Origin of the sequence: Rahnella sp. CJA17(1/100) (genome assembly GCF_963881615.1) — a bacterium.
Taxonomy (GTDB): Bacteria; Pseudomonadota; Gammaproteobacteria; order Enterobacterales; family Enterobacteriaceae; genus Rahnella; species Rahnella aceris.
Genome location: NZ_CAWOJA010000002.1, coordinates 115,343 through 173,013 on the forward strand (window position 1 = coordinate 115,343; position 57,671 = coordinate 173,013).

At 51.3% G+C, this 57,671-nt stretch carries 50 protein-coding genes, 1 other RNA gene and 1 other annotated feature (2 of these 52 running past the window's edge); of the genes, 20 read left to right on the forward strand and 31 right to left on the reverse strand.

Going from position 1 to position 57,671, the window contains the following annotated elements:
• The 3 genes from ybaK to ybaL all read left to right on the forward strand — a co-directional run.
• Positions 1–393: the 3' portion of a Cys-tRNA(Pro)/Cys-tRNA(Cys) deacylase YbaK gene (gene ybaK, locus AACU55_RS01440; RefSeq protein ID WP_013576591.1), read on the forward strand. The gene continues 87 nt to the left of window position 1, outside the view; 393 of the gene's 480 nt are visible here — the last part of the coding sequence; the start codon falls outside the window, past its left edge; it ends in the stop codon at positions 391–393.
• A 45-nt stretch (positions 394–438) separates the two neighbouring features.
• Positions 439–1,650: an MFS transporter gene (locus AACU55_RS01445; RefSeq protein ID WP_037036886.1), complete on the forward strand. Its 1,212-nt coding sequence runs from the start codon at positions 439–441 to the stop codon at positions 1,648–1,650.
• Between the two features lie 237 nt (positions 1,651–1,887).
• A complete protein-coding gene (ybaL, locus tag AACU55_RS01450) occupies positions 1,888–3,579 on the forward strand; it encodes a YbaL family putative K(+) efflux transporter (protein ID WP_037036885.1) in 1,692 nt (563 codons plus the stop codon).
• Between the two features lie 129 nt (positions 3,580–3,708).
• Here the strand turns inward: ybaL and AACU55_RS01455 are convergent, their stop codons facing one another.
• The 7 genes from AACU55_RS01455 to dnaX all read right to left on the reverse strand — a co-directional run bounded on the left by AACU55_RS01455 (position 3,709) and on the right by dnaX (position 12,190).
• Positions 3,709–5,028, reverse strand: a complete 1,320-nt coding sequence (locus tag AACU55_RS01455) for an inosine/guanosine kinase (RefSeq protein WP_037036883.1) — start codon at positions 5,026–5,028, stop codon at positions 3,709–3,711.
• Positions 5,029–5,066: 38 nt separating this feature from the next.
• Entirely contained in the window at positions 5,067–6,029 is a 963-nt protein-coding gene (gene hemH / locus AACU55_RS01460; protein ID WP_037036882.1) for a ferrochelatase, read from the reverse strand.
• 270 nt (positions 6,030–6,299) lie between these two features.
• Positions 6,300–6,944 carry an adenylate kinase gene (adk, locus tag AACU55_RS01465; RefSeq protein ID WP_013576596.1) on the reverse strand — a complete coding sequence of 215 codons (645 nt, stop codon included), beginning with the start codon at positions 6,942–6,944 and terminating at the stop codon, positions 6,300–6,302.
• Positions 6,945–7,231: 287 nt separating this feature from the next.
• Positions 7,232–9,097 carry a molecular chaperone HtpG gene (htpG, locus tag AACU55_RS01470; protein ID WP_037037477.1) on the reverse strand — a complete coding sequence of 622 codons (1,866 nt, stop codon included), beginning with the start codon at positions 9,095–9,097 and terminating at the stop codon, positions 7,232–7,234.
• Positions 9,098–9,264: 167 nt separating this feature from the next.
• Complete coding sequence (gene recR, locus AACU55_RS01475; RefSeq protein WP_013576598.1) at positions 9,265–9,870, reverse strand: recombination mediator RecR; 606 nt, start codon at positions 9,868–9,870, stop codon at positions 9,265–9,267.
• Positions 9,870–10,199: a YbaB/EbfC family nucleoid-associated protein gene (locus AACU55_RS01480; RefSeq protein ID WP_013576599.1), complete on the reverse strand. Its 330-nt coding sequence runs from the start codon at positions 10,197–10,199 to the stop codon at positions 9,870–9,872. Before AACU55_RS01480 ends, recR begins: the two co-directional genes overlap by 1 nt.
• Positions 10,200–10,240: 41 nt before the next feature.
• A complete protein-coding gene (dnaX, locus tag AACU55_RS01485) occupies positions 10,241–12,190 on the reverse strand; it encodes a DNA polymerase III subunit gamma/tau (protein ID WP_037036880.1) in 1,950 nt (649 codons plus the stop codon).
• Positions 10,841–10,905, reverse strand: a sequence feature (DnaX frameshifting element). It overlaps the preceding gene by 65 nt.
• Before the next feature lie 322 nt (positions 12,191–12,512).
• Between dnaX and AACU55_RS01490 the strand changes: the two genes are divergently transcribed.
• Complete coding sequence (locus AACU55_RS01490) at positions 12,513–14,576, forward strand: alpha-amylase (RefSeq protein ID WP_134706536.1); 2,064 nt, start codon at positions 12,513–12,515, stop codon at positions 14,574–14,576.
• Between the two features lie 62 nt (positions 14,577–14,638).
• On the opposite strand, the gene apt is transcribed toward AACU55_RS01490, so the two are convergent.
• Positions 14,639–15,190: an adenine phosphoribosyltransferase gene (gene apt, locus AACU55_RS01495; RefSeq protein ID WP_013576602.1), complete on the reverse strand. Its 552-nt coding sequence runs from the start codon at positions 15,188–15,190 to the stop codon at positions 14,639–14,641.
• 183 nt (positions 15,191–15,373) lie between these two features.
• Positions 15,374–15,742, reverse strand: a complete 369-nt coding sequence (locus AACU55_RS01500; protein WP_013576603.1) for a DUF454 family protein — start codon at positions 15,740–15,742, stop codon at positions 15,374–15,376.
• A 114-nt stretch (positions 15,743–15,856) separates the two neighbouring features.
• Between AACU55_RS01500 and priC the strand changes: the two genes are divergently transcribed.
• On the forward strand, positions 15,857–16,393 hold the full coding sequence (gene priC, locus AACU55_RS01505) for a primosomal replication protein PriC (protein WP_013576604.1): 537 nt from the start codon (positions 15,857–15,859) through the stop codon (positions 16,391–16,393).
• Positions 16,394–16,488: 95 nt separating this feature from the next.
• Entirely contained in the window at positions 16,489–16,662 is a 174-nt protein-coding gene (gene rsmS, locus AACU55_RS01510) for a pleiotropic regulatory protein RsmS (RefSeq protein ID WP_015690305.1), read from the forward strand.
• 60 nt (positions 16,663–16,722) lie between these two features.
• On the opposite strand, the gene mscK is transcribed toward rsmS, so the two are convergent.
• Together mscK and acrR are read right to left on the reverse strand one after the other, a co-directional pair.
• Positions 16,723–20,118, reverse strand: a complete 3,396-nt coding sequence (gene mscK / locus AACU55_RS01515) for a mechanosensitive channel MscK (RefSeq protein WP_134706537.1) — start codon at positions 20,116–20,118, stop codon at positions 16,723–16,725.
• Positions 20,119–20,287: 169 nt separating this feature from the next.
• Positions 20,288–20,926, reverse strand: a complete 639-nt coding sequence (gene acrR, locus AACU55_RS01520; protein ID WP_013576607.1) for a multidrug efflux transporter transcriptional repressor AcrR — start codon at positions 20,924–20,926, stop codon at positions 20,288–20,290.
• 141 nt (positions 20,927–21,067) lie between these two features.
• On the opposite strand from acrR, the gene AACU55_RS01525 reads away from it, so the two are divergent.
• The 4 genes from AACU55_RS01525 to ykgO all read left to right on the forward strand — a co-directional run bounded on the left by AACU55_RS01525 (position 21,068) and on the right by ykgO (position 25,949).
• The gene (locus AACU55_RS01525; protein WP_013576608.1) at positions 21,068–22,243 is read left to right on the forward strand and encodes an efflux RND transporter periplasmic adaptor subunit; all 1,176 of its coding nucleotides are present in this window, start codon (positions 21,068–21,070) and stop codon (positions 22,241–22,243) included.
• A 16-nt stretch (positions 22,244–22,259) separates the two neighbouring features.
• Positions 22,260–25,412: a multidrug efflux RND transporter permease subunit AcrB gene (acrB, locus tag AACU55_RS01530; protein WP_013576609.1), complete on the forward strand. Its 3,153-nt coding sequence runs from the start codon at positions 22,260–22,262 to the stop codon at positions 25,410–25,412.
• Positions 25,413–25,533: 121 nt separating this feature from the next.
• Positions 25,534–25,788 carry a type B 50S ribosomal protein L31 gene (locus tag AACU55_RS01535; protein ID WP_013576610.1) on the forward strand — a complete coding sequence of 85 codons (255 nt, stop codon included), beginning with the start codon at positions 25,534–25,536 and terminating at the stop codon, positions 25,786–25,788.
• A 20-nt stretch (positions 25,789–25,808) separates the two neighbouring features.
• A complete protein-coding gene (ykgO, locus tag AACU55_RS01540; protein ID WP_013576611.1) occupies positions 25,809–25,949 on the forward strand; it encodes a type B 50S ribosomal protein L36 in 141 nt (46 codons plus the stop codon).
• Between the two features lie 124 nt (positions 25,950–26,073).
• On the opposite strand, the gene AACU55_RS01545 is transcribed toward ykgO, so the two are convergent.
• From AACU55_RS01545 to AACU55_RS01555, 3 genes are read right to left on the reverse strand one after another with little or no spacing between them, the layout of a single operon-like run.
• Complete coding sequence (locus tag AACU55_RS01545; protein ID WP_134706538.1) at positions 26,074–26,952, reverse strand: metal ABC transporter substrate-binding protein; 879 nt, start codon at positions 26,950–26,952, stop codon at positions 26,074–26,076.
• Between the two features lie 43 nt (positions 26,953–26,995).
• Entirely contained in the window at positions 26,996–27,853 is an 858-nt protein-coding gene (locus AACU55_RS01550; protein ID WP_013576613.1) for a metal ABC transporter permease, read from the reverse strand.
• A complete protein-coding gene (locus AACU55_RS01555; protein ID WP_173362112.1) occupies positions 27,850–28,578 on the reverse strand; it encodes a metal ABC transporter ATP-binding protein in 729 nt (242 codons plus the stop codon). Before AACU55_RS01555 ends, AACU55_RS01550 begins: the two co-directional genes overlap by 4 nt.
• Positions 28,579–28,954: 376 nt before the next feature.
• Here AACU55_RS01555 and AACU55_RS01560 point away from each other — a divergent pair, with 376 nt between their 5' ends.
• The 3 genes from AACU55_RS01560 to AACU55_RS01570 all read left to right on the forward strand — a co-directional run bounded on the left by AACU55_RS01560 (position 28,955) and on the right by AACU55_RS01570 (position 30,161).
• A complete protein-coding gene (locus AACU55_RS01560) occupies positions 28,955–29,314 on the forward strand; it encodes a hypothetical protein (protein ID WP_015690306.1) in 360 nt (119 codons plus the stop codon).
• A gap of 229 nt (positions 29,315–29,543) precedes the next feature.
• Positions 29,544–29,912 carry an Hha toxicity modulator TomB gene (tomB, locus tag AACU55_RS01565; protein ID WP_013576616.1) on the forward strand — a complete coding sequence of 123 codons (369 nt, stop codon included), beginning with the start codon at positions 29,544–29,546 and terminating at the stop codon, positions 29,910–29,912.
• 45 nt (positions 29,913–29,957) lie between these two features.
• The gene (locus AACU55_RS01570) at positions 29,958–30,161 is read left to right on the forward strand and encodes an HHA domain-containing protein (RefSeq protein ID WP_013576617.1); all 204 of its coding nucleotides are present in this window, start codon (positions 29,958–29,960) and stop codon (positions 30,159–30,161) included.
• 75 nt (positions 30,162–30,236) lie between these two features.
• On the opposite strand, the gene AACU55_RS01575 is transcribed toward AACU55_RS01570, so the two are convergent.
• Entirely contained in the window at positions 30,237–31,193 is a 957-nt protein-coding gene (locus AACU55_RS01575; protein WP_013576618.1) for a LysR family transcriptional regulator, read from the reverse strand.
• A gap of 139 nt (positions 31,194–31,332) precedes the next feature.
• On the opposite strand from AACU55_RS01575, the gene AACU55_RS01580 reads away from it, so the two are divergent.
• Entirely contained in the window at positions 31,333–33,120 is a 1,788-nt protein-coding gene (locus AACU55_RS01580) for an adenine deaminase (protein WP_134706539.1), read from the forward strand.
• A gap of 77 nt (positions 33,121–33,197) precedes the next feature.
• Complete coding sequence (locus AACU55_RS01585; protein ID WP_134706540.1) at positions 33,198–34,547, forward strand: NCS2 family permease; 1,350 nt, start codon at positions 33,198–33,200, stop codon at positions 34,545–34,547.
• A gap of 126 nt (positions 34,548–34,673) precedes the next feature.
• Here the strand turns inward: AACU55_RS01585 and ffs are convergent.
• An RNA gene (gene ffs, locus AACU55_RS01590) (signal recognition particle sRNA small type) lies at positions 34,674–34,770 on the reverse strand.
• A 192-nt stretch (positions 34,771–34,962) separates the two neighbouring features.
• Between ffs and AACU55_RS01595 the strand changes: the two genes are divergently transcribed.
• Positions 34,963–35,271, forward strand: coding sequence for an MGMT family protein (locus AACU55_RS01595; protein WP_037036827.1), 309 nt, complete (start codon positions 34,963–34,965; stop codon positions 35,269–35,271).
• 68 nt (positions 35,272–35,339) lie between these two features.
• On the opposite strand, the gene AACU55_RS01600 is transcribed toward AACU55_RS01595, so the two are convergent.
• A complete protein-coding gene (locus AACU55_RS01600) occupies positions 35,340–35,921 on the reverse strand; it encodes a YbaY family lipoprotein (protein WP_037036825.1) in 582 nt (193 codons plus the stop codon).
• A 271-nt stretch (positions 35,922–36,192) separates the two neighbouring features.
• On the opposite strand from AACU55_RS01600, the gene tesB reads away from it, so the two are divergent.
• Positions 36,193–37,059 (forward strand): acyl-CoA thioesterase II, encoded by an 867-nt coding sequence (gene tesB / locus AACU55_RS01605; protein WP_129952826.1) that lies wholly within the window; start codon positions 36,193–36,195, stop codon positions 37,057–37,059.
• A 140-nt stretch (positions 37,060–37,199) separates the two neighbouring features.
• On the opposite strand, the gene amtB is transcribed toward tesB, so the two are convergent.
• From amtB to AACU55_RS01630, 5 genes are all read right to left on the reverse strand, one after another.
• Positions 37,200–38,489, reverse strand: coding sequence for an ammonium transporter AmtB (amtB, locus tag AACU55_RS01610; RefSeq protein WP_013576624.1), 1,290 nt, complete (start codon positions 38,487–38,489; stop codon positions 37,200–37,202).
• Between the two features lie 85 nt (positions 38,490–38,574).
• The gene (gene glnK, locus AACU55_RS01615) at positions 38,575–38,913 is read right to left on the reverse strand and encodes a P-II family nitrogen regulator (protein ID WP_009639071.1); all 339 of its coding nucleotides are present in this window, start codon (positions 38,911–38,913) and stop codon (positions 38,575–38,577) included.
• Positions 38,914–39,254: 341 nt separating this feature from the next.
• A complete protein-coding gene (locus AACU55_RS01620) occupies positions 39,255–41,087 on the reverse strand; it encodes a SmdB family multidrug efflux ABC transporter permease/ATP-binding protein (RefSeq protein WP_370447488.1) in 1,833 nt (610 codons plus the stop codon).
• Entirely contained in the window at positions 41,047–42,819 is a 1,773-nt protein-coding gene (locus tag AACU55_RS01625) for a SmdA family multidrug ABC transporter permease/ATP-binding protein (RefSeq protein WP_013576628.1), read from the reverse strand. The genes AACU55_RS01620 and AACU55_RS01625 overlap by 41 nt, the downstream gene beginning before the upstream one ends.
• A 136-nt stretch (positions 42,820–42,955) precedes the next feature.
• Positions 42,956–43,411, reverse strand: a complete 456-nt coding sequence (locus AACU55_RS01630) for an Lrp/AsnC family transcriptional regulator (protein ID WP_134706541.1) — start codon at positions 43,409–43,411, stop codon at positions 42,956–42,958.
• A gap of 120 nt (positions 43,412–43,531) precedes the next feature.
• Here AACU55_RS01630 and AACU55_RS01635 point away from each other — a divergent pair, with 120 nt between their 5' ends.
• The gene (locus AACU55_RS01635; RefSeq protein WP_013576630.1) at positions 43,532–44,575 is read left to right on the forward strand and encodes a PLP-dependent cysteine synthase family protein; all 1,044 of its coding nucleotides are present in this window, start codon (positions 43,532–43,534) and stop codon (positions 44,573–44,575) included.
• Positions 44,576–44,745: 170 nt separating this feature from the next.
• On the opposite strand, the gene cof is transcribed toward AACU55_RS01635, so the two are convergent.
• Positions 44,746–45,567 (reverse strand): HMP-PP phosphatase, encoded by an 822-nt coding sequence (cof, locus tag AACU55_RS01640; RefSeq protein WP_013576631.1) that lies wholly within the window; start codon positions 45,565–45,567, stop codon positions 44,746–44,748.
• A 192-nt stretch (positions 45,568–45,759) separates the two neighbouring features.
• Here cof and AACU55_RS01645 point away from each other — a divergent pair, with 192 nt between their 5' ends.
• Together AACU55_RS01645 and queC are read left to right on the forward strand one after the other, a co-directional pair.
• Entirely contained in the window at positions 45,760–47,472 is a 1,713-nt protein-coding gene (locus tag AACU55_RS01645) for an SgrR family transcriptional regulator (protein WP_134706542.1), read from the forward strand.
• Between the two features lie 110 nt (positions 47,473–47,582).
• On the forward strand, positions 47,583–48,281 hold the full coding sequence (gene queC / locus AACU55_RS01650; RefSeq protein ID WP_112151714.1) for a 7-cyano-7-deazaguanine synthase QueC: 699 nt from the start codon (positions 47,583–47,585) through the stop codon (positions 48,279–48,281).
• Positions 48,282–48,378: 97 nt separating this feature from the next.
• Here queC and AACU55_RS01655 read toward each other — a convergent pair whose 3' ends face one another.
• The 8 genes from AACU55_RS01655 to tig form a co-directional block, all read right to left on the reverse strand.
• Positions 48,379–48,780, reverse strand: coding sequence for a YbgC/FadM family acyl-CoA thioesterase (locus AACU55_RS01655; protein WP_013576634.1), 402 nt, complete (start codon positions 48,778–48,780; stop codon positions 48,379–48,381).
• A gap of 118 nt (positions 48,781–48,898) precedes the next feature.
• Positions 48,899–49,282, reverse strand: a complete 384-nt coding sequence (locus AACU55_RS01660) for a ComEA family DNA-binding protein (protein ID WP_013576635.1) — start codon at positions 49,280–49,282, stop codon at positions 48,899–48,901.
• Between the two features lie 139 nt (positions 49,283–49,421).
• Entirely contained in the window at positions 49,422–51,302 is a 1,881-nt protein-coding gene (ppiD, locus tag AACU55_RS01665) for a peptidylprolyl isomerase (RefSeq protein ID WP_013576636.1), read from the reverse strand.
• A gap of 164 nt (positions 51,303–51,466) precedes the next feature.
• Entirely contained in the window at positions 51,467–51,742 is a 276-nt protein-coding gene (hupB, locus tag AACU55_RS01670) for a nucleoid-associated protein HU-beta (protein WP_013576637.1), read from the reverse strand.
• A gap of 216 nt (positions 51,743–51,958) precedes the next feature.
• Entirely contained in the window at positions 51,959–54,313 is a 2,355-nt protein-coding gene (gene lon / locus AACU55_RS01675; protein ID WP_013576638.1) for an endopeptidase La, read from the reverse strand.
• 191 nt (positions 54,314–54,504) lie between these two features.
• The gene (gene clpX, locus AACU55_RS01680; protein WP_013576639.1) at positions 54,505–55,779 is read right to left on the reverse strand and encodes an ATP-dependent protease ATP-binding subunit ClpX; all 1,275 of its coding nucleotides are present in this window, start codon (positions 55,777–55,779) and stop codon (positions 54,505–54,507) included.
• A 205-nt stretch (positions 55,780–55,984) separates the two neighbouring features.
• Entirely contained in the window at positions 55,985–56,608 is a 624-nt protein-coding gene (clpP, locus tag AACU55_RS01685) for an ATP-dependent Clp endopeptidase proteolytic subunit ClpP (protein WP_013576640.1), read from the reverse strand.
• Between the two features lie 413 nt (positions 56,609–57,021).
• Positions 57,022–57,671 carry the end of a trigger factor gene (gene tig, locus AACU55_RS01690; protein WP_013576641.1) on the reverse strand. It continues 655 nt past the right edge of the window, so only the last 650 of its 1,305 coding nucleotides appear in the window; the start codon falls outside the window, past its right edge; it ends in the stop codon at positions 57,022–57,024.

The following is a 57,671-nucleotide window of genomic DNA, read 5'->3' on the forward strand; positions in this document are numbered from 1 at the left end:
GGCGATGAAGCCGTAAAAAAACTCGGTCTGGACGCCCGTCAGGTTTATAAAACCCTGCTGGTTTCGTTGAATGGTGATGCTAAAAATCTGGCCGTGGCGGTCACGCCGGTGGCATCCCAGCTGGACTTAAAAAAAGTCGCGAAAGCGCTGGGGGCGAAAAAAGCCGATATGGCGGATCCTATGATTGCACAACGCGTTACCGGTTATCTTGTCGGTGGCATCAGTCCGCTCGGACAGAAAAAGCTGCTGCCCACGGTGATCGACAGCCCGGCGCAGACGTTCAATACCATTTATGTTTCAGGCGGTAAACGCGGCCTTGATATCGAACTGGCGGCAGGCGATCTTTGTCGCTTACTGAAAGGTCAGTTTGCTGAGATCGCGAAAATCAGCTGACAGGCCGGTACTCTGCACCTCTACAATAAGAAGGCTTCCTCTGCTATGACAGACACGACGTCAACGCCAGCCAGCCCGCAGAAAGACGCAGTCAAAAAGACTGCGTTTTCTATTCTGGCGGCGATCAGCGTTTCTCACCTGCTTAATGACATGATCCAGTCGCTGATACTGGCGATTTATCCGTTGCTGCAAAACGAGTTCTCTCTGAGCTTCACACAGATCGGGCTGATCACGCTGACGTATCAGATCACCGCATCACTGTTGCAGCCGCTGATCGGCTATTACACCGACAAACATCCGCAACCCTATTCTTTGCCGGTCGGCATGGGCTTTACGCTCTCCGGGCTGCTGCTGCTGGCTGTGGCGCAGAGTTTCCCTGTCGTGCTGCTGGCGGCGGCGCTGGTCGGGACGGGTTCTTCGGTTTTCCACCCTGAGTCTTCGCGCGTGGCGCGCATGGCTTCCGGCGGTCGTCACGGGCTGGCGCAATCGCTGTTCCAGGTGGGCGGTAATTTCGGCGCTTCCCTCGGCCCGCTGCTGGCTGCACTGATTATTGCGCCTTACGGTAAAGGCAATGTTGCGTGGTTCTCACTGGCGGCGCTGCTCGGCATTGTGGTGTTACTGCAAATCAGTAAATGGTATCGCCAGCAAAACCTGATCGCCAAAACGCGCGGGCCGGTGAAAAGTCATGTGACCCTGTTGCCACGTAAAACGGTGGCGATGTCACTGGGTATTTTGCTGATCCTGATATTTTCCAAGTACTTCTACCTGACCAGCCTGAGCAGCTATTACACCTTTTACCTGATCCATAAATTTGGTGTATCGGTGCAAAGCGCACAAATCCATCTGTTTGTTTTTCTGTTTGCAGTGGCTGCGGGCACCATTATCGGCGGGCCGGTGGGTGATAAGATTGGGCGCAAATACGTCATTTGGGCTTCAATTCTCGGCGTCGCGCCATTTACACTACTTTTGCCGCACGCCAGTCTGATGTGGACCAGCGTACTGAGCGTGATTATCGGCGTGATCCTCGCCTCGGCATTTTCGGCGATTCTGGTGTTTGCGCAGGAACTGATGCCAGGGAAAGTCGGCATGGTATCGGGCCTGTTCTTTGGGCTGGCCTTTGGTATGGGCGGGCTGGGCGCCGCGGTGCTCGGCTATGTGGCCGATAAAACCAGTATCGAACTGGTGTATCAGATTTGTGCCTTCCTGCCGTTGCTCGGGATCCTGACAGCATTCCTGCCAAATATAGAACGCAAATAGCCCTTAACCTTTCCTTACCGGCTGCCGATAGTTAAATATCGGCAGCGTCTGAACCCTTATTCCCTTGATATCTGCCTGATAAAACCCATTTAAATCCCGCGTTGGAATTTTTTTTATCGTCTGCTGATGATTTTATATAAAAAAGGCCAAAATTCCCCAACGTGAAAACGATTTTTACCATAAACTTAGAAACAATCAGCAACATATTTGCTTTATGCATAACCAGAAGGAGTCTGAATGCATCATTCTACGCCTCTCATCACTACCATCGTTGGCGGTCTGGTCTTAGCGTTCCTGTTAGGAATGCTCGCCAACCGCCTGCGAATTTCGCCTCTGGTTGGCTATCTCGCTGCTGGCGTGCTGGCCGGTCCGTTTACACCGGGCTTCGTTGCAGACACTTCACTGGCACCGGAGCTGGCAGAAATCGGCGTCATCCTGCTGATGTTTGGCGTAGGTTTGCATTTTTCTCTGAAAGATTTACTCGCCGTAAAGTCGATAGCCATTCCCGGCGCTGTAGCGCAAATCGCGGTTGCAACACTGCTTGGAATGGGATTATCAAGCCTGATGGGCTGGGATCTGGCCACCGGACTGGTGTTCGGGCTGTGTCTGTCCACCGCCAGTACCGTGGTGTTGCTGCGGGCGCTGGAAGAACGGCAACTGATTGAAAGCCAGCGCGGGCAAATCGCCATCGGCTGGCTGATTGTTGAAGACCTGGTGATGGTGCTGACGCTGGTTCTGCTGCCTGCGTTCAGCGGCATGCTGGAAAGCCATCACTCCAGCCCGGTAGAACTGCTCACCGGCCTTGCCGTGACGATTGGTAAAGTGATCGCGTTTATGGTGCTGATGATGGTGGTGGGCCGCCGTGTAGTGCCGTGGATCCTCGCCAAAACCGCCAGCACCGGTTCACGTGAACTGTTTACGCTGTCAGTTCTGGCACTGGCGCTGGGCATCGCTTACGGCGCCGTGGAATTCTTTGATGTGTCGTTCGCGCTGGGCGCGTTCTTCGCCGGTATGGTGCTCAATGAATCCGAACTCAGCCAGCGTGCCGCGCACGACACGTTACCACTGCGCGATGCCTTCGCGGTGCTGTTCTTCGTCTCGGTTGGCATGCTATTCGACCCGATGATTCTGGTGCGTGAACCGCTGACCGTGATCGCCACGCTGGCGATTATCGTGTTCGGTAAATCCATTGCCGCGTTCCTGCTGGTGAAGATGTTCGGGCATTCCAAACGCACCGCGCTGACGATTTCCGTCAGTCTGGCGCAGATCGGCGAATTCGCCTTTATTCTCGCCGGTCTGGGGATTTCGCTGGGACTGCTGTCTGAACATGGCCGTAATCTGGTGCTGGCAGGGGCAATTCTGTCGATTATGTTTAACCCGCTGCTGTTCACGCTGCTGGAAAAATATCTGGCGAAAACGGAAACCATCGAAGACCAGAGCGTTGAAGAAGCGGTTGAAGACGAGAAGCAAATCCCGTTCGATTTGTGCAATCACGCACTGCTGGTGGGTTACGGACGCGTCGGCAGCCTGCTCGGCGAGAAACTTCAGGCTGCGGGGATCCCGCTGGTGGTGATTGAAAATTCGCGTCCGCGTGTCGAGGCGCTGCGCGATCAGGGCATTAGTACGGTGCTCGGCAATGCCGCCAATCAGGAAGTGATGGATCTGGCGCGTCTCGACTGCGCCCGCTGGCTGCTGGTGACCATTCCCAACGGTTATGAAGCCGGTGAAATCGTTGCATCAGCCCGCGTCAAGCGGCCGAATATTGAAATTATCGCCCGTGCGCATTATGACGATGAAGTCACCTATATCCTGGAACGCGGTGCGGATCGCGTGGTGATGGGCGAGCGGGAAATCGCCAACAGCATGCTGGGTATGCTGCAAATCGATATTATGACCGAAGACGAAAAGCGGCCGTTTTGCCCGATCTGATCATCTGTTAGTGATTAAAAAATAAGGGCGCAGTTCATCACTGCGCCCGCTTAAGTGGCTTTATAAAAAATGGCTTCTATCTCAACGCCCTTCTGATTTTCATCAAAATGTTGACAGCCGCCTGACTCCTTATCGCTCCCAGTAACTTTCTTCCAGGCTGTCTTCACGTTCCGGCAGGCCACGGGTCAGACGCGGCGAGTGCTGGTTCAGCACCTGATAACTCACACGGTTGGCGTATTTACACACCTGCGCCAGCGAGGAATAGGTCAGATATTCGCGGGAATGTTTGCTGGAATTCGGCACAGAAGTCCGGTGGAAACCGTTGGCGGCGATATCATGCAGCAGCGCCGATAATGCACCGTCACCTGCTCCGTTGGTGTTCATGATTTTCTCCGGCCCGCCCATATACGGCGCGATGTGGGAATAAATCTTTAACGGTTGCTGACAACAGTCACGACGCATCGCGCGGCTGAATTCGTACTGATTGAATTCGGCAATCGTCCCCGGCAGCAGCGGATGCTGGGTGGTGCGCTTGAACTCATCTTCGGTATAACTCGCCATAAACAGACCGTTCGGTCCGGCGGTACACAACACCAGATCGACCCAGTCCAGCGCCTTATCCGCCGCCATCAGCGGATCTTTCAGGCCAGTCAGCGCAAAACCTTCATCTTCGTTCATCGCCAGAATCGACACGTTATCACGGATGAAATCACGCCATGCCTGCGGATCTTCGGCGATAACGTATTGTGTGCCCAATGTTAAGACCACCGGCACATGGTACTTCTTCGCGTACTCAATCGCCTGCATGGTGGCTTCCGGCATCGGTTCGCCCGGCTTGCTGCGCAGCAAATACGAGGTCAGTAACAGCGCGGAGGCTCCTGCTATCACATCTTCCGGCACATTTTCCGCACGCAGACCGTTCATTTTGCCCGGACTGATGGCAAAGGTGCGCTCGCCGGTATCGCTGATCAGCGTAAAGCAACGACCTATCGCGCCATCCACGCCCTGCAGGAAGTTAAGATCTACGCGGCTGGAGGTGTTGCAAAGATAACGGTAAGCATAATCGCCAATTTTAACGTTATTACACATCACGCCGAGCAGCACCGAACGGTCATCGGCCAGCACGGAATAGTTGTGCAGTGTGTTACCGACAGTGCCGCCCGCAAACTGGTGCGTGATCAGGGCGTTGCTCATCAGTTCCTGATACAGCGTTTCCGACATCTCATCATCAAGAATATTGGATTCACCGGGCGTCAGCCCGTAACGGGCAACAAAATTCTCATCAACACGCGCTTCGATATCGACCATCGTCTGGTCAATGCCGGCGATGTACGAGGCACCGGCTTCTGACTCCGGCTGCATTGCCTGCAACATAGAATCACGCAATAAAGGGTCGCGTGCGCTGACCGGAAAATAGTGTTTGGACTTACGTTTACCAGGAAATTTCATGCATTATTCTCGGGAGATTCAAAAAACTCAGGCTTCAGTCAGAAGTGCTGAGTGACCAGCTGTTGCAGCAAATCAATATGTTCCGGCTGGTCGTTTAAGGCGTCAATATATTCGAAGCGCTCGCCGCCTGCATGAATAAAAATCTCGCGATTCTCGCCTTTGATTTCCTCCAGTGTCTCCAGACAGTCTGCCGCAAAGCCCGGGCAGAGGATCTGAATATGCTTAACTCCCTGAGCCGGAAGGCCTTTCAGCGTTTCATCGGTGTAAGGCGTCAGCCATGGTTCGCGACCAAAGCGGGACTGGAAGGTCAGCATAATTTTGCCCGCAGGCAGTTGCAGCGCATCGGTCAGCGCCTGCACTGTATCGCGGCAACGCTGTTCGTAGTCATCACCCTGCGCGACAAAACGCTTTGGAATGCCGTGGAAGGACAACACCAGACGGTCCGGTTCGCCATGCTGAGCGAACGAACGTTCGATGCTGGCTTTAAGCGCGGAAATGTAAGCCGGATGGGTGGCGTAATCACGGATAAAGCTCATTGAAGGCAGGCGACGCTGCGATTTCAGCACACGCGCCACGCCGTCAAAAACTGCGGCGCTGGTTGAGCAGGAGTATTGCGGATACAGCGGCAGCACCACCATTTTGGTCACGCCCTGCGCCAGCAGTTTTTCAATCGGTTCTTTCATGCCCGGCTTGCCGTAACTCATCGCCAGTTCAACCGGCGTACCCGGCAGGCGTTCTGCCAGCGCTTTCTGCTGACGACGGCTGTACACCATCAGCGGTGAGCCCTCTTCCATCCACACGGCTTTATACAGTTTGGACACGCGCGGGGAACGCAGCGGCAGGATCACCAAATTCAGGATCGGCCACCACAGCCAGCGGGGGGTATCAACCACACGGATATCACTCAAAAATTCAGCCAGATATTTTCTAACGGCCTGCGGGGTCGGAGCTTCCGGCGTCCCGAGGTTGACCAGGAGAACACCGAATTTGGTCTGCGTCATGCTGAATTTCCTAAATTGAAGGCACTGAAGCCAGTGCGAAAAGTTATGGGCACCACCGTTTATTTGTGATGCGGCAAAGAGGCGCAGGTCATTGTAACGAAAACAAAGACGATGGGAACAACGGCAGAAACTATCAATGCGAATTGTTATTATTAATCCCCGTCACGCTCGCTTGCCGCCGCTCGAATTATTTTGGTATTGGAAATGGAGACCCTAAAAAAACAAACGGGGCGACCGTAGTCACCCCGTGATAGTGCGCAGAACAGACGATCAGCTCAGAATAGCAGCCAGTTCGTCACGCACTGCAGAGACCTGTTGTGTACCGTCAATTTTGACGTACCTGGTATTGCCCGCTTCAGCTTCTTTGCTGTAGTAGGACACCAGCGGCTCAGTCAGCTCATGGTATTCCACCAGACGTTTACGTACGGTTTCTTCCTGATCATCTTTACGGGTGATCAGTTCTTCGCCGGTGACATCGTCTTTACCTTCCACTTTAGGTGGATTGTAATGGATGTGGTACACGCGGCCAGAGCCAGGGTGTACGCGACGACCTACGATGCGATCGACGATCAGTTCGTCAGGCACGTCGAATTCCAGCACGTAATCCACTTTGATGCCCGCGTCTTTCATGGCATCAGCCTGCGGAATGGTACGAGGGAAACCGTCTAACAGGAAACCGTTGCGGCAATCTTCCTGCTGAATACGTTCTTTCACCAGTGCGATAACCAGTTCGTCGGTTACCAGTTTACCGGCATCCATAATCTCTTTTGCTTTCTTGCCGAGTTCACTTCCGGCCTTCACAGCGGCGCGCAACATATCACCGGTAGAAATTTGCGGAATACCAAATTTCTCCATGATGAATTGAGCCTGAGTACCCTTACCTGCGCCCGGAGCGCCCAGCAGAATGATACGCATTGCGTAAATCCCCTTGCATGTAATTTTTATGAATCTCGAAAAACGGTCAACCATACCATTCTGAGCACTTTTGCTCAAGGAACAAGCCCTGCTGAAATTGGGGTTAAGCCTGCGCCATCCGTCGTTCTGCCCACCAGTTTGCGGGGCCACGACCAGCAAGAACATCACGCTACCGGCATGATTGCTGAACTTGACTCACAGGCTTTCAGGGAATGGATACGGGAAGAAGCAAAGCAATAAAAAAGGGTGTCGCTTTCACGACACCCTTTTCGTTTTACGCCAGCTGATTATGCCTGTAACAGCGTATTCATGCGACGGATGAACAGGTTTGGATCTTCCAGCGTGCCGCGTTCTGCGAACAGCGCCTGATCCAGCAGCAGCTCAATCCACTCGCTGAACTGATCTTCATCAGCCACATCAGAAGCACGTTTCACCAGCGCGTGTTCCGGGTTCAGCTCAAAGATGTATTTCACTTCCGGCGCATCCTGACCGGCAGCGGCAAACAGTTTTGCCATCTGCGTGGTCATTTCGTCGGCACCGGTGGTAACGATGGCTGGCGTGTCAGTCAGACGGTGCGTCAGACGCACTTCTTTCACACGGTCACCCAGCAGCGTTTTCACGCGCTCAACGAACGGCTCCAGCGCTTTTTCAGCTTCTTTCTGCTCTTCGCTTTCGTCAGCCAGTTTGTCCAGTGTGTCATCTGCCTTGCTGACGGACTGGAAGACTTTGCCATCAAACTCAGTCAGATAGCTCATCATCCATTCGTCGATACGGTCAGACAGCAACAGGACTTCAATGCCTTTTTTGCGGAACAATTCCAGATGCGGGCTGCTCTTCGCGGCCGCATAGCTGTCGGCAGTGATGTAATAAATTTTGTCCTGGCCTTCGACCATCGACGCCACATACTCTTCCAGCGACAACGTCTGCTCGCTGCTGTCGTTGCGGGTGCTGGCGAAACGCAGCAGTTTGGCGATCGCTTCTTTGTTCGCACCGTCTTCTGCCGGACCTTCTTTCAATACCAGACCAAACTGTTTCCAGAATTGCAGGTATTTTTCGTTGTCGTCTTTCGCCAGTTTTTCCAGCATTTGCAGAACACGTTTGGTCAGCGCACTGCGCAGGTTCTGGGTGATGCGGCTGTCCTGCAGAATTTCACGGGACACGTTCAGCGGCAGATCGTTGGAATCTATCAGACCACGAACAAAACGCAGGTAGTTCGGCATGAACTGCTCGGCTTCGTCCATGATAAACACGCGCTGCACATACAGTTTCAGGCCGTGTTTATGGTCGCGGTTCCACATATCCCACGGTGCCTGTGAAGGGATGTACAGCAGGCTGGTGTATTCCTGCTTACCTTCAACGCGGTTGTGGCTCCAGCTCAGCGGATCGCTGAAATCATGGGAAATGTGTTTGTAGAATTCTTTATATTCGTCGTCGGTGACTTCCGCTTTACCGCGGGTCCACAGGGCCTGTGCCTTGTTGATTTGTTCCCAGGTGACGGTGTCGTCTTCTTCGTTACGGGTTTCGACTTCAACCGGCAACGCAATATGGTCGGAATATTTACTGATGATGGAGCGCACGCGCCAGTCATCCAGGAATTCGTCCTGATCTTCGCGCAAATGCAGGGTAATTTCAGTCCCGCGATCGGCTTTCTCGATATCCGCCAGGGTGTATTCACCTTCACCGGCAGATTCCCAGAATACGCCTTCGTCAGCACTGGCACCGGCTGCGCGGGTGCGCACGGTGACTTTGTCTGCCACGATAAAGGCAGAGTAGAAGCCCACACCAAACTGACCAATCAACTGGCTGTCTTTCGCCTGCTCGGAACCGACAGATTGCAGGAACGCTTTGGTGCCGGATTTGGCGATGGTACCGAGGTTATCGATAACTTCGTCACGACTCATGCCGATACCGTTATCACTCAGCGTCAGGGTGCGTTTTTCTTTATCAAATGCCAGACGGACATGCAGCTCGCCATCACCTTCATAAAGTTCAGGCGCAGACAATGCGCGGAAACGCAGTTTATCAGCGGCATCTGAGGCGTTGGAAATCAGCTCGCGCAGAAAAATTTCTTTGTTTGAATACAGGGAATGGATCATCAGATGAAGCAGTTGTTTTACTTCAGACTGGAATCCGCGTGTCTCTTGTCCTTTCATACTCATCAAATTACCTCAATCCAGATACTGTTATTGACCAAATCAGACGTTGAGGAATAAGTGGGGTTACGTGTCAGGCTTTTCAAGCACAGGGAGAAAATTTTAAGAAGAAATGCAGAGGGATAGCTGAATAAAACGGGGCGCAGAGAACCGCGCCCGCATAACAGTCAGAACCGAAAGGGATGACGTCCGGCAAGGGAATGCGACAGCGTGGTGCCGTCGACCATATCCAGTTCGCCTCCGACCGGCACACCGTGCGCAATGCGGCTCGCCAGTACGCCATACTGGCCGCACATTTCAGCGATGTAGTTGGCGGTCGCTTCACCTTCAACCGTCGGGTTAGTCGCCAGGATCACTTCCTGAATATTTTCACTTTCAAGACGCTCTTCCAGACGGCCTAAACCGATGTCGTCCGGCCCGATGCCATCGAGTGGTGACAGGTGTCCCATCAGCACAAAATAGCGACCAGAGAACTGACCGGTTTGTTCTATCGCATGAATGTCCGCCGGGCTTTCCACCACACAAACCTGACCGTTTTCTTTACGCCGTGGATTGGCGCAAATCGTACAGATTTCCTGCTCGGTGAAGGTACGGCAATCGGCACAATGGCCGATCTCAGACATGGCACGCGTTAAAGACTGCGCCAGCCGCATTCCGCCGCTGCGATCACGTTGCAGCAACTGGAATGCCATACGTTGCGCGGACTTCGGGCCGACACCCGGCAGGCAACGCAACGCCTCCATTAAAGATTCAAGGAGAGGGCTGGTTTGCATCAGAATGGCATCTTGAAGCCTGGTGGCAATTGCATGCCGCCAGATACGGCTGCCATTTTTTCTTTCTGAGTTTCATCGATACGACGTGCAGCATCGTTGAACGCCGCAGCGATCAGATCTTCCAGCATGTCTTTATCGTCTTCCAGCAGGCTTGGATCGATTTCAACGCGACGCACGTTGTGCGCACCGTTGATGGTGATTTTCACCAGGCCAGCGCCTGACTCACCGGTCACTTCCAGCTGAGCGATTTCCGCCTGAGCCTGTTGCATTTTTTCCTGCATCTGCTGGGCCTGTTTCATCAGGTTACCAATGCCGCCTTTTCCAAACATAGTCTTCTCTCTCAGCAATGGCCGCGTCACAATCGCGGCGTTTAAATTGGGCGAATACTTTCCTCATCCAGCTCAGCGTCGAAGAAACGGCGCAAAGTCTGAATGTTGTTATCCGCAATAATAGACTGACGCGCCTGCGCCAGTTTTTCTTCATAAATGGCCTGTCGCCATTCCAGCGGCGTCTTCACCGCCAGATTATCATCTTCCAGCACGGTCAGTTCAACCGGCGTCTGATGCAATGCCGATAAAGCATCCGTCAGCACTTTCTGCGCGGACGGCGAATTCAGGTGCTTTTGCGAGGAACGCAGGTGCAGGCAGATTTTGCCTGGTTCCGGCTGCTCACGATACGCATTCAGCGCCAGTTGCTGCACCAGTTTCGGAATGGTCATCCGGCTGATCTCAGCCGCCCATTCATCACGTTCAATCGCTTCTTCCGCCAGGCGGGAAGCCAGTTCCGGCGATTTTTCATGTTCCAGCGCGGTGCGCAGCGCTTTCGGTGTCGCCACCGGTTCCGGTGCAACTTCCGGTTCCATCATCGCTTTCCAGCGATACGCTTCTTCTTTTATCGGCGCGGCAGGTTCTTTCTTCACAGCCAATGTCTGCGCACGCTCAGTCACCGAAGCGAGACGCTCCAGTGCTGAGGTTGCCGGCCGCGCTTTTCCTGGCGCTGCCGGCTCAGCTTTTTTTGGGGTGGTACTCCCCTGCCTGAGCAATTGTGTTCGTGCCTGTAAAAGTTGCGCGGTGGAATCCGGCATTGACCCCGGTTCTGCATTTCCCTGCGGCGCAGGCGCATTATCGTTTTGTTGCGGCGGCGCGTTACGCGGTGCCGCCGGTTGTGATGGAGCCTGCGGCGCCACATAAGCTGGGGCTGCGACTGGCTGGGGAGCCGGTTCAGCAATAATCACTTTCGGATGGAAGGCCAGCGCGCGCAGCAGCGTCATTTCAACGCCCATACGTTTGTCCGGCGCATAGGCCAGCTCTTTGCGGCCAATCAGTAAGGTCTGATAATAAAGCTGTACGTCTGCAGGCGGAATGACACGCGCCAGTTCGCGCAGGCGTTGTTCAATCGCCGCGTAATGATTATCGAGAACCGACGGTAACAACTGAACCATTGCAATGCGGTGCAGCAACGCCAGCGTTTCCACCAGCAAATTTTCCCAGTCTACGCCACGGGACGCGGCCTGTTCGACCTGCGCCATCATCTGCCCGCCATCGGCGCTGACCAGCGCTTCCAGCATCGCCAGCGGTTGTTCGTCATCCAGTGTACCGAGCATTTGTGCCACGGTTTCGGTCGTCACCGCGCCCTGCCCCATCGCGATCGCCTGATCGGTCAGGCTCAGCGCATCACGCATACTGCCGTCGGCAGCGCGCGAAAGCAGCTGTAAAGCGCGCGGTTCCGTGGTGATGGTTTCCTGGGTTAATACATGTTCGAGCTGTTTACGGATCTGTTCAGCGTCCAGCGCTTTCAGATGGAACTGCAAACAACGCGATAAAATGGTGACCGGCAGTTTTTGCGGATCCGTCGTTGCCAGCAGGAATTTGACGTGTGCGGGCGGCTCTTCCAGCGTTTTCAACAGCGCATTAAAGCTGTGACGCGAGAGCATGTGCACTTCGTCAATCAGGTAAACTTTGAAGCGGCCCCGCGCCGGTGCATATTGCACGTTATCCAGCAGCTCGCGGGTGTCTTCGACTTTGGTACGGGAAGCGGCATCGATTTCAATCAGATCGACAAAACGGCCCTGCTCGATCTCGCGGCAGTTATCACACACGCCACAAGGGGTGGAGGTAATGCCAGTTTCGCAGTTAAGGCCTTTCGCCAGCAGACGGGCGATGGTGGTTTTCCCTACGCCACGGGTACCGGAAAACAGGTAGGCGTGATGGATGCGCCCGAGCGACAAGCCATTGGCCAGCGCGGTCAGCACATGTTCCTGTCCGACGACGTCGGCAAAAGTTTGGGGGCGCCACTTACGGGCAAGAACCTGATAGCTCATTAACACTTCATCGTTGATTTATAATGAATAATTTGACGATACACGAAAAAACATCGTTTAACCCGTCTTTCTGCGCTGGTCTGCGAAACGGAGACTGAAGACTCAGCATAATGATGCCGGAGCCAGACTGCCACTTCTTAGTGTACCAGCAGGGTTGCCATCATTCCTATTACTTTACTTTTTGCGCAGCGCGCCGCAGTTTCTCCACCTTCCTCCTCCTCCTGACAATTCGCCTCACGGGATGAGGGCAAATTTTGCCCACTCATTACACTTGAATTCACCTCTGTTCTGATAATGCTTCCTGCCTTTCGTAAGGAGAGCCATGAAACACCTGACACTGCCTTTATTACTGCTCATTTCTCCCGCCGCACAGGCCGACTGGACGCTGCAAGGCTTCCCCGGTTTCGCCGAACCGGTCAGCGGAATATTCACCAGCCACGCCACGTTACCTAAGGGACAACGCACACTGGAATTACATCAGGATAATCAGTGCTGGCAACCCACGGGCGCGGTAAAGCTTAACGAAATGCTGTCGCTGCAACCTTGTGAAAGCCAGGTACCGGTTAACTGGAAACTGTTCCGCGCGGGGGATTATCAGGTTCGAATTGATACCCGCAGCGGCACCCCCACGCTTCAGCTCAGTTTGAAAACGGCGGAGGAAACCGTCGCCCCGGTGGCGAAAACCTGTCCGCGCGGGGATGGAAAACCGCTGACCGTCGATGTCTCCGGCACTTTTGCTGAGGGTGAAACTGTTCGCGATTTTTATTCTGGTCAGAGCACACAGGTCAGCGGCGGCCACATCACAATGATGCCGGATCCGGCCAGCGGCGGCCTGTTGTTACTGGAAACAGCAGAGCGCAAAGCACCCGCGGCGTTTAGCTGGAAAAACGCCACGGTGTATTTCGTACTGACCGATCGCTTTGAAAACGGCAATCCGGATAACGATCACAGCTATGGCCGTCACAGTGACGGAATGCAGGAAATCGGCACTTTCCACGGCGGTGATCTGGCCGGGCTGACCAGCAAACTCGACTATCTGCAACAGCTCGGCGTTAACGCACTTTGGATCAGTTCGCCGCTCGAGCAGATCCACGGTTGGGTCGGCGGCGGCACCAAAGGCGACTTCCCGCATTATGCCTATCACGGCTATTACACGCTCGACTGGACAAAACTCGATGCCAATATGGGCACCGGCGAAGATTTACAGAAACTGGTCAGCGAAGCGCACAAACGTGGGATCCGCATTTTATTTGACGTTGTCGTCAATCACACCGGCTATGCCACGCTGGCAGACATGCAAACCTTCCAGTTCGGCTCGTTGTATCTGAAAGGTGATGACATCGGAAAAACACTCGGCAAAAACTGGACTGACTGGAAGCCCGGTCCAGGCCAGAACTGGCACAGTTTTAATGATTATATTAATTTCGGCGACAAAGACGGCTGGAGCACCTGGTGGGGGGAAAAATGGATCCGCACCGACATTGGTGACTATGACTCGCCCGGTTATGACGATCTGACGATGTCATTGGCCTTCCTGCCGGATATTAAAACGGAATCCACACAAGCCAGCGGCCTGCCCGTTTTCTATCGCAACAAACCCGATACGGCCGCACGTGAAATTCCCGGTGCAACACCGCGTGATTATCTGGTCACCTGGCTCAGTCAGTGGGTGCGGGATTACGGCATAGACGGATTCCGTGTGGATACCGCCAAACACGTCGAAAAAGCGACACTGGCATTACTCAAAGACCGTTCAGCCGAAGCCCTGAAACAATGGAAAACGACCAATCCTGCAAAGGCGCTGGATGACGCACCATTCTGGATGACCGGCGAGGCCTGGGGGCACGGAGTAATGAAAAGCGATTATTACGCCAATGGTTTTGACGCAATGATTAATTTTGATTTTCAGGATCAGGCCGCGGCAGCGCTGAGTTGTTTTGCCAGCATCGATGCAACTTATCAGCAGATGGCGGAGAAAATGCAGGATTTCAATGTCCTCAGTTATTTGTCATCGCATGATACCCGGCTGTTTTTCGCTGCCGATGCCAAAGGTTCTCTACCGTTACAGCAGCGCGCCGCAGATTTGTTGCTACTGGCACCCGGCGCGGTGCAGATTTATTACGGCGATGAAAGTGGCCGCCAGTTTGGCGCGACGGGTTCAGATCCTTTACAGGGAACGCGTTCTGACATGAACTGGAGTGAGCTGACCGGTCCGAAACAGGCTTTACTGAAGCATTGGCAAAAACTGGGAACTTTCAGGGAACAACATCCGGCGGTTGGCGCGGGCGTGCAGAAATCGCAGCTGACGGCGCAATATTATGCCTTCAGCCGTCAGCAAGGTGACGATAAAATAATGGTGGTCTGGGCAGAAGAAAGAGGGAAATAACGGCGCAGAAAGCAAAAGGCCTCGCGTTAACGGCGAGGCCAGTTCACATCAACGCGCATGAATCAGTGGCCGTCGAAACAGACCAGACTGTAGCAGTTGATATTTGAATCGTTCAGGCGTTTTTCACCGCCCAGTTCCGGCAGGTTAATGATGAATGCAGCATCAGTCACTTCTCCCCCCAGACGACGGATCAGTTTCGCGGTGGCTTCAATCGTGCCGCCTGTTGCCAGCAAATCGTCGATCACCAGAATTTTTTCGCCAGGTTGAATCGCATCAACGTGGATTTCAAGGCTGTCAGTGCCGTATTCCAGATCGTAGGTTTCGCTGATGGTTTCACGCGGTAATTTGCCCGGTTTACGCACGGGAACAAAGCCCACGCCCAGAACCAGCGCAACCGGTGCGCCAAACAGGAAACCTCGTGCTTCAGTGCCCACCACTTTGGTGACGCCGGCATCGCGGTAACGATCAGCCAGTAACTGAATGCTTGCAGCGTAAGCTTTTGGGTCTTCCAGCAAGCTGGTGACGTCACGGAACAGTATGCCTGGCTTAGGATAGTCAGGGATGGTTTTGATACTGTCTTTAATAAACTGTAGCTGCTGTGCGGTAGCGGTCATAATGTAATTGCCTGATAAAGCTGCTGTTCATACTTAAACGCGGGCGGTCAAATGTCCCCCGCCATGCCTGTATAAAGCATGTCGTTCAAGGAAGGAAATTGGGAGCGCACCGACGTACGAGATGCCCAAATCTATGCAAAGCTGCTTTAAAAAGCAACCCGCAGCCGGACATGATCGCCTGTTTTATTGCTCAAGGTCAACCACTGGTAATCGCCACATCATGATCAGCAACGCAAACATCATGCAAACCAATAAAATACGCACCCACAATAACGGCACAAAATATATCGAAATAGCGAAAGTCACCACAATCAGCGCAACCGCTTTCGGCTTTACACCTTTCGGTAACGCGCGATGTGTCTGCCAGTGGCGCAGATAGCTGCCAAACCATGAGCGGTACAATAACCACTGATGGAAACGGGGAGAGGACCGGGCAAAGCACCAGGCCGCCAGCAGTAAAAAGGGGGTTGTCGGCAACAACGGTAACACCACGCCGAGCGTCGCCAGCACCACACACAACCAGCCAACGGTAATCAGTAGTACGCGTTTCATGCATTTCCTTCAGCTTAAAACAGGCTGCATAGCCGATTTACGGTTTCTCAGTGTAAACAAGTGCGCAGAGGCTGTCATACCGGTAAGCTACGCCAGAGTTTAAGGGAGGTTATCGTGAGCACAGAACGAATTTTACATGTCCTCGATCAGCAGATCGAAACACTGGCTCGGGAAATTGAACCGATCGGCCATGTTTCCGCCTCACAGGCACGGTTTGATGTCGCACTTTTCTCAACCAAAGGCACTCGGTTGCGCGATTATCTGGCAGAAATTAAAACCAATTTGCGGCAACTGAATCAGGAAGTACTCGAAAAACGCTCTGCGCAGGTGGCGTTTATCGCCGAACGGCTGGTGGCACAAATTACCGCCATGCAGCGCGAACTGGCGACCCAGTCTCTGCGCAAAACGCACCAGACACCGGAACGCAAAAGCCATGATAATTACACCAAACTGGCGGAAACTCAGCAGTTCGAGCGACGTCTGATTGCGATGATTGAAGATCGGGAAACCACGCTGGGTCAGCTGGCGACATTCAGCGATCAGCAGCGGGTGCAGAAGGAACTGGCGGCGCTCGAAGGACGTTTAATGCGTTGTCGTCAGGCGCTGGCCAAAATAGAGAGACAAATCGAACGGCAGGAAAAAGGTTTTTGAATCTTTATCACATTTTTTTAATCCGGCATTCAGGCCGGACCTTTTCTTATCTATAATAGTAAGTCCAAAACCTGCTAATCATAATGTTGGCCTATATGTCCGTAGAAAATGCGCCCCCCGAACTTCAGCTTGCTGTCGATTTGATTTACCTGCTTGAGTGCAATGAAATTGCCCCTGAAACCGCGCTTGCGGCGCTGGAAATCGTACAACGCGATTATCAGGAAAAGTTGAAAAACAGTAAGAGTACGCTTTCGATCAGTTACCTATAAGCCGACCGGCTGCCTGCTTCAGGGGAACCCGTCAATTTCCCCTGAATGGCACCGAATTTCTCAGCTCTGTGGCAATGCATCCGGTTCATCGCCCGGTTGTCGCATTACACGTTTCACTTCCTGCACTTCACTGCCGTCCTGATTATGCAGATACACCTCCAGCTGATTGAACGCGATATTAATGCCGTTTTCGCGGCAAAGCTTATCAATGCTGCGGTTAAGTTCATCCACGGTATAACTGCGATCCCCCAGCTCACGCACATACACTCGCAGTTCGTGATCGAGCGTGCTGGCCCCGAAATTCAGGAAGAACACCAATGGCGCGGGGTCACTCATCACACGGGCGTTTTCATGCGCCGCCTGCAATAAGATCTCTTTCACTTTGTCGAGATCGGAACCATACGCCACACCGAGTTTGATCAACACGCGGGTGACGGTGTCGCTCAACGACCAGTTGATCAGCCGCTCGGTCACAAACGCTTTATTCGGGATGATCACTTCTTTGCGGTCGAAATCGATAATCGTAGTCGCACGGATACGAATGCGGCTGACGGTGCCTGAGAATGTCCCGATGGTCACGGTATCGCCAATACGCACCGGGCGTTCGAAGAGAATGATCAGCCCTGAAACAAAGTTCGCGAAGATCTCCTGCAAACCAAAGCCCAGCCCCACCGACAGCGCGGCCACCAGCCATTGCAATTTATCCCACGAGACGCCGAGCGATCCGAGCGCTGTCACTGCGCCAATCACCGTAATCGAATAGGTCAGAATGGTGGTAATGGCGTAGGACGTCCCCTGCCGCAATTGCAGCCGCGACAACACGACAACCTCAAGCAATCCCGGCAAATTTCGCGTTAATACATACGCCACAATCACCGCGAGGAAACCGAGCAGGAAATTCCCCAGCGTCACCGTTTGCTGAATGACCGCGCCCGCCACCGTGCTGGAGTAATGCCACAAGGTAATGCTGTCCAGATACGAAATCACCGTCAGCAAATCCGACCAAATCCAGTAAAACACTGTCGCGAAGATAAAGAACAGGCCCATCGTGGTCAGGCGTAATGACTGCTGGTTGATCTGATCCAACCCGATCTGCGGCTCTTCGACCGGCTCGTTGCCCTCCGCGCCATCTTTCGCCGCTATGGTCTGGCGACGCGCCAGCGCTCGGCGATAAGCCAGGCGCCGCGCGGCAACACTGAGTCCGCGCAATGCCGCAAGATAGGCAATGTTCCAGAAAATCAGCAGATACAGGCTGTCAATCCAGCGACCTGCCAGTCGCAACGTGGTGTAAAAATACCCGCTGACCACCAATCCGACGAAGAAAATCGGTGCCAGGGCAATCGCCGTCACCACCACCAGACGAATACTGTGCGAATCTTTTTCACGCCAGCCATCGCGCGCAATCGGGAAAACCAGAACGGTCAGGGCTAGCATCGTCAGGAAAATCACGACCTGTCCGATGATGTCATCCACCAGCCCGAGCGGCGCTTTCTCACCGCGTACCGACCAGAAAATCAGCGGTAACATCACCAGACTCAGACGAATGACAGAACGACGATAGTGAGCACAAGTGGCCGCCGGCGTATTGAAGTGCCGTTCATTTATGCCGCCCGGTTTGAGAATTCGATAACAAAAGCCCATCACCAGCTGGAAAACCGCCAACCGTTGCGCCAGTGTCCAGAAGAAATCACTCGGCTCGATATCACACACTGAAAGCCAGTAGCCGATGCCGAGCATCAGCAGGACGCCGGGCAAAACATTCAGCGCCATTAGTGCCAGCGCCTGCGGCGTATGCAGTTGGCTGTCCCGCTTGAGCTGTCCGACATCATTGCTCAACATTTCAATCCGCTGGTTAATATATTTCCTGCGCCACAGCAGCAACAAAATTACGGTTAACAGCGGAATGGTCACCGGCAGGGAATGCAGTGCACCTAGCATCAGCTCACCCGGCGGAATACTGACATGCAGGCTGCTCAGCTGATTTTTCACTTCATCTGGCAATGACTTGATGAACTCCCAGTTCATCGGTTTATTGCTGCTCACCCAAAAAATCTGCTGGGTCAGCGTTTCGGTCAGCGACTGGTTGATGCTCAGCAATTGTTGCTGGTTAATCTGCAAACTGATGGCCAGCGACAACTGATTACCGAGCTGTTTATTCAGTTGATCAAGTAGCTCACGTCGCATGTCGACAATCTGATCCAGTGCATCACTGATATCGCCGTTAATCGTCTCTTTGCTGTTGGCCACTACGCCCTGAATGTAGCTGTCGCCCTGGAATAAGGCATCACGCTGCTGATTGATCTTGAACTGTTCGAGACGCAGATCGGCAATGTGCGTGCTCATGTCCGTTATCAGGCCGGAAGGCGGGATGGTATTTTGTTGTTGCTGATATAAAATGCGCGACAGCAATAAACTGCCCTTCAGTACAGTGATTTGCTCTTTGAGGTCATGCTCAGCCTGCGCCGAACGGTCGAGCCAGTTTTTCACCGTGATGTTTTTCTGCACCAGCTGGTTGCCCTCTTCCGTGGCGGCAATCAGGCGTTCACTGAGCTGGCGGTTAATCCCCAGTTCCTGCGCAACAAGCGGATCATTTTGGATGTCCGAGGTGTCGTCCGGGGTCTGTGCTTCTTTTGCCGTGCGTTCAGACAAAATCAGCCGTTTTCCGTTGACCACTTCCTGCAACAGCTGCGCGGTATGTTCCAGCTGGCTGATGTGCGCATTGGTGTAATCGCGTTGTTTTTGCAGTAAATCCTGTAACGTAGTGTTGGCCTCGAGGCTCTTACGTTGCAGATCAATCTGCGCACTCAGCAAAGCCTGCTGCGTCACGAGCATATTTTGCTGAGTAGTTCGTAAATCTTGCTGACCAGGCGACATGCCATTGAGCTGATTGCGGATTTTCTGGATAGCCAGCGAATAGGTGTACATCGCGTTCTGCACGCGTTCCGGCTGGGTTTGCAGGGAAATCAGCTGGGTATTGAATGTGGATAAATCTTCCTGAGAAGACTGAAGATCATCGAGGGTATCGTTAAGACGATTTTCCAGCTGACGCAGCGATAAAGCGCCAAGTTGCGCTTTGTTGACGTCATCTTTGGGGTTGTTTTTGATTTGCTCGAGGCCATCCATCGCCACCCGTAATTTCTGCGGTGCTTCTGCGACCTGTTTTTGCAGCTGATTAACTTCCTGTTTCACCCGATCAAGCGCATCAAGGTATTCCAGCATGTGGATCAAATCCTGTTGCGATAGCTTATCGACCGGCGTCAGGTTTTTTTGGCGATTTAACGCATCAAGCTGGTTTTGAACTTCATTACGGCCCGGAATATCATTACTGGCAGCATGACCGGGGAAGGAGAAAAGAAACAATGCAACACATATCACAAACGTAAAAAAACCTGCCATTCCCTTTTTTTTCAGGAGAGAAATTACGTCAGAAGCGGCGGCCAGAAACCAGATAAACATACGTCGGTGTCAACTCATACCAAATGAATAATAGGTGATGACAATAGCAGCGTTCACGATGAAAGGAAGGAGAAAAGCGTATCTGAATACAACATCAGTGTGTTTATTTTGTCGCCAAAATGGAGAACAGATTTGCAGGCTTATTAATACAGCGGAAAGCAGTAAGACGTTATTTTATCATGGTAAGAAAGGATGAGTGGCGGAGCATATCTATATACGTATCCACAAACCTTCCGGCATTGCCTTCTAAATCAAAGCTTTCAGGAATAAATAACCAGTTTTCCATTAAACCGGAGAGATAGGCGCGTAAAATAACTGCGGCCTGGCGGGTATCGAGATTGGCCGGGAGTTGCTTTTCTTCTATGCAGCGTACGAGAATACGCTCAATTTTACCGTATCCTTCCATATAGAGCGCTTTGCGCGCTTCATGAACCGATGTCATCTCCCCAACAAATTCACATTTATGGAATATAATCTCCATCAATGCTTTACGCTGGCTATCTGTCACGGTGGCGACCAGTATGTAAATAAGGATTTCGCGCAAAATACGCAGTGGATTATTCGGAAACTTTGTCTGATACTCTACTTCGAGCACTTTTATCCGGGATTCATAAGCTTCCCAGATCGCGTTAAACAGTTCCACTTTGTTCCTGAAATGCCAATAAATTGCGCCCCGCGTCACACCGGCTGCATTTGCAATATCAGTCAGTGATGTCGACGATACTCCACGGGCAGAAAATTCACGCACAGCAGCATCCAGAATCTGTTGTCTGGTTTCCAGTGCCTGTGATTTGGTTTTTCGTGCCATAGGTTTATCTTTATGGGGAGTTTGATTTACATACATTCTTGAATGTATGTAACATAGCACGCACATACTAAAAGCGCAGCAATGGATTTGGGATGTTGTGATCCATTGGACAATTTGAAATCGGACACTTGAGGTTTATTTATGAACAAAAACAGAGGGTTAACGCCTCTGGCGGTAGTTCTGATGCTATCCGGAAGCTTAGCACTTACAGGATGTAACGATAAAGAAGCTCAGCAAGGTGCGCCACAGGCTCCGCAGGTTGGCGTCGTTACCCTGAAAACTGAACCGCTAAATGTGACTACCGAACTTCCTGGTCGTACTGCTGCTTTTCGCATTGCTGAAGTGCGCCCGCAGGTTAACGGTATCATTCTCAAACGTAACTTCGTTGAAGGTAGCGACATCAAAGCCGGTACCTCCTTATATCAAATTGATCCTGCCACTTATCAGGCCGCGTATGACAGCGCTAAAGGCGATCTGGTAAAAGCTCAGGCGAATGCACAAATTTCCCGTCTTACCGTGACACGTTACAAGCCTCTGCTCGGTACCAGTTACATCAGCAAGCAAGATTACGATACGGCTGTCGCAACTGCGGCACAGGCTGATGCTGCAGTAGTCAGTGCGAAAGCAGCCGTTGAGTCTGCACGCATCAATCTGGCTTACACCAAAGTGACCTCCCCGATCAGCGGACGTATCGGTAAATCGTCTGTGACAGAAGGTGCGCTGGTGTCTAACGGCCAGGCCACTGCGCTGGCAACCGTGCAACAGCTCGACCCTATCTACGTTGACGTAACACAGTCCAGCAATGATTTCCTGCGTCTGAAACAGGAACTGGCTGACGGTTCACTGAAACAGGCTGACGGTAAAGCGCAAGTCAAACTGCTGATGGATAACGGTAAAGAATATTCACAGCCGGGTACATTAGAATTCTCTGATGTGACTGTTGATGAAACCACCGGTTCCATTACTTTACGAGCCATCTTCCCGAATCCAAATGATTCCCTGCTGCCGGGTATGTTTGTGCGCGCACGTCTTGATGAAGGTGTTAACAACAACGCACTGCTGGTTCCGCAGCAAGGTATCACCCGTAACCCACGTGGTGATGCAACAGCGATGGTTATCGGCGCTGACAATAAAGTTGAACTTCGTACTGTGACCACAACACAAGCTATTGGCGACAAATGGGTTGTTACCGACGGTTTAAAAAGTGGCGATAAAGTTATCGTGACAGGACTGCAAAAAATTAAGCCAGGCGTACAGGTTACTGCACAGGAAGTCGATCAAAACGCAGCAGCGCCCGCTACAGCGACGAAGTCTTAATAGGAGCCGGTAATTCATGGCTAAGTTTTTTATAGATCGTCCCATCTTTGCATGGGTGATCGCCATCATAATCATGTTGGCGGGGGGATTGGCAATTCTTAAATTGCCAATTGCGCAGTATCCAACCGTTGCGCCACCGGCTATCCAGCTGACCGCAACCTATCCGGGCGCGGATGCGCAAACGGTACAGGATACCGTTACTCAGGTTATTGAACAGAACATGAACGGTATCGACAACATGATGTACATGTCGTCGACCAGTGATTCATCCGGTACTGTTCAGATTACCCTGACCTTTGCTTCAGGTACTGACGCGGATATCGCACAGGTACAGGTTCAGAACAAACTGCAGCTCGCAACGCCGTTGCTGCCGCAGGAAGTTCAGCAACAGGGTATCTCCGTTGAGAAATCGAGCAGCAGCTTCCTGATGGTGGCCGGTTTTATTTCCAACAATGGTTCAATGACTCAGGATGACATCGCCGACTACGTCGGTTCCAACGTCAAGGATCCTATCAGCCGTACCGCCGGTGTGGGTGACGTTCAGCTGTTTGGTGCTCAGTATGCGATGCGTATTTGGATGGATCCGAACAAACTGAACAACTTCCAGCTGACGCCGGTGGACGTGATTAACGCCATCAAAGTTCAGAACAACCAGATTGCAGCCGGTCAGTTGGGTGGTACGCCACCGGTTCCGGGTCAGCAGTTGAACTCCTCTATCGTGGCCCAGACCCGTCTGAAGTCACCGGATGAATTCGGCAAAATCATTCTGAAAGTGAATCAGGATGGTTCTCAGGTTCGCCTGAAAGATGTGGCTAAAATCGAACTTGGTGGTGAAAACTACGACGTTATTGCCCGTTTTAACGGACAACCTGCGTCAGGTTTGGGTATCAAACTGGCAACGGGTGCGAACGCCCTGAACACCGCGGCGTCTGTAAAAGCCACGCTGGCTAAACTTGAACCGTTCTTCCCGGCTGGCTTAGAAGTTGTTTACCCATACGACACTACGCCGTTCGTAAAAATCTCGATTAAAGAAGTCGGTAAAACGCTGTTCGAGGCCATCGTCCTGGTATTCCTGGTGATGTTCCTGTTCCTGCAAAACTTCCGCGCAACCCTGATCCCAACGATCGCGGTTCCTGTGGTCTTGCTGGGCACCTTTGCAATCCTGGCGGCATTCGGTTATTCGATAAACACCCTGACGATGTTCGGGATGGTGCTCGCGATAGGCTTGCTCGTCGATGACGCCATCGTCGTCGTCGAGAACGTCGAACGCGTCATGGTCGAAGAGGGGCTGCCGCCTAAAGAAGCCACCAAAAAATCCATGGAGCAAATCCAGGGTGCATTGGTCGGTATCGCGATGGTGCTGTCCGCAGTATTCATCCCGATGGCCTTCTTCGGCGGTTCAACCGGTGTTATCTACCGTCAGTTCTCCATCACCATCGTTTCTGCCATGGTGCTGTCGGTTCTGGTGGCGATGATCCTGACGCCTGCGCTTTGTGCGACCATGCTTAAGCCGGTTGCCAAAGGCGAGCATCACGAGAAGAAAGGTTTCTTCGGCTGGTTTAACAAGAAATTCGAGCAAAGTACGCACCACTACACCGACAGCGTAGGCAACATTCTGCGCAGCACCGGTCGTTATCTGGTGATTTATCTGTTGATCGTTGTCGGCATGGCATTCCTGTTTATCCGCCTGCCAACCTCCTTCCTGCCGGAAGAAGACCAGGGTGTATTCCTGACCATGGCGCAGTTGCCAGCAGGTGCAACCCAGGAACGTACGCAGAAAGTGCTCGATGAAGTTACCGATTACTATCTGAACAAAGAAAAAGCGAACGTGAACTCGGTGTTTACGGTTAACGGCTTTGGCTTCGCAGGTCGTGGTCAGAATACCGGTATCGCGTTCGTCAGTCTGAAAGACTGGTCTGAGCGTAGCGGCGCTGAAAACAAGGTTCCTGCGATTGCAGGCCGTGCAATGGGTGCGTTCAGTACCATTAAAGATGCACTGGTGTTCCCGTTCAACTTACCCGCGATTGTTGAGTTGGGTACGGCGACAGGCTTCGACTTCCAGCTGATTGACCAGGCTAACCTTGGGCATGACAAACTGACACAAGCACGTAACCAGTTGCTGGGCATGGTGGCTCAACATCCTGACTTGCTGACTCAGGTTCGTCCGAACGGTCTGGAAGATACACCACAGTACAAAATCGAGATTGATCAGGAAAAAGCAACGGCACTTGGCGTTTCAATTTCCGACATCAACACCACATTGGGTGCCTCGGTTGGTGGTAGCTACGTCAACGACTTCATCGATCGTGGTCGTGTGAAGAAAGTGTACGTTCAGGCTGAAAATAAATACCGTATGTTGCCATCAGACATCAACAATCTGTATGTCCGTGGCAGCGCAGGCCAGATGGTGCCGTTCTCCGCGTTCTCAAGTGCGAAATGGGAATACGGCTCACCGCGTCTGGAACGTTATAACGGCCTGCCATCAATGGAAATTCTGGGTCAGCCAGCTCCGGGTAAAAGTTCGGGTGCTGCCATGGCGATGATGGAGTCTCTGGCTTCTAAACTGCCAAACGGTATCGGCTATGACTGGACTGGCCTGTCTTATCAGGAACGTTTGTCAGGTAACCAGGCCCCGGCCTTGTACGCTATCTCCCTGATCGTCGTCTTCCTGTGTCTGGCAGCGTTGTACGAAAGCTGGTCAATACCGTTCTCGGTTATGCTGGTGGTTCCGCTCGGTGTTGTCGGTGCACTTATTGCAGCTACGATGCGCGGTTTGAGCAACGACGTATACTTCCAGGTGGGTCTGCTGACCACTATCGGGCTGTCTGCGAAGAACGCCATATTGATTGTTGAATTCGCCAAAGACCTGATGGATAAAGAAGGCAAAGGTCTTATCGAATCAACGCTTGAAGCGGTTCGTATGCGTCTGCGCCCGATCCTGATGACATCGCTGGCGTTCATCCTTGGTGTTATGCCGCTGGTTATCAGTTCCGGTGCAGGTTCCGGCTCACAGAACGCTGTAGGTACCGGCGTAATGGGCGGGATGATCACGGCGACCCTGCTGGCGATCTTCTTTGTTCCGGTCTTCTTCGTGGTGGTTCGTCGCCGCTTTGGTAAGAAGAACGAGGATATCGAACATACGCACAAAGTAGAGCATCCGACGCTGTAACCGGATCTCCCACCTAAACGAAAGGCCGCTTATGCGGCCTTTTTTTTCGCCTGAGACTTGAACCTGAAAAAGGATGAGTGCATAATTAATGTTATAGTATAACATAACATTTAGAGGCATTATGAAACCCACTATCCATCCTGCGTACCGCACCGTGGTTTTTCACGACACCAGTGCTGACGAATACTTCAAAGTTGGCTCGACTATCTCGACGGATCGCACCATTGAACTGGAAGGGGCTACCTACCCGTATATCAGCATTGAAGTGTCTTCAGCCTCTCACCCTTACTACACCGGTAAGCAGAAAGAGTATTCCAAAGAAGGCAGTACCGCGCGCTTTAACCAACGCTTCGGCAGCTTCCTCGGTAAGAAATAAATGACATCAGGGAAATCGTTATGCAGGTTCTGAGTTCATTACGTTCAGCGAAAAATCGTCATCCGGATTGCCGCGTAGTCCGCCGCAAAGGCAGGGTTTATGTGATTTGCAAAAGCAATCCACGTTTTAAAGCCGTACAAGGTAAGAAGAAAAAGCGTTAACACCTCGTCTTCTCATTCCTTCTGTACTAAAAACAAAAGCCCCGTCGCTTGCCCGACAGGGCTTTTTCTTATGCTAAGACATGATGTAAAGCTCCCCACAGCATAGCCGTGAGGAGCGAAGATCTTATTTCATGCTGGCGACAATCGTCTCAACGTTATGCTTAAACGCTTTCACGTAAGTTGTCGCTGGTCCTTTCGGGCCGGACAATGCTTCAGGGTACAACTCCCCCCCGGGCTCAGCACCGCTGGCTGCTGCGATCTGTTTAACCAGACGCGGGTCGGTCTGATTTTCGATGAAGTAAGTTTTCACCTTCTCTGCTTTAATCTGCTTAATCAGAGAAGCCACACCGCTGGCACTTGCTTCAGCTTCCGTAGAAAAACCAACGGGCGCCATAAAGCTGACGTGATATTCCTGACCAAAATAGCCGAAGGCATCATGGCTGGTTAGCACTTTACGTTTCGACTGTGGGATACCGGTAAATTCAGTTTTTGCCCACGCATCCAGCTTTTGCAATTGTTCAATATAAGCAGTGCCGCGCTGACGGAAATAATCCGCATCTTCTGGATCCACTTTGATCAGCGCATTCATCACGTTAGTGGCATAAATCACGCCATTCGCCATACTGTTCCATGCATGAGGATCGGTGATTTGCTTACCGTCTTCTTCCATTTTGCGGGAATTTACGCCTTCCGATGCTGTTACCAGATGACCTTTATAACCCGATGCAGTCACCAGGCGATCGATCCACCCTTCCAGGCCCAGACCGCTGACAAAGACAACATCAGACGCATTGATGGCTTTGCTGTCTTTAGGTGAAGGTTCGAAGCTATGCGGATCACCGTCCGGTCCGACTAACGTCGTGACTTTCACATGTTCCCCCCCCACTTCCTGAACGATATCTCCAAGAATTGAAAAGCTGGCTACCGCATCGACGGTTTTAGCCATCGCCAGCGGACTCGACAGCAGGGCAGCTACTGCGAGTGATACAGGTAATAATTTCATCATGTCCCCTTAATTGTGGTACTGCTTATTAACGTATTGCTGCTTAACTTCGCGAGGCGGTTAACATGCCGCCCCGCTTTCCGAATAAAACCGAAATGAAGAAGATCACTGTCGCACTCAGCACTATCGCGGGCCCGGCGGGCAACGAAGCATAATAAGACCAGATGAGTCCTACAACGCTGGCAATCACACCAATAATCATCGCGCTCAGTAAGGTATGAGGCAGGTCGCGAGCCCAGAAACGGGCACTGGCGGCAGGCAACATCATCAGCCCGACAGACATCAGAGTGCCGAGGATCTGGAAACCCGCCACCAGATTGATCACTACCAGCGCCAGAAACATTCCATGGATCGCTGCCAGCCATTTTCCGGCGCTGACGCGCAGAAATAGCGAATCAAATGACTCAATGACCAGTGCACGGTAAATGCATGCCAAGACCAGTAAAGAAAGACTGGCGATAATACCGACCATAATCATGGCGGAGGAATCGATGGCAAGAATTGAGCCAAACAGCACATGTAAAAGATCCACGCTCGAACCGCGCAGGGAAACCAGCGTGACCCCAAGCGCCAGAGAGCCAAGATAGAAACCGGCGAAACTGGCGTCTTCTTTCAATTGTGTACGACGACTCACCAGCCCGGACAGCATCGCAACAGCCAGGCCTGCGATAAAACCACCAATCCCCATGGCGACCAGCGACATCCCCGAGATCAGATAGCCAATCGCTGCGCCGGGTAAAACAGCATGCGAAAGTGCATCACCCACCAGACTCATCCGGCGTAATAACAGGAAAACGCCCAATGGCGTGGCGCTGATTGATAATGCGATGCAGGCAATCAAAGCCCGCCGCATGAAGCCGAATTCAATGAAAGGATCGGCAAGCAGATGAAAAAGCATCATGAATTTGCGACTCCCGTCGTCAGGGAGAAAGGTTCTGTCGAAATGCAGGCATGCGCCTGATGAGGAAAATGCCCGAGGACATCCTGTGCGCTTCCCCATAAATTCTGCTGTCCACTGAGGTAAAGCACGTGCGGAAAGTGTCGTGCAACCATCGAAATATCATGCAAAACCGCGATGACAGTTTTTCCTTCCTGATGCCATTGCGCGATGACTTTTAACAGTAAATCGATGGTTTGAGTGTCGATACCTGTGAACGGTTCATCAAGCATAATGAGGGGTGCCTGTTGCACCAGTAAGCGGGCAAACAGCGTACGTTGCAATTGCCCGCCAGAAAGCGATCCTACGGGCAGATGCGACATTTCCGTCATCCCCACCGTCTCCAGCGCCTTATCGACGGCTATCGCAGACTGTTGGTTTATGCCACCGAATAACCCGCTTTGCGGCCAGCATCCCATCGCGACCAGATCAAACACGCTGATAGGGAAACTGCGATCCAGCTCAGCCTGCTGTGGCAAATACGCCAGTCGGGGGCGTTTCCCGCCCGTGAAAGTTATATTCCCTGCCACAGCCTGCTGCAAACCGGCTAATGTTTTGAGAAAGGTGGATTTCCCGGCACCGTTGGCACCAATGACAGCCGTCAGGGAACCCGGACAAAACTGTCCGTTAAGGGGCATGGCCACCGCCTGACGGTCATACCCCACTTCGAGGTCATTAACAAAAATCATGGTAGTGAAATTGCCCAGTAAATAGCTGCCCATAACAAAGCGAGCACAGCCAGTACAGCGACGCAGCGTACCGGCGAAGAAAGTGTAAAGAGTGTTTTTGTCATACCCCCTCCGAAAAGTTATAATATAACATCACAATGAGGTATGAGTATCAATACATGAACTGTTTCAGTTTTTTACGGCAGAAGGGATAGCAGGCCGTTTTTGAGAGAACACGGATCTTAACTGTTAAAAAAGAGTAAAAATTGATGAATGAGTTGTAATTTGCACTACAATCAAAAAGTTATGGAATTTTGGTTTGGAAATTTTTTTCTCTGCCCAAAACACATCCTGATGAAAATATGCGATAATGAAGGGATATGTGCTTAAGAGGTAAATGCCTTTGAAGAAATTGATCCATTGTGATATTAATGGGAATATTCTTACGGTTGATGAGTTACAACAGATTATTGAACCTGCTTTGTCTGAAATTGAAGAGTCCTTAATTGGAGATTTAACTTATTTTTCAGAAAATGCACGTTATGAAACAAATTCTTTGCAGATCGTGTCAATAACACAAATTGGCAAAAACTATTATTCAATGACTTACCAGTTCAAATGGACGATTTTCAATGGTTGTCTGGACATTAATGCTGATGAGTTAACGAAGCAAAGTGTCAGATTCTGGGTTAAACCTGACGGATTGGAGTTTGATATTATTGAGTCCTTCAAAGGCTCAACGGCTGAAGAATTGTAAGTTTGAGTAATACGTTTGCACAGCTTTCTAAAAATGAATTATATTTAAAATACCGGCTGTATATTAAATCCTTTAAACTTCATCCCGAACACTGTTCATTGTGATTGTCTTTGATGTTTAAGCCAGTTCATAGCGTTTTAGTGAGAGCCGTTTCCTGTAAGCCATTAAGTTTTGTTGTTTACTCACAGAGTGTTATCAACACCGAATAAACCATTACGGAGGGGATGATATGGATGAGTACTCGCCTAAGCGGCACGATATCGCTCAGTTACGCTACCTGAATGAAATGCTGTATGATGAAGGGATTGCGACACTGGGTGACAGTCATCATGGTTGGGTTAACGATCCGACTTCGGCTGTTAACTTGCAGCTCAATGAACTGATTGAGCACATTGCATCCTTTGTGATGAGTTTTAAAATTAAGTATCCAGACGATAACCATTTAAGTGATCTGGTTGAAGAGTATCTGGATGATACCTACACGCTGTTCAGTAATTATGGAATTAACGATTCTGATTTACGCCAATGGCAAAAGACCAAGAAGCGGTTATTCAGAATGTTCTCAGGGGACTACATCTGTACCCTAATGAAGACTTGAGTAATAATTTATATGCAGTCATCAGATAAAAATCAAAAGGCTAAGATGAACAAAATCGACTATTTGATGCGTTTACGAAAATGCACCACTATCGATACACTTGAACGTGTTATTGAAAAAAATAAGTACGAACTTTCCGACGACGAGCTGGAATTGTTTTACTCGGCAGCTGACCATCGTTTAGCGGAGCTAACGATGAACAAGTTGTACGATAAAATCCCGGTATCAGTCTGGAAATTTGTACGCTGATCTATAAAGCCAGGCCGGAATATCCCCCGGCCTGGCTGGTTAATATTTGACCATATTATCGTTAATATTATTTAACTATATCTTTGAGTTAAGTTTTTCTACTTTCTCTTTGATCTGCCGATGAAATGTTTGCAACAGAAACTGAAAACATTGTTCCGTTTTCGGTGAACGCAATGGTGCGGGTTTGCGCATCATCGCCACTGTTCTGCTTAATGTGGGCTGCTGCAAGTGAATCACTGTTAATTCATTATCGTTAAGTGTTGCAGTATATAACTCTGGTAATATTGCTAATGCCAGACGCGAACGCACCAGTCCATATAACGTCTCCTGAAAATCTACGCGATAACTCACCCGTAAATTCAAACGATGACTCTCACTCAGTGATGTCACCAGCCTGCTAACATTCCCCTTTGAGAACAAGGCAATATCTCTTTTCAGCAGTTGTCGCCAGGGAATATTGTGATCCTGAGAAAGCGGATCGTCGCGTCTGATAACCGCCACAAAAGGATCTTCCAGCAGTGGATAAACCGCTATGGATTCCGGCACTGTACTGTCTGTTGCACCGATACCAAAATCCACTGATCCGTTCTCCAGTTCCAGTAATAATGCATCGTTTGTCAGGTCATGAAATTCCACACGCATATCAGGGAAATATTCCGCCAGTAATTGTGGAACGACCGGAAATAATAAGGTACTCACCGAAGGTACTAATCCAATGCGTAATGTGCCATCCCCGCCCTGACGCATAATTTGCTGCATATCATCGAAAACACTAAGCGCGGTATTCAATAAACGTTCTGCATATGGCAGAACAGCCTCACCCTGTTCAGTCAGACTCACACCTTGTGCCGTCCGGTTGAGTAGTTTGCCCCCTAATACCGATTCAATTTGCCGAAGCGCGCTACTCAGCGCGGGCTGACTGATCGCCAGACGATTCGCCGTATCGGTGAAACTGCGCAGTTGTGCCAGCGTCACAAAGTATTGAATTTGCTTGAGGGAAAGGGCAGGTAACCGGCGCCAGGGTTCAGACATATGAGCAGCTATTCCGCGAAAAATAGAAAACGTTTGCTCAGCATAACCGTATCTTATAAACGGATAAAATAATTCATCTGTGCAAAGCCCCCCCTGCTCCCTACATTAGCCTCACCATTGTTTAAATCCGGACACTGATATGACCGACGGCATCACCTCCCAGCCCCTGCGCCAGCGGGCTATAAACGCAGCACTGGGGAACATCCCTTTCGACCGTCTGCTGATTAATGCCCGTGTTATCGACATGGTCACAGGGGAAATTCGCGAAGCCGATGTCGGCATCACCGGCAATATGATTGCCAGCGTTCATTCACGCGGGAAATTCACGCAGACTGAAAACGTTGATGATTTATCAGGAAATCACCTCTCTCCCGGCCTTATCGACACGCACGTTCACATCGAAAGCTCGCATTTGCCACCCGAAAAATACGCCGAAATCGTCGTCGCTCAGGGCACAACAACGGTGTTTTGGGATCCGCATGAACTGGCGAATGTGCTGGGCGTTGCCGGGGTGCAGTACGCCATCCAGTCCAGCCGTAATCTGCCATTACGCGTGATATGCGCTGCGCCTTCCAGCGTGCCGTCAACACCGGGCTTAGAGATGTCCGGTGCGGATTTCACAGGCCAGGAAATGCAGACAATGCTTAGCTGGCCGGAAATTGCAGGTGTCGCCGAAGTGATGGATATGCATGGCGTGCTCAATGGCAGCGGGCGAATGCTGGAAATCCTCGAAGCCGGACTAAACAGCGGAAAGCTGATTGAAGGCCACGCACGCGGCCTCAAAGATGAACAATTGCAGGCGTATCTTGCCGCAGGTGTGACATCAGATCACGAACTGACCTCGGCTGATGATGCCCTGGAAAAGCTGCGTGCCGGTCTGACGCTGCAAATTCGCGGCTCACATCCTTATCTTCTGCCCGATATCGCAGCCGCTTTGCTCGCACTTCCCCATCTTTCATCACAAATAACATTGTGTACTGACGACGTACCGCCCGATCATCTGCTGGAAAAAGGCGGGCTGATCGCCTTAATCAAGCTCCTGATTTCCTACGGATTACGTGCAGAAGATGTACTACGCATGGCGACGTTGAATGCCGCTATTCGCATGCAACGTTCTGATTTAGGGCTGATTGCCGCAGGCCGCACGGCTGATCTTATCGCGTTTGACTCGCTGGAAAATCTTCTTCCGCGTGCAGTATATGTCGGCGGAACCTGTGTAGCTCAGCAAGGCAAGCTGCTGTTTACCCCTGCCGCCGCGAGCGGAGTGGTTCCTCCACGAGACACCATGCGCTTAACGCCGCTGAACGCCGCTGATTTCAGACTAAAAATCCCGGGGCTGAACAACGGCAAAGCGCGTCTGCGCAATATTAAAGGTGCACGCTTTACACAATGGAGTGAAGTAACTGTGAATGTGCGGGATGGCGCCGTACAGATACCCGACGGCTTCAACCTGATTTGGGTTCAGCATCGCCATGGCCGCCACGACGCCACACCGAAAATGGCATTACTTGAAGGCTGGGGAGCATTGCGCGGTGCCATTGCGACCTCTTACTCTCACGACGCCCATAATCTGGTGATTATCGGCCGGGATCCTGTCGACATGATGATAGCGGCCAATCAGCTGATCGCCAGCGGCGGCGGTATGGCGTTGAGCCAGCATGGCAAATTGCTGGCCAATATCGATATGCCGATTGCCGGAATGCTGTCTGATTTACCGGCCACGGAACTGGCCAAGCAGTTTAAAAACCTGCGCGACCTCAGTGCACAGGTCGCAGACTGGGAACCGCCTTATCGCGTTTTCAAAGCTATCGAAGGAACGTGCTTAGCCTGTAATGCAGGCCCACATCTGACTGATTTAGGGCTGACAGATGGCGGTTCACGGGAAATCGTCAACCCGGTTCTGGAAGTCTGGCCAGAAGAAATCTGAAGCATTCTCAAAACCACCAGACGTCAAAAAGATAGCAAACACAACATTATAAAAATTATTTTCAGGGGAATTTAAGCATGTCCGAAAGTTCTGTGAAAAATGTTACCGTCTCAGCAGACGAAAGCTGGTTACAACGCCGCTTCCATCTGCACCAGCGCCAGACCAAGATTAAAACGGAATGTCTGGCTGGCATCACCGGGTTTCTGGCGGCGGCGTATTTACTGGTGGTGATCCCGGGCTTACTGGCCGTCAGTGGTATAGATAAAGGCGCAGCCACCACCGGCGTGATCCTGGTGTTTGTACTGGGCTCTCTGCTGATGGCTTTTTACGCCAACCTGCCCTTTATGGTCGGGCCTGGCATTGGCGGCTCGGTACTGGTCGGTATTACGCTGGCGGGCGACGGCATTACCTGGCCCGTCGCGCTGGGGATTGCATGCTGGTCGGGGATTTTATTTTTCGTGATGACAGTGTTTGGCTTACGCGAAGTAGTCACCCGTTCTGTTCCGCAGTCGATCAAGCTTGGGCTGACCGCTTCTATTGGCATTTTTGTCGCCCTGCTCGGCTTCCGCAATGCCGGGCTGGTAATGGCAAATACCAAAACACATGCACTGGCGCTGGGAGATTTTACTGCGCCGGGTGCGTTAATTGCGCTTCTTGGTCTGCTGGTCGCCGTGGGGTTACAGGCTCGTAAAGTACCAGGTGCCATTTTATGGGCCATTTTGCTGGCGACGGTGGCGGGTATACCGTTTGGCGTAACGCATTTACCTGAGCAATGGATCTCGCTGCCTCACTCGGTTGCTCCGTTATTGGGCAAAGTCGATCTTATCGGTGCTATCAACATCGCCTTTCTGCCATTCCTGTTTATCTTCTTCGCCTCGGAGTTCTTCTCTACGATGGGCACCACACTGGCTGTCGGTGGTGAGGCTGGATTGCTCGATGAACACGGCAATATGAAAAACATCAACCGGCCTTTCATGGTGGATTCCATTGCAGCAGCGCTGGGCCCGATCGTCGGTATCCCTGCCGCCACTGCGCTGATAGAATCCTCCGCGGCTGCCGAAGCAGGCGGGAAAACTGGCCTGACGGCGCTGGCTGCGGCCATAATGTTTCTGCTGATGCTGTTATTTACTCCGATTGCGCTGATGATCCCGAAAGAGGCGACCGCACCGGCACTGATTCTGATTGGCCTGAACATGTTCAGTAATTTGCGAAAAGTGGACTTAGCGAATTTTACCGACGCGCTGCCGGTACTGATGATGGTAATGATTACGCTGATTTCCAACAGCTTCGGTACCGGTATCGCCGGCGGGCTGCTGTTTTACGTCATCATTAAAGTGGTCGCAGGAAAAGCACGTGAAGTGCCTGCAGGCCTTTATATTCTGGCAATCCCGCTGGTGTATTATTTTGCGACGCTGGTTCATCACTGAAACTTTCGGGTTAACAGAGGGCGCGTGAAAACGTGCCCTTTTTTATGGGCGCAGCCTGGCTTTGAAGATATTTTTTAGGGGGAAATCAAGAGAAGAGATAATTCCGGAGGCCTGAAATGGTGGAGGCCCTGCCAGCTATATCCCGGCACACACGACACCTGCCATGGCTGCTTCCTTCCGGACCTGACCAAGTTGACAAGTTAGCGTTGCGGGAGAACCAACAGGGCCCCCATTGACGTTGTCGGCTTCATTTCTCTGCTAAGAGAATCGAAGCGGTGGGCATTATCTGTGATGGCCGAAACAAAAGCAAGTTAACTGCCGACAACCGTTGTTTTCTTAAACAATACGCCTGAATCAGAGCCTACAAAACCTTAATTTTTGCGTCATACTGGCGCAAATCACTGAGGAGGATGTCATGTCGGAACCCGATAACTTTCGCCAGCGCGTATTTCAGATTATCGCCGCCATCCCGGTCGGGCAGGTCACAACTTACGGTAACGTCGCGCAACTGGCCGGTTCACCCCGCGCGGCACGCCAGGTCGGTGGCGTACTCAAGAAATTGCCGGAAGGCAGCACCCTTCCCTGGCACCGGGTGATAAACCGGCACGGTGAAATCTCTTTGCAGGGCGAAGACTTTAAACGTCAGCGTCAGGCACTGCTGGCCGAGGGCATCACGTTTAAGAAAGGCAAAATCGATTTAGAGAAATACGGCTGGAAATGGTGAATGCCTGCCTTCAAAACGCACATAAAAAAGCACCGCGAGAGCGGTGCTTAGCCATCATAAGTGATGAATTAATAGGTCGTTGGTTGTGCAGGTACCATACTAACCGGTGCAGGCGAAGTGCCCAGTCCTGGATTTGACGGGTTAGTCATTGGTCCCAGGGCACTGGGTTTGGTCGCTACAGGGACGGCGACAACCGGGACAAGTTGCAGATCGGCACGTGTACCCTGACCGTGATTAATCACTTCTTTAATGGAGTCAGTGATGAAGGTCATCTGACCATTGATGGTTACCGCCGCACTCAGCAAAATACGCGCGTTAGGAGCAATTTCCTGCGGGTTATACGGCAGGATGAAGGTAAACGGTGCCTGTTTACCCTGAGTTCTCGCCACTTTTTGCGAAATCACGCGGGATGGCGCATCTGCCACCGAAGCATCAGACAATGTCACCGTCAGGACAGCATCCGGTGGCAAGGCTACACGCTGATTGATAAACACGCTACCCGATACATTCGGGCCGGTGATCGCAGGTCCGGTGTCCGGGCTAGCCGCCGTATTCACAGGAGGTTGCTGCGCTGGTGCCTCATGATGCTGTGCGCACCCGGCAAGAGTCAGAGACAGCGCGGTTCCACCTACTATCTGCCAAAGTTTCATTGATCGTACTCCCTTTTTTATTAGTCGCTTGTCGACAAGCTGTAATAAACGCCGACGATGAATTTAGTGACTTTAACCAGCTTACCTACTAATCATGGCACAAAAGTCTGAGGTTTTCCTGTCAGCGGCCAAACAGATCTTCTGACAAAACGTAAGATCCACTATGATTAACAGGTTAGACCTGTCGGTTAAGGCGTATTTCAGAAAATTCCTGCCTGCATTACCCCGAACAACTTAGGTCGATTTCTCCGGTAACTTTCATGAGGCCACTATGAGTCAGGCATTAAAAAATCTGCTGGATCTGCTTGATCTGGAAAAAATTGAAGAAGGGCTGTTTCGTGGTCAAAGTGAAGATCTGGGTTTACGTCAGGTCTTTGGCGGTCAGGTCGTAGGCCAGGCATTATATGCCGCCAAACAGACCGTCCCGGCGGAACGTGGTATCCATTCGTTCCACAGCTACTTTTTGCGCCCGGGTGACAGCAGCAAGCCGATTATCTATGACGTGGAAATCCTGCGCGATGGTAACAGTTTCAGCGCCCGCCGCGTAAAAGCGGTGCAGCATGGCAAGCCGATTTTCTATATGACGGCGTCGTTCCAGAGCCAGGAAAGTGGTTTTGAGCATCAGAACACCATGCCGGATGTGCCGCCGCCGGAAACGCTGGTATCAGAATCAGATATTGCTAAAAATCTGGCGCATCTGATACCGGAAAAATTCCGCGAAAAATTTATTGGTCATAAGCCTATTGAAATGCGTCCGGTGAAGTTTCATAACCCGCTGAAAGGGAGTGTCGAAGAGCCTAACCGTGCAGTGTGGTTCAGGGCCAACGGTGAAATGCCAGATGATTTGCGAATTCATCAGTATTTACTGGGCTATGCGTCTGACTTCAATTTCCTGCCTACGGCGCTGCAACCCCATGGCATTGGCTTCCTTGAACCGGGAATGCAGGTCGCGACCATCGACCATTCGATGTGGTTCCACCGCCCGTTCCGCATGGATGACTGGTTGCTGTATGCCGTCGAAAGTACCTCTGCATCCGGTGCGCGTGGTTTTGTGCGTGGACAGTTTTATACCCGCGATGGCGTGCTGGTCGCCTCCACGGTGCAGGAAGGGGTTATTCGTCAGCGAAAGCCTGAATAATCATCATTAAAGAGCGCCCTGTAAAAATGGCGCATTAAAAAGGGGCGATATCATTATCGCCCCTTTTGCATATCATCATTATTTTATTATTTTTAACTCATTAATGAGAGAGTTAGCGCACTACTTTCTCTGAAATCTCATTATTGGTTGTAAGCGTTTTCGCCGTGGCTATTAACATCCAGCCCTTCGCGTTCTTGTTCTTCAGGAACACGCAGACCTACGATCATGTCCGCCACTTTGTAACCGATGAAAGCAACAACACCAGACCAGACCAATGTCACGCACACGCTGAAGAACTGAACCCAAACCTGATGGCCCATGGTCACACCTTCTGCATAACCTACGCCGCCGAGTGAGCTGGAAGTGAATACGCCAGTCAGCAGACAACCTACGATACCGCACACACCATGAACACCGAACACGTCACAGGTGTCATCAACACGCAGCCATTTTTTCAGGGTAACCACACCCCACAGGCCAGTGATACCGCCTACGAGACCGATGATGAGAGCACCACCCACGCCGACCGTACCACATGCAGGTGTGATAGCGACCAGACCTGCGATAGCACCGGAGCTTGCGCCCAGCAGTGAAGGTTTACCGCGCACCATCCATTCAACCAGTGTCCAGGACAGGATTGCACCAGCCGTTGCAATCACCGTGTTCAGGAAAGCCAACGCGGCAACAGGGCTTGCTGCACTTGCAGAACCTGCGTTGAAGCCGAACCAACCCACATACAGGATTGATGCACCAGTGAAGACCATTGGCAGGTTGTGTGGTTTGAAAGCTTCTTTACCGAAACCGGCACGTTTACCCAGCAGATAAGCACCCACCAGACCAGCGATAGCGGCGTTAATGTGAACAACGGTACCACCGGCAAAGTCCAGCGCACCATCAGCAGCCAGGAAACCGCCTGCCCACACCATGTGAGCCATCGGGATGTAAGAGAAAGTCAGCCAGATCACAGTGAAAATCAGAACCGCTGAGAAACGTACACGTTCAGCGATACCGCCCACGATCAGCGCCACAGTGATACAGGCAAATGAGCACTGGAAGGCAACGTGGATCATCTGGGAGAAGGTGCCTGTCACGGAGTCCAGGCCGATGCCTTTCATCATGACGTTACTGAAACCACCGAAGAACGCGTTACCTTCGCTGAAGGCCAGACTGTAGCCGTAGAGGATCCACAACACGCAGACCAGAGCAAAGGTGACAATAACCTGAGTCAGCATGGACAAAACGTTTTTAGAACGCAGTAAGCCACCGTAGAACAACGCCACGCCCGGTACGGTCATGAACAATACCAGCGCGGTACAAATCATCATAAAGGCGTTATCAGCACCGTTTGCCGCTGCTGGCGCTGCTGCCATGGCAAGCGAAGGCAGCAAAGCCACGGCACCAAGCCCCATCATGGATAAAAGTTTTTTCATTATTAACCCACCCCTGTTTCTCAAAACTGTTTTTTCTAATCTGATTTATCTCAAACCGATTGGTATGAGAGATAAAAGCCTGAAATTACAGTGCTGCTTCGTCGGTTTCACCAGTACGAATACGGATAACACGTTGCAATTCAGCAACGAAAATTTTGCCATCACCGATCTTACCGGTATAGGCCGCTTTGCTGATCACATCGATCACTTCATCAAGCTGATCGTCTGCAATAGCAATGTCGATTTTTACTTTTGGCAGAAAGTTCACGCTGTATTCCGCGCCACGGTAAAGTTCGGCATGACCTTTCTGACGGCCAAAACCTTTAACTTCCGTTACGGTCAGCCCCTGAATTCCAACAGCAGACAGCGCTTCACGCACGTCTTCCAGCTTAAAAGGTTTGATCACCACAGTAACCAGCTTCATTGTGCCACTCCTCGAATTAAGGGCTTGCCGCGAGAGGATTCGCGCCCGATACGGATTGGATAAAGCAAAGGATGTGCCAGAGTTGAAATCGGGCGCAGATTCATGCAATTCCCGCGTAATACGGCATTTTCAGAATAATCGTGACCAGGCGCACAGTTGTCATGCCATATGCAGCACAGCAGCACACGCACCATTTAAGTGCTCACCGCTGCTTTTTAGTGCACCCGAATTGAAAAAGGGTTCTGCCTGCATGAATACAGTGCGGGGAAAAGAAAAACAGGAAATGAAAAACGGAGAAAGAAGAAAGCCGGTGCCGCAGGGATACGGCACCGGTGCAAAGATTATGCGTTTTCTGTTGCAGGCATAATCTGTCCGGCAGAAGCCAATTGCTGTCCGGCAAGTTGCAACTGATACATCTGATAATACCGGCCTTTTTCTGCCAGCAGTTGCAAGTGATTACCCTGCTCAACAGCCTGGCCACGGTGCAATACCAAAATATTATCGGCATCCACAATCGTCGAAAGCCGATGTGCGATAACCACAAGCGTAGTCTGCTGCCGGATAGCCCGTAATGCACGCTGAATAGCCTGCTCGGTGCCGGAATCAATATTGGCCGTTGCCTCGTCAAGGATCAGAATTTCCGGTGCCTGCACCAAAACGCGCGCCATCGCCAGTAATTGTTTCTGCCCGACAGAAAGATTATTGCCCTGCTCTCCCAGACGCGTATTCAAACCTTCGGGCATTTCGCGTACCAGCGGTGAGAGCTGCACAATGTCCAGCGCGTGCCACACCTGCGCTTCATCAATATCACGGCCTAACGTGACATTAGCGAACACGGATTCTGCCAGAACCACCGGATCCTGCTGAACCATTGCAATACCTTTGCGCAGGCTGGTGTGCGATAAGTCGGCGAGGTTACGTCCGTCAACCCTGACCTCACCTTTGTTTAACGGGTAATAACCCATCAGCAGATTTGCCAGCGTACTTTTACCACTGCCGGTATGTCCAACCAACGCCACAAAACCGCGCGAAGGTACGTGCAGGGAAATATTTTCCAGCACCCATTTATCCGGGAGGTAAGCAAAGCTGACGTCTTTGATGTCAATCTCGCCGCTGGTGAGCAACTTTTCGTCTGGCCCGTATTGCTGTTGCGTCCTGTCCATCAAATCAAAGATACGTTCACCGGCAACGACTGCCTGCTGCATAATCGATTGTTGTGAGGTCAGTTCAATCAGAGGCTCGTTGAGCCGTCCGAGATAATTGATGAAGGCGTACAGAACCCCAACGCCCACAGAACCTTCGGCACTGAATCCAAAGAGAATGAGCAGACCGCATAAAATCAACGACGAGAATAAGCTGAGCAAAGGACGCAACAGAAATCCTTCCAGCCGCAGCGTTTGCATGCGGGCCAGGTAGTGCGACTGGCTGGCGCGGGCAAGCCGTTCGCCAAACCTTTTCTGCTGACGGAATTGCTGAATCACATTCATACCGTTGATGACTTCATTGAAGCCATCATTAATATCCGCCAGATAAGCGCGTACTTTGCGCACCACCGGCGTACTGTAAATCTGGTACAGCCCCATCACGACAAATACGGCCGGGAAGATACAAATTGCCACCGATGCCAGTCGCCAGTCGAGGCTGAACATCGCCACCAGCATCGCACCAATCAGGGCTATGCTGCGTAAGACTGTCGACACCACGGTCACATACAGATCACGGATAACTTCCGTGTCATTAGTCACGCGGGAAATCAGCTGACCTACAGGCTGTGTATCAAATGCGCTCAACGGTTGCCGTAATGCCGCATCCATGACTTCGGTGCGCAAGCATTGGACGACCCCCACCGCAGCACGGTTGAACAACAGTGCCTGAAAATAGTGCAGGCTTGCTGCCAGGAATTGCAGGAAGATAAAACTCAGCGCGAGCAAACTGACTTTCCCCCACGGCATTTCACCTTTAGCCACGTAGTGATCGATAAAGAAGCTGATTAATATAGGGCCGGTCACTTCCGCTGCCGCTGCAATCCACAGCATCAGAACCGCATAAGACAACGGTTTACGGTAAGGTTTCCCGTATTTCAACAGGCGCTTTAGCGTTGGCCAAAGCTTCTGAATTTTAATTTTTTTGGGTTCAGCCACGGTGTTCCGGCTCCTTTTCCTGTGACACATCATCCAGCGCAGCTTCTAATTGCTGATAACGGAACATATCGCGGTACCAGCCGGCTTCGGCAGCAAGCTGGTCATGATTGCCACGCTGCGAAATACTCCCCTGGCTGAAGACCAGAATCTCACTGGCTTCGGTCAGTGCAGAGAGACGATGTGCGCTGATGATCACCGTACGGTCACTTCCCCACTGACGCAGATTGTGCAGAATCTGGTGCTCCGTCCGGCCATCAACGGCGGATAAAGCATCATCCAGGATCAGAATTTCGGCTTTGAGGAGCAATGCACGCGCAATCGAAATACGCTGCTTCTGACCACCCGATAACATGACGCCGCGCTCGCCGACTTCAGTTTCATATCCCTGAGGCAATCGCAGAATGTCATCATGAACGCTGGCGAGACGCGCGGCTTCTTCAATCTCTTCCTGCGTGGCATCAGGCCTTCCGAGCGCAATGTTCTGCGCGACAGTGTCTGAGAACAAGAAAGGCGTCTGACTGACAACTGCCAGCCGGGCACGCCAGTCATCAAGCTGGATTTCTTTAAGGGATAACCCGTGATAGGACACGTCACCGTCAGTGACATCGAACTGGCGTTGAAGGAGTGAAAGCAGCGTACTTTTGCCGGAACCTGTCGGACCGCATAACCCCAGCATTTGCCCTGGTTGCAGGGAAAAAGTAACGGTCGTTAAAGCAGCGTGGCTATTTTCCGGATAATGGAAATCGTTGATGTGAGCCTCAAGCGTCGCGCGGCCTGCCGGTAACGGTGTTGTGCCATCAACAACAGCCGGGGCTTCCTGTAACAGGCTACGGATACGGCTGTAAGCCGCGCTGCCACGTTCGACAATGTTAAACATCCAGGCGAGCGCGAGCATCGGCCAGATCATCAGGCCAAGGTACATCACAAAGCTGGTGAGCTCACCCAGCGTCAGGTGGCCATTGACTACCATCCAGCTACCGCCGCCGATGGCCAGCAGGTTCGCCATGCCGATAGAGACATAGATGGTCGGATCAAAGCGGGCATCAACACGCGCGACACGCATATTTTTTGCACCGGTATCCGCAGCCACATCAGCAAACTGCGATGACTGATGATTCTCCAGGCCAAAAGCTTTGATCATACGGATACTGGTCAGGCTTTCCTGCGCCTGATCGTTAAGCGAGGAAAACGCCGCCTGTGCGGTTTTGAAACGGGAATGAAGTTGATCACCATATCGCTTGATAATGATCGCCATTACCGGCATCGGCACCAGCGACAATAACGTCAGTTCCCAGCTGATCTGCGTTGCCATAACGATAAGTACCGCCAGCCCCATGACCAGCGAATCGACCAGCGTCAGCACGCCCTCTCCCGCAGCGAACACCACCCGGTCGACGTCATTAGTCGCACGGGCAATCAAATCACCGGTGCGATGGCGCAGATAAAAAGCGGGATGCTGACGGCTCAGCTGACGGAAAAAATCCTGTCGTAGTTCAACAGCAAGCTGATAAGACGCGCCGAACAGCAGCACGCGCCAGACATAACGCAGCAGATACACCACAACAGCCGTGCCGAGCATCAGGCCAAGCCACGCAAAAAGCACGCCGTAAGACATTTGTTTTGACGTAACACCATCGATAATTACGCCCACCAGTTTTGGCGGCAGTAATTGCAGAACGGCGATAATGACCAGTAAGGCGACGGCACCCAAATACCGGCGCCATTCACGTCGGAAGTACCAGCCTAATTGTGCAAACAATCTCACGCAGTGTTTTCCATACAAATAATAATAATTTTATTGAGTTAAACCGGCGACAGAAAGACCAATTTACTCTTCAGGCCGACAAGGATACCAGAGTTAACAGGGGTTTCTGATGAAACTTTTTACTGCAACTTTTGCATTAAATCGGCAATGCTGTGGTCGATTTTATGCGCTCCATCGCAAAACTTGAGGTCACGTCGTTCAGTCCCGGAATGCCATTCACAAGTCGCTTGTAAAAGTTATCGTAGCTTTTCATATCGGAGACCTGAACTTGCAGCAAATAATCGTACTCGCCCGCCATCCGGTAAAAACCCAGCACCTCTGGAAACGCTTCGACTTGCTGAACAAATCGCTGATACCACTCGCTGTTGTGATGCTGGGTCTTAATCAGCACAAATGCTGTCAGGCTAAGTCCCAGTTTCTCAGCGTCAAGTAACGCCACTTTTCCGCAAATAATCCCGTCATCTTCAAGGCGCTTTATTCTTTTCCAGCAGGGGGTGGTGGTGAGGTTGACGGCCTCAGCCAGCTCGTTCAGAGAAAGGGTGCAATCCCGCTGTAGCAGCGATAAAAGCGTGAGGTCAATTTTATCTACCATACCGCACTCCAGGAGAAAATATTTCTCCAAATAAGATGATAAATGGGTCAAAGAGTAACTTATTTCTCTGGTGATTACGTTATTCTTTATCTCATCAAAACACTTAAATGAGCCTGCAACATGCGCAATTCCTGGGTCACTCACGCCATTAAAGAAATCGACGCCGATTATCAACGTTCAGCCGACACACATTTAATTCGTCTTACGCTGAACGACTTTCCTGGAATTTCGTTGTATCTCAAAGATGAAAGCACGCATCCTTCCGGCAGCCTGAAACATCGTCTGGCACGCTCATTGTTTTTATATGGCCTGTGCAATGGCTGGATCCGCGAAAATACGCCGATTATTGAGGCGTCTTCGGGCAGTACCGCTGTCTCCGAAGCCTATTTCGCGCGTCTGCTGGGCCTGCCCTTTATTGCCGTAATGCCTGCCTGTACAGCCCCGCGCAAAATTCAGCAAATTGAGTTTTATGGTGGTCGCTGCCACTTTGTCGAAAACTCAGGTCAGATTTATGCTGCCTCAGAGCAGCTCGCTAAAGAGCTGAACGGCCATTATATGGATCAGTTCACCTACGCAGAACGGGCCACCGACTGGCGCGGAAACAACAACATTGCAGACAGCATTTTCCGTCAGATGTCCCGCGAACCGTATCCGGTGCCGCGTTATCTGGTGATGAGTGCGGGTACCGGCGGAACGTCCGCAACGCTTGGCCGCTACATCCGCTATCAGGGGCACGATACCGAACTGGTCGTGGTGGATCCGGAAAACTCTGTCTTTTACGATTACTTTCAGCAACGTGATGCCAGCGTTACCGCTCAATGCAGCAGCCGCATTGAAGGCATTGGCCGCCCGCGCGCCGAACCCTCATTTATCCCCGACGTCATTGACAGCATGATGCAAGTACCTGATGCTGCAAGCATTGCTACCGTTCGCTGGCTTGAACAGGTACTGGGGAGAAAAGTCGGCGGCTCGACGGGAACCAATATGTGGGGGGCATTGCAACTGGCAAAACAAATGCGCGAGAAAGGTGAAACCGGCTCGATCGTTACCCTGCTTTGCGACAGCGGTGAACGTTATCTGAATACCTACTTTGATGACAACTGGGTAGCGAAGAATATCGGGGATATTTCCGTTTACGCTGCACAACTGGAAGGTCTCAACTGAATATCCTCGAAATCATTCGAACTACAACAAGGCAGCAAATGAATGAATCCCGATGAGCTTACAAGAGTAAGTGATTCGGGTGAAAGAATGCAGCTAACGCAGTTGTAGTTCGAAGGATGAAGGGGAAAAAAGCCGGGACAGTTAAAGTGAACCCGGCTTGCTGCAATACCTTAATATTCGGGGGAATAGGTGAGGTGTGGAGTGTGCAGCCAGTGTTGCAAAAAGTGAGACACAGCCTGATTACGGCAATGTCCGATGATTTGTAAATGAGAGGCCTGTTCTTTCAGCACCGGCAAAGCGTTGCCCATAATCAGCCCCATCCCGACACTTTCCAGCATTTCCTTGTCGTTCATGGCATCGCCGAATGCCATGCATTCAGACATATCGATCCCCAGACCTGCAGTGAGAAGCGCCAGAGCACTGCCTTTATTACTGCCTGCGGGCTGCACATCCAGACAATCTGCCGCTGAAAAACACAGGTCAAGACGCGGGCCGAAATGCGCTTCCAGTTGGGGTACCAGCGCCAGCAAGGTTTCATGCGGTGCGCAGAAACACACTTTGCTGTTACCAGAATCAGGCAATAAACGCAGATCCTGTAACTGATAGCGGAAGCCGCTGAACTGATGCGGGATCAGCAAATCCGGATCGTCCAGAGACGTAAACCAGCCATCATCACGGAATACATGCTGGCTGGCAGGTGTATCCCATTGCGTGTGCAAAAGCTCGTGTGCACAATCTTCGGACAAGTCACTGGCATGCAACCGGTGCCCGGACAAGTCATGAATTCGCGTGCCGTTTCCGGTGATCAGAAAACCGTCCAGTCCGATGTTCGCCAGAATATCTTTCATTTCGAGATAATGACGGCCGGTGGCAAACGTCAGTTTTACCGGCTTTTCAGCCAGCTGACGCAATGTTGCCAGTGTTTTTTCGCCCAGCGTGTGATCGGGTAAAAGCAGAGTGCCATCCATATCAAATGCAGCTAAACGGAACATATTTTCTCTCAGAAAAGGAATGATTTTCACCCTCAAAGTATGGACTGCGATTTGCGGAACTAATAGTGAACAGTTTGTGAATACTGTTCCGGTTTTAGCTCACACTCTGGCTCTTCGCTGCAAGCCAGCGCGCCATACGCACGATATGATGAACAGGTTAATTCACAGCAGAAATAAGGTTCCGTATTTACCGTGCGCCTGCAAAACCGGCTTAATCAATTTCAGCGTTTATACCTGAAGACCGGACAAGTTCCGGTTCAGTTTACCGTGGCCGAACTGGCTGAGATTTTCTGTTGCAGTGAACGTCATACCCGAACGTTGCTGAAACACTTTCAGGATGCGGGCTGGATTGACTGGCAATCCCAAGCAGGTCGCGGGAAGCGTGCGTCACTTTGCTGCCTGAAAACCTCCGAAGAATTGCGGGGAGCCTGTTTGCAGGAGTTGCTGAAAAATGGCGAACATTCGGCCGCGTTGCAGCTAAGCCAGCTGGATCCGAGCCATCTCAATGCACTGCTGGCGCCGCATTTGGGCGGGCAATGGCAGGAAGATGCGCCCACGCTGCGTATACCCTATTATCGCCCTCTCCAGCCTTTAGATCCGCTGACGTTGACCGGCCGTGCCGAGCAACATCTTGCCCATACTATTCATGCAGGACTGACGCGTTTTATTCCGGGAAATTCAGCCCCCCAGCCCGATCTGGCCCATCACTGGCAAATCAGTAATAACGGCAAAACCTGGCAATTTTTCCTGCGTAGTCAGTTGTTCTGGCATAACGGAGAACCACTGAAGACCGCGCAATTAATGGCGCGCTTTGAACAACTGCAAAACTCACCGCGCAGTAAACATAATCTGGCTTGCATGAGCAAATTGTCTCAGCCGCACGCACTTTGTCTGCAGTTTGATCTCGATAAACCCGATTACTGGCTGGCGCACCGGTTTGCCGACCTTAACTGCCTGTTATCCCATCCCGATAATCCACATATCGGCGCGGGTCCTTTTCGTCTGACTACCTTTTCACCTGAACTGATCAGGCTTGAACAACATACGTTGTACGCCTTACAACATCCTTATCTGGCGGCTATTGAATTTTGGATCACACCGCAACTCTTTGCACAAAAAAGCAATGTCAGCTGCCAGCATCCGGTCAGGATCATTTTGGGTGAACAGGATGAATTATCGCGCGTGAAACCGGTCAGACGCAGCACCAGCCTGGGATTTTGCTACATCGCCGCCAATCTGAAACGTGGCGTATTGAATGAGGCTCAGGCGCGTAAAATCGTCCGTCTGATCCAGCGCAGCGGCATGCTGGATAATTTGCCTATCGATCATGATCTGGTGAAAGCCAGCAAAGAAATGCTGCCTGGCTGGCCAATACCTTTGCATGACGATGCTGATGTTCCATTGCCTGAAAAGCTGACATTGCTGTTTCACCCGCCGGTTGAATTTGAGCTGGTGGCGCAGGCACTAAAGGAAAAGCTGGCGGAAGAAGATTGTGCACTGGAGGTTAAATATCATGCCGGGCGACTTTGGGAAGATGATGCGATGCTAGGCTGGGCCGATCTGCTTCTCGGTGATCGTCTGATTGGCGAATCTCCCGATGCCTCACTGGAGAACTGGTTACAGCAAGATCCGCTCTGGCCGGGGATCCTGCGCGAAAAAGATTATGTTTGCCAGCAACAGCGCCTGGCCGCTATTCAGCAAATCCCGCTGGAGAACCATCGCTCGGACGAACTGCGCGATCATTTATTTCAGTGGATGCAGTCGGCCATCGTCACACCGTTGTTTAACTATCAGTATCAGGTCAGCGCACCACCGCGCATCAGCGGTGTGCAACTCACCGCATGGGGCTGGTTCGATTTCTGTCAGGCATGGGTTCCGCCGCCGCTGCCAACGGAAAGTGCCTGAAGGAGCTGTTTCACTACACTCCGGGGGTAAAGGAAAGTAACATTAGGGCACTTTTACTGCCCGATGCGCAGTGAATTTCAGATAATGGTTTCAAACAACAGGTAATCAGAATGAAAAGAGCAGTGGTAGTTTTTAGCGGCGGACAAGATTCAACAACCTGTCTGATTCAGGCTCTGAAGCAATATGACGAAGTCCACTGCGTTACTTTCGATTATGGTCAGCGTCATCGTGCAGAAATCGAGATTGCACAAAAACTGTCTGTGGAACTGGGCGCACGTGCCCATAAAGTGCTGGATGTCGGGTTGTTAAACGAACTGGCTGTCAGCAGCCTGACCCGCGATAACATTCCGGTGCCTAATTTTGGTGATGAAAACAACGGGGGCTTGCCGAGTACGTTCGTTCCCGGTCGTAATATTCTGTTCCTGACGCTGGCGGCCATTTATGCCTATCAGATCCAGGCAGAAGCCGTCATCACCGGCGTGTGTGAAACTGACTTCTCCGGTTATCCGGATTGCCGTGATGAATTCGTCAAGGCGCTGAACACGGCAGTGTCGCTGGGTCTGGCGCGAGATGTGCGTTTCGAAACGCCGCTGATGTGGCTCAATAAAGCCGAAACCTGGGCGCTGGCCGATTATTACCAGCAGTTGGATCTGGTTCGTCATAAAACGCTGACCTGCTACAACGGCATTGCTGGTGATGGTTGTGGTGAATGTGCCGCCTGTCATTTACGCGCTAATGGTTTGCAGCAATACCAGCAGGATAAAGCGGGCGTGATGACCAGCCTGAAGAAGAAAACCGGACTGCGTTAATTTTTCAGTTTTAATGTTTTGCCGGTAACGGGCGGCTTTCAACCGCCCGTTGGCGTATTCTTTTGACGGGAAAGTGATCTTGCGTAAGGGGAAACGATTAATCGTTTTCCAGTTCCAGTTCACGTAACCGCTCGAGCAATTCCCCTTCCAGCGGCAGCGCTTTTTGCGTACGCAAATCGATACACACGAACGTCAGCGTCGCATCCGCAACCACATCACCTTCACATGTGACAACCTGCTCGAGAACACCACTGCGCCCGTTCAGTTGTTGCAAACTGCTGTCAATGCGCAATACATCCCCCAATACCGCAGGCTTGCGGTAATTGATGTTGATATTCACCACGATGAAGGCAATCTTGTTCTGGCTCATCCACTGGAAACCTGACTGATTGTCGAGCCATTCCCAGCGCGCTGTTTCAAGAAATTCCAGATAACGCGCGTTGTTTACGTGCTGATAAACGTCAATGTGGAAACCGCGAACTTTAATGAACGTATGCATAATCGTTAAGAAACTCCTGATAGTCGTCTGAGGCTTACAACCAAACTGGTCAGATGTCTCTAGAGATTAGCAGAAGAAAACGGCGGCAACCGTTAAGGGATCACCGCCGCGACATCCGTCACAATTTCAGACGGTCCTTGTTACGTTCAAACAATGCAGCACCAATTCCCGGAACTTCACGCAATTGTTCGATATCCGTAAATTGCCCAAGATCTTCGCGGTAACTGACGATGGCTTGCGCTTTTTTCATCCCTACTCCGTTCATCACATTGGCAAATTCTTCCGCAGTCGCCGTGTTGATGCTTACGGTACTTTCATCGGTCACTGCCACTTGTTCCTTTTTCACTTGCGGGCCAGTGACTTTGCTGGCTGCCGTCGCTGGCGCCGCCGTCGTGGTCGCCACGCTGCTGGCCGCATTGGGAGCGGCCTGCAACATGACCGGTAGTGTGGAAAGTCCCAGAGCGAGAGCTAACGAAAGTGAGGTGATGCCTAATTTTTTCATGCTGTATCCTCCATGTGTTTGACAGCACGGAGAGAATGCATCAGGCAGAGAAAGCGGACAATGGGCAACATTCAAATGTGGAAAAGGCCGCGGAAGCGGCCTTTTGTTTGTTGCAACGCGTTGCAAAACTTTGCGGCGTTTACTGGTTTTGTGCAGCAGAACCGTATTTGATTTTCGCTTCCTGACGCAGGTTGGTCAGCAGCGAATCAAAGGCCACATTCGAGGACGTCTGTTGCATTTCCTGATTGAAACGTGCTGTATCAGCGGCAGGAATGGTACCCGGCGTCACCGCATTCAGTTTGACCAGTACACTGTTGCCTTTATCGTCCTGAGTCAGCCCATAAACCGGTTGGTCTTTCTGAGGATGAGGCAGTGCGTAAACGTTCTCTTCGAATGCAGAAGGCTGCTGGCTGCGCTGTACTTTCTGGACGGCACCAAATGTCAGGCCGGCAGCTTTCATGGCGTCATCGCCTTTGCCTTCTTTCAACGCGGTCAGCAGTTTCTCACCTTCCATACGCGCCTGATCCTGTGCTTTCTGCCGTTTCACCAGCGTCGTCACCTGATCTTTCACGTCAGCGAAAGGTTTAACCCCTTCAGCTTTGTGTGCATCCACGCGAACTACAAAGGCGCGGTCACCATCAACGGTAATAATGTCTGAGTTACTGCCCGGAGAACCGTCCTGACCAATCAGGCCGCCGTCGAAAATCGCCTGTACGACAGGTTTGAAATTGATACCTGCCGGGATTTGATTCTGAGTGAACCAATCTGTATGAACCGCTTTCGTACCGGCAACATCTTCAGCAGAAGCCAGAGATTCGTTGTCATTGGTTGCCGCTTCGCTGACTTTCTGTTGCAGCGCGTAGTAGGCATCCAATGATTTCTCTTGTTTGAGCTTGTCGGCAATCGTGTTGCGAACGTCAGCTAACGGTTTGACCTGCTCAGGCGTCACGTCATCAAGGCGCAAAATGAAGAAACCGCTGTCCGATTTAATTACACCAGACACCTGACCTTTGGTGGTCAGATTGGCATTTTTAAATTCTGGCAACGTCGTTTCAGGCTCCATCCAGCCGAGGTCACCACCTTGTCTGGCACTCAGCGCATCGGTCGATTTGGTCTTAGCCAGTTCCGCGAAATCAGTGCCTTTTTTCAGCTCGGCAGCCACTGCGTCAGCATCGGCCTGAGATTTCAGAACAATGACACTGTAGCGACGGCGTTCAGGCTGACCAAATTCGCTTTTATGCTGGTCGTAATAGGCGCTGATATCCGCATCCGTCACGTTAGTTTTCCCCTGCATGGCCGCTGCATCCATTTCGATGTAGCTGACTTTCACCTGTTCAGGCGAGAGGAAACTGTTTTTATTCTGGTCGTAGAATGCCTGCAATTCAGCGTCAGTGACCTGCTGTTTAGCTGCCAGCGCATCGGTATCCAATGTGGCAGTCTGCACATCACGACTTTGCAGAATCAACCCACCTAAAGATTTGCTTTCCACTGGCAAAACGAAATCGGACTGACCGTAGGCTTGCTCAAGTTGCTGACTGATTAATTGCTGTTTCATCAACTGCGCAAAGTTATCCGCGGTGTATCCCATACCCTGGATGCTTTGCAGATATTTAGCATTGTCGAAACGGCCATCAGTCTGGAATTGCGGGGTCGCAAAAATCGCATCTTTGATCTGCTGATCGCTGACGGTAATGCCTAATTTTTTGGAATACTGATCCAGCAACGTGACGTCAATCAGGTTGCTCAGGGATTCCTGGCGTAATTGCTGCATATAACCGTCGCTGCCCGCAAGCGCAGAGAATTGATCTCCAAGCTGCTGTTGCAAGCGGCTACGCTGGTTTTGAACTGCCTGTTCCAGCTGAGCACGTCCTATTTCCTGACCATTCACTTTCGCTGCATAGTCGCCTGAACCGCCGATCAGGTAGTTGCCTACCCCTGTCAAAATAAAGGACAGAATAATCAGGGCCAGAATGATTTTGAGCACGACGTGATTGGCGGCCGCGCGTAAATTGTCCATCATAGTGTGGCAACACTCCGCTGTAATAAAAAAAGCGCACCGTTTTCGATGCGCCTTGTATCTTACCTTACCAGCCCGATGACGTCAGGTTATTGTTTAACAACCAGACCTGAATGAAAAGCATCAGTGATGCGCCTCACACAGTTTCGACGTCAGTCTGCGGGTAATTAACCGTTAACGGCATCTTTCAGCGCTTTACCTGCACGGAAGCCCGGCACTTTAGCGGCTGCAATGCTGATTTCTTTACCGGTCTGTGGGTTACGACCAGTACGTGCTGAACGCTCGCGAACGGAGAAAGTACCAAAACCAACCAGAGCTACTTCATCCCCAGCTTTCAGGGTGTCAGTGACAGATGCAAGAACAGCATCTAAAACACGTCCCGCTGCGGCTTTAGAAATATCAGCACCGGCAGCAATTTTGTCGATCAATTGTGACTTATTCACTCTTATCATCCCCTCTTAAAATTCGTTCATCACGGCGCATTTTCCCTGCAGACGTGACCGCGCTGCTGTTATATCAATCTTGTCAGAGTGATGCAAGCGACTGAAAGCAGCCTGAAACCCTTTGACCGTTCACTAAGTTAACGGCACAAAAAAAAGCTGGCAAGTGAGATTTCACCTGCCAGCCTGAGTTTTATTCAACTGTGTAAGCTGAGGTCACTATTTTGCTGCCACCGGCAATGCACCGTAAGCCGGATTTTGCAGTGCGATGTTGAGAACATCATCAATGCGTTTTACCGGATGGATCTCAAGATCTGCCAGCACGTTCGCCGGAATTTCTTCCAGATCACGTTTGTTGTCGTCCGGGATCAGAACCACTTTGATGCCACCACGGTGGGCCGCCAGCAGCTTTTCTTTCAGACCACCGATTGGCAGAACCAGACCACGCAGTGTGATCTCACCGGTCATCGCAACATCCGCACGAACCGGGTTACCCGTCAGACAAGACACCAGCGCGGTACACATGGCAATACCGGCACTCGGGCCATCTTTCGGCGTTGCCCCTTCGGGTACGTGAACGTGAATATCACGTTTTTCGTAGAAGTCAGGGTTGATACCCAGTTTGTCTGCGCGTGAACGGACAACCGTCAGTGCAGCCTGAATGGATTCCTGCATGACTTCCCCGAGAGAACCGGTGTAAGTCAGCTTACCTTTGCCCGGTACGCAGGCCGTTTCGATGGTCAGCAATTCACCGCCCACTTCGGTCCACGCCAGACCAGTAACCTGGCCCACCCGGTTTTCGGTATCAGCACGGCCATAATCGACCTTCTGCACGCCGAGGAAATCTTTCAGGTTGTCGCCGTTAATTTCAATGTGCTTGATATCTTTATCCATCAGCAATTGCTTAACCGCTTTACGGCACAGTTTCGACAACTCACGTTCCAGACTACGTACACCCGCTTCACGGGTATAGAAACGGATGATGCCAGTTATTGCGCTGTCATCCACAGTCAGTTCGTTCTTCTTAAGCGCATTACGTTCAAGCTGTTTCGGCAACAGGTGCTGTTTGGCGATGTTCAGTTTTTCGTCTTCGGTATAACCGGAAAGACGGATCACTTCCATACGGTCCAGCAGCGGAGCCGGGATGTTCATCGAGTTCGAGGTCGCCACAAACATCACATCTGACAGGTCGTAATCGACTTCCAGATAGTGATCGTTGAACGCCACGTTCTGTTCCGGATCCAATACTTCCAGCAAGGCAGAAGCCGGATCGCCACGCATATCCGATGACATCTTGTCGATTTCATCAAGCAAGAACAGCGGGTTTTTAACCCCCACTTTCGCCATTTTCTGGATCAGTTTGCCCGGCATGGAACCGATATAGGTACGACGGTGACCACGGATTTCCGCTTCATCACGTACGCCACCCAACGCCATACGAACATACTGACGGCCAGTCGCGCGTGCGATTGACTGACCCAGTGAGGTTTTACCCACACCCGGAGGCCCGACCAGACACAGGATTGGGCCTTTGATTTTGCTGACGCGACTCTGCACGGCGAGGTATTCCAGAATCCGGTCTTTGACACGCTCCAGACCATAATGGTCAGTATCCAGAACTTCCTGTGCTTTGATCAGGTCTTTTTTCACTTTGCTACGGGCATTCCATGGCACCTGAAGCATCCAGTCGATATATCCACGGACAACCGTAGCTTCGGCGGACATCGGCGACATCATTTTCAGTTTTTGCAGCTCAGCTTCGGTTTTCTCACGCGCATCTTTCGGCATTTTGGCCGCTTCGATTTTGCGTTTCAGCGCCTCGTGCTCGTCAGGCGTGTCATCCATTTCGCCCAGTTCTTTCTGAATCGCTTTCATTTGCTCATTCAGATAGTACTCGCGCTGGCTTTTCTCCATCTGTTTTTTGACACGATTGCGAATGCGTTTCTCAACCTGCAACAGGTCAATTTCCGATTCCATCATCGCCATCAAATATTCCAGACGCTCGGTGATATCAAACATTTCCAGTACAGATTGTTTGTCAGCGAGTTTCAGTGGCATATGTGCCGCGATGGTGTCAGCCAGACGTGCAGCATCTTCAATGCTGTTCAGCGAAGTCAGCACTTCCGGCGGGATCTTTTTGTTCAGCTTGATGTAGCCTTCAAACTGATTAATCGCAGTACGCACCAGAACTTCCTGCTCGCGTTCATCCACGGCCGGAGATTCCAGGTACTCCGCCTGGGCAGCAAAATGCTCGCCACTGTCAGAAAGTGTCGTAATACGCGCGCGTTGTAACCCTTCCACCAGCACTTTTACCGTGCCATCCGGGAGCTTCAGCATTTGTAATATTGAGGCAACCGTACCCACGGAGAAGAGATCATTAACGCCCGGCTCATCTGTTGAGGCTTCTTTCTGCGCCACCAGCATGATTTTTTTGTCGTGATCCATCGCAGCTTCGAGGCATCGAATCGATTTTTCCCTGCCAACAAACAACGGGATCACCATGTGCGGATAAACCACCACATCGCGCAGAGGCAATACGGGGATTTCTATGCGTTCAGAACGCTCAGGGTTCATAGAGCTCTCTCTTAGTTTAGCTTCCGCCAGGTTAAGGAAATCTCGTGAAACACGAGTCAGACGGGTTTCAGCAAGTCGTTAACTGAGTATATGGGGATGAATGTCCGACATTCAACGATAAGAATGTGCGAAAAAAAAATGGGGGACAAAATCCCCCATTTCGTGGCTAACTCTCTGGATAGATTGGCTAATTATTCGCCAGATGCTTGTTGTGCTTCCGGCTTGCCATAAATCATCAGAGGCTCTGACTGACCCGCAATCACGGATTCATCAATAACCACTTTCTCGACATCTTCGAGAGACGGCAGATCATACATGGTATCCAGCAATGCCGCTTCCACAATGGAACGCAGGCCACGCGCACCGGTTTTACGGATCATGGCTTTTTTGGCAATGGCCGTCAGCGCTTCATCCCGGAATTCCAGTTCAACGCCTTCGAGATTAAACAATGCCTGATATTGCTTAGTCAGGGCATTTTTCGGCTCTTTCAGGATTTGAATCAGGGCTTCTTCATTGAGCTCACTCAGAGTCGCCACCACTGGCAGACGACCTATGAACTCAGGGATCAGACCAAATTTAATCAAATCTTCGGGTTCAGCCTGAGCCAGTAACTGACCTTCAGTCGCTTTCTGCTCTTTGCCTTTCACTTCAGCGCCGAAACCGATACCGGTATTCGTATTGATACGCTGTCCAATCACTTTATCCAGGCCGGCAAAAGCACCGCCACAGATAAACAGGATTTTCGAAGTATCAACCTGCAAAAATTCCTGCTGCGGATGCTTACGTCCGCCTTGCGGTGGAACAGCAGCCACGGTGCCTTCAATAAGTTTCAGCAGTGCCTGCTGTACACCTTCACCGGACACATCACGCGTGATCGATGGGTTGTCAGACTTGCGGGAAATCTTGTCAATTTCATCAATGTAAACAATGCCGCGTTGCGCTTTCTGTACGTCGTAGTCACATTTTTGCAGCAGTTTCTGAATGATATTTTCGACGTCCTCACCCACATAACCGGCCTCGGTCAGCGTGGTGGCATCGGCCATGGTAAATGGCACATCCAGGAAACGCGCCAGGGTTTCAGCCAGCAGCGTTTTGCCGCTACCGGTCGGCCCGATCAGCAGGATGTTACTCTTGCCTAATTCGATACCGTTGCTGGTATCGCCATTACGCAGGCGCTTATAGTGGTTGTAGACCGCCACTGCCAGCACTTTTTTTGCAGGTTCCTGGCCGATAACATAATCGTCAAGGTGCTGACGGATTTCATGCGGCGTCGGTAATGCACTGCGTTCACGGTGTGGCGCGACTTCTTTGATCTCTTCGCGAATAATGTCATTACATAAATCGACACATTCATCGCAGATATACACTGACGGCCCGGCAATCAGCTTACGAACTTCATGCTGGCTTTTGCCGCAAAAAGAGCAGTACAGCAGCTTTCCTGAACCGTCTTTGCGCTTATCTGTCATCAGTAAACCTCTTCTCTGGTATCAGTCCCGCAGCGTAACAATAACACCACGACACGACTATATTACACAACAGCCGCATGATTGGCTGATGTCTGTTCATTCCTGTTATGACTCATTGCTTGCAGGACTTCAGTAACTCAAGTCCTGCCTTTGAGACGTCCGTATGAGTATAACTATAGACCATCAGCCCGGCAGAAATAAGCCGTCAGGCGCGATGGGTAAATACGGAGTCTACTAACCCGTACTGTACAGCCTCATCAGCGGACAGGAAACGGTCACGCTCAGTGTCACGCTCTATTTCTTCAAGAGATTTGCCCGTATGTTTCGCCATCAGCTCATTCATACGAGATTTCACTTTCAGAATTTCTTTAGCATGGATCTCAATATCCGTCGCCTGGCCCTGGAAACCGCCCAGTGGCTGGTGGATCATCACACGGGAATTTGGCAGGCAGAAGCGTTTGCCTTCGGCACCGGCTGTTAACAGGAATGCGCCCATTGAACAGGCTTGTCCCATACAAATCGTGCTGACATCCGGTTTGATGAACTGCATGGTGTCATAAATCGACATACCGGCAGTGATCACGCCGCCCGGTGAGTTGATATACAAATAAATGTCTTTTTCCGGACTTTCTGCTTCCAGGAACAGCATCTGGGCAACAATCAGGTTAGCCATATGGTCTTCAACCTGACCGGTCAGGAAGATGATACGTTCCTTAAGCAGACGGGAGAAGATATCGTATGAACGCTCGCCCCGTGAAGTTTGCTCAACCACCATGGGTACCAACGCCATGTTTGGTGCAAATTGCTCTCTTTCACCACTGTATGACATAACCGTCTCCTAATAGATTCTGTTTGGCGCTATTTAAAATCGATTCTACTTGAGATAGGCACACATGACTATGCTCAAGCGGCCAAGTCGCCATTTACACGCCTGACGGTGTTTATCAGTCAGATTTTAACTACAAATTTACCTGGGTTAGCTCTTATCAATTGGGGGAATTGCCCCCTTTTTCAAGCCTGCAGTGATATTTCTTTTTTGGCGTGCCCCCTGAGCCAGTAAAAAACCATCCTGAGGGTGTCAGTCAACAGTTTCTACGTGGGCTGTGCTTTATATTGATAAATATAGTGCAAAAACAACAGCCAAAACAAAAATACCTGATTTTCAGGAAATAAAAAGCCCGCAGTAAAAACCGCGGGCTTTGGAAGCAAACCTGTAAACAGGTTCAGCAACGTGCATTACAATTATGCAGGTTGAGTCTGGTTCATCAGTTCAGTAAAGGTAGTGGCTTTTTCAGTCACTTTCGCTTTAGACAACAGAGTTTCGACCGCTTGTTCTTCCAGTGCGACGTTACGCATGTTGTTCATCAGCTCTTTGTTTTTGCTGTAGAACTCAACAACTTCCTGTGGATCTTCGTACGCAGAAGCCATTTCTTCGATCAGTGCTTTAACGCGATCTTCATCAGCTTTCAGTTCGTGCTGGCTGATGACCTCGCCAAGCAACAAACCAACAACGACGCGACGTTTAGCTTGCTCTTCAAACAATTCGCGTGGCAGTTCCAGCGCTTGTTTTTCGTTGCCGCCAAAACGTTGCGCAGCCTGACGACGCAGAACATCCACTTCGCCGTCGATCAGTGCAGATGGCACGTCGATTTCGTTAGCGCTGACCAGACCGTCGATTGCCTGAGTTTTGATGCGGTTACGAACAGCACCTTTCAGCTCGCGTTCCATGTTTTTACGCACTTCAGCACGCAGACCTTCAACAGAACCATCAGCCACGCCGAAACGTTTGATGAATTCAGGGGTCAGTTCTGGCAACTCACGCTCTTCGACTTTCTTCAAAGTAATCGCGAACTTAGCCGCTTTACCTTTCAGGTTTTCAGCATGGTAATCTT

What these genes read in the sequence shown, in the direction of transcription:
- cof (WP_013576631.1), bottom strand. Translation starts at nt 45,567, where the DNA reads ATGTTCCGTTTAGCTGCATTTGATATGGATGGCACTCTGCTTTTACCC.
- adk (WP_013576596.1), bottom strand. Translation starts at nt 6,944, where the DNA reads ATGCGTATCATTCTGCTGGGCGCTCCGGGCGCAGGTAAGGGTACTCAG.
- dnaX (WP_037036880.1), bottom strand. Translation starts at nt 12,190, where the DNA reads ATGAGCTATCAGGTTCTTGCCCGTAAGTGGCGCCCCCAAACTTTTGCC.
- hemH (WP_037036882.1), bottom strand. Translation starts at nt 6,029, where the DNA reads ATGACGCAGACCAAATTCGGTGTTCTCCTGGTCAACCTCGGGACGCCG.
- AACU55_RS01555 (WP_173362112.1), bottom strand. Translation starts at nt 28,578, where the DNA reads ATGATTTTTGTTAATGACCTCGAAGTGGGGTATGACCGTCAGGCGGTG.
- ykgO (WP_013576611.1), top strand. Translation starts at nt 25,809, where the DNA reads ATGCAGGTTCTGAGTTCATTACGTTCAGCGAAAAATCGTCATCCGGAT.
- AACU55_RS01500 (WP_013576603.1), bottom strand. Translation starts at nt 15,742, where the DNA reads ATGAAACGCGTACTACTGATTACCGTTGGCTGGTTGTGTGTGGTGCTG.
- tomB (WP_013576616.1), top strand. Translation starts at nt 29,544, where the DNA reads ATGGATGAGTACTCGCCTAAGCGGCACGATATCGCTCAGTTACGCTAC.
- clpP (WP_013576640.1), bottom strand. Translation starts at nt 56,608, where the DNA reads ATGTCATACAGTGGTGAAAGAGAGCAATTTGCACCAAACATGGCGTTG.
- AACU55_RS01525 (WP_013576608.1), top strand. Translation starts at nt 21,068, where the DNA reads ATGAACAAAAACAGAGGGTTAACGCCTCTGGCGGTAGTTCTGATGCTA.
- clpX (WP_013576639.1), bottom strand. Translation starts at nt 55,779, where the DNA reads ATGACAGATAAGCGCAAAGACGGTTCAGGAAAGCTGCTGTACTGCTCT.
- rsmS (WP_015690305.1), top strand. Translation starts at nt 16,489, where the DNA reads ATGTCCGTAGAAAATGCGCCCCCCGAACTTCAGCTTGCTGTCGATTTG.
- AACU55_RS01550 (WP_013576613.1), bottom strand. Translation starts at nt 27,853, where the DNA reads ATGATGCTTTTTCATCTGCTTGCCGATCCTTTCATTGAATTCGGCTTC.
- AACU55_RS01620 (WP_370447488.1), bottom strand. Translation starts at nt 41,087, where the DNA reads ATGATGTGTCACAGGAAAAGGAGCCGGAACACCGTGGCTGAACCCAAA.
- AACU55_RS01655 (WP_013576634.1), bottom strand. Translation starts at nt 48,780, where the DNA reads ATGCATACGTTCATTAAAGTTCGCGGTTTCCACATTGACGTTTATCAG.
- AACU55_RS01560 (WP_015690306.1), top strand. Translation starts at nt 28,955, where the DNA reads ATGCCTTTGAAGAAATTGATCCATTGTGATATTAATGGGAATATTCTT.
- AACU55_RS01660 (WP_013576635.1), bottom strand. Translation starts at nt 49,282, where the DNA reads ATGAAAAAATTAGGCATCACCTCACTTTCGTTAGCTCTCGCTCTGGGA.
- acrB (WP_013576609.1), top strand. Translation starts at nt 22,260, where the DNA reads ATGGCTAAGTTTTTTATAGATCGTCCCATCTTTGCATGGGTGATCGCC.
- recR (WP_013576598.1), bottom strand. Translation starts at nt 9,870, where the DNA reads ATGCAAACCAGCCCTCTCCTTGAATCTTTAATGGAGGCGTTGCGTTGC.
- lon (WP_013576638.1), bottom strand. Translation starts at nt 54,313, where the DNA reads ATGAACCCTGAGCGTTCTGAACGCATAGAAATCCCCGTATTGCCTCTG.
- AACU55_RS01580 (WP_134706539.1), top strand. Translation starts at nt 31,333, where the DNA reads ATGACCGACGGCATCACCTCCCAGCCCCTGCGCCAGCGGGCTATAAAC.
- htpG (WP_037037477.1), bottom strand. Translation starts at nt 9,097, where the DNA reads ATGAAAGGACAAGAGACACGCGGATTCCAGTCTGAAGTAAAACAACTG.
- tesB (WP_129952826.1), top strand. Translation starts at nt 36,193, where the DNA reads ATGAGTCAGGCATTAAAAAATCTGCTGGATCTGCTTGATCTGGAAAAA.
- queC (WP_112151714.1), top strand. Translation starts at nt 47,583, where the DNA reads ATGAAAAGAGCAGTGGTAGTTTTTAGCGGCGGACAAGATTCAACAACC.
- AACU55_RS01585 (WP_134706540.1), top strand. Translation starts at nt 33,198, where the DNA reads ATGTCCGAAAGTTCTGTGAAAAATGTTACCGTCTCAGCAGACGAAAGC.
- AACU55_RS01545 (WP_134706538.1), bottom strand. Translation starts at nt 26,952, where the DNA reads ATGAAATTATTACCTGTATCACTCGCAGTAGCTGCCCTGCTGTCGAGT.
- ybaL (WP_037036885.1), top strand. Translation starts at nt 1,888, where the DNA reads ATGCATCATTCTACGCCTCTCATCACTACCATCGTTGGCGGTCTGGTC.
- ppiD (WP_013576636.1), bottom strand. Translation starts at nt 51,302, where the DNA reads ATGATGGACAATTTACGCGCGGCCGCCAATCACGTCGTGCTCAAAATC.
- AACU55_RS01570 (WP_013576617.1), top strand. Translation starts at nt 29,958, where the DNA reads ATGAACAAAATCGACTATTTGATGCGTTTACGAAAATGCACCACTATC.
- AACU55_RS01575 (WP_013576618.1), bottom strand. Translation starts at nt 31,193, where the DNA reads ATGTCTGAACCCTGGCGCCGGTTACCTGCCCTTTCCCTCAAGCAAATT.
- glnK (WP_009639071.1), bottom strand. Translation starts at nt 38,913, where the DNA reads ATGAAGCTGGTTACTGTGGTGATCAAACCTTTTAAGCTGGAAGACGTG.
- mscK (WP_134706537.1), bottom strand. Translation starts at nt 20,118, where the DNA reads ATGTTTATCTGGTTTCTGGCCGCCGCTTCTGACGTAATTTCTCTCCTG.
- AACU55_RS01635 (WP_013576630.1), top strand. Translation starts at nt 43,532, where the DNA reads ATGCGCAATTCCTGGGTCACTCACGCCATTAAAGAAATCGACGCCGAT.
- apt (WP_013576602.1), bottom strand. Translation starts at nt 15,190, where the DNA reads ATGACCGCTACCGCACAGCAGCTACAGTTTATTAAAGACAGTATCAAA.
- AACU55_RS01455 (WP_037036883.1), bottom strand. Translation starts at nt 5,028, where the DNA reads ATGAAATTTCCTGGTAAACGTAAGTCCAAACACTATTTTCCGGTCAGC.
- AACU55_RS01595 (WP_037036827.1), top strand. Translation starts at nt 34,963, where the DNA reads ATGTCGGAACCCGATAACTTTCGCCAGCGCGTATTTCAGATTATCGCC.
- AACU55_RS01600 (WP_037036825.1), bottom strand. Translation starts at nt 35,921, where the DNA reads ATGAAACTTTGGCAGATAGTAGGTGGAACCGCGCTGTCTCTGACTCTT.
- AACU55_RS01480 (WP_013576599.1), bottom strand. Translation starts at nt 10,199, where the DNA reads ATGTTTGGAAAAGGCGGCATTGGTAACCTGATGAAACAGGCCCAGCAG.
- AACU55_RS01535 (WP_013576610.1), top strand. Translation starts at nt 25,534, where the DNA reads ATGAAACCCACTATCCATCCTGCGTACCGCACCGTGGTTTTTCACGAC.
- AACU55_RS01630 (WP_134706541.1), bottom strand. Translation starts at nt 43,411, where the DNA reads ATGGTAGATAAAATTGACCTCACGCTTTTATCGCTGCTACAGCGGGAT.
- acrR (WP_013576607.1), bottom strand. Translation starts at nt 20,926, where the DNA reads ATGGCACGAAAAACCAAATCACAGGCACTGGAAACCAGACAACAGATT.
- AACU55_RS01445 (WP_037036886.1), top strand. Translation starts at nt 439, where the DNA reads ATGACAGACACGACGTCAACGCCAGCCAGCCCGCAGAAAGACGCAGTC.
- amtB (WP_013576624.1), bottom strand. Translation starts at nt 38,489, where the DNA reads ATGAAAAAACTTTTATCCATGATGGGGCTTGGTGCCGTGGCTTTGCTG.
- AACU55_RS01490 (WP_134706536.1), top strand. Translation starts at nt 12,513, where the DNA reads ATGAAACACCTGACACTGCCTTTATTACTGCTCATTTCTCCCGCCGCA.